The sequence below is a fragment of the Flavihumibacter sp. ZG627 genome (genome assembly GCF_000814325.1).
Taxonomy (GTDB): Bacteria; Bacteroidota; Bacteroidia; order Chitinophagales; family Chitinophagaceae; genus Flavihumibacter.
In genome coordinates, this window is sequence record NZ_JPHF01000004.1 from 57,672 (window position 1) to 115,342 (window position 57,671).

General features: G+C 42.0%; 39 protein-coding genes and 5 tRNA genes (2 of these 44 cut by a window edge). 20 read left to right on the forward strand and 24 right to left on the reverse strand.

From position 1 onward, the window contains the following. On the reverse strand, positions 1-908 hold the 5' portion of the coding sequence (locus HY58_RS09825) for a hypothetical protein (protein WP_039131973.1). 649 nt of this gene lie to the left of the window's left edge; 908 of the gene's 1,557 nt are visible here — the first part of the coding sequence; the start codon lies at positions 906-908; its stop codon lies off the left edge, out of view. 205 nt (positions 909-1,113) lie between these two features. Here HY58_RS09825 and HY58_RS09830 point away from each other — a divergent pair, with 205 nt between their 5' ends. The 12 genes from HY58_RS09830 to HY58_RS09885 all read left to right on the forward strand — a co-directional run bounded on the left by HY58_RS09830 (position 1,114) and on the right by HY58_RS09885 (position 20,112). Beyond that, entirely contained in the window at positions 1,114-2,274 is a 1,161-nt protein-coding gene (locus HY58_RS09830) for a 2-isopropylmalate synthase (protein ID WP_082022146.1), read from the forward strand. A 1-nt stretch (position 2,275) separates the two neighbouring features. After that, on the forward strand, positions 2,276-3,391 hold the full coding sequence (gene leuB / locus HY58_RS09835) for a 3-isopropylmalate dehydrogenase (RefSeq protein ID WP_039131301.1): 1,116 nt from the start codon (positions 2,276-2,278) through the stop codon (positions 3,389-3,391). Between the two features lie 254 nt (positions 3,392-3,645). Beyond that, positions 3,646-4,542, forward strand: a complete 897-nt coding sequence (locus tag HY58_RS09840) for a branched-chain amino acid transaminase (RefSeq protein WP_039131978.1) — start codon at positions 3,646-3,648, stop codon at positions 4,540-4,542. A gap of 26 nt (positions 4,543-4,568) precedes the next feature. Next, positions 4,569-6,248 (forward strand): dihydroxy-acid dehydratase, encoded by a 1,680-nt coding sequence (ilvD, locus tag HY58_RS09845; protein WP_039131304.1) that lies wholly within the window; start codon positions 4,569-4,571, stop codon positions 6,246-6,248. Then, positions 6,196-7,935, forward strand: coding sequence for a biosynthetic-type acetolactate synthase large subunit (ilvB, locus tag HY58_RS09850; protein WP_039131979.1), 1,740 nt, complete (start codon positions 6,196-6,198; stop codon positions 7,933-7,935). Before ilvD ends, ilvB begins: the two co-directional genes overlap by 53 nt. 42 nt (positions 7,936-7,977) lie before the next feature. Then, positions 7,978-8,568, forward strand: coding sequence for an acetolactate synthase small subunit (gene ilvN / locus HY58_RS09855; RefSeq protein ID WP_039131306.1), 591 nt, complete (start codon positions 7,978-7,980; stop codon positions 8,566-8,568). A 95-nt stretch (positions 8,569-8,663) separates the two neighbouring features. Continuing rightward, a complete protein-coding gene (ilvC, locus tag HY58_RS09860) occupies positions 8,664-9,755 on the forward strand; it encodes a ketol-acid reductoisomerase (protein ID WP_039131310.1) in 1,092 nt (363 codons plus the stop codon). Positions 9,756-9,848: 93 nt separating this feature from the next. Then, on the forward strand, positions 9,849-11,099 hold the full coding sequence (gene ilvA / locus HY58_RS09865; RefSeq protein WP_039131313.1) for a threonine ammonia-lyase: 1,251 nt from the start codon (positions 9,849-9,851) through the stop codon (positions 11,097-11,099). 106 nt (positions 11,100-11,205) lie between these two features. Beyond that, the gene (gltB, locus tag HY58_RS09870) at positions 11,206-15,723 is read left to right on the forward strand and encodes a glutamate synthase large subunit (protein ID WP_039131315.1); all 4,518 of its coding nucleotides are present in this window, start codon (positions 11,206-11,208) and stop codon (positions 15,721-15,723) included. 63 nt (positions 15,724-15,786) lie between these two features. Continuing rightward, on the forward strand, positions 15,787-17,289 hold the full coding sequence (locus HY58_RS09875) for a glutamate synthase subunit beta (RefSeq protein ID WP_039131318.1): 1,503 nt from the start codon (positions 15,787-15,789) through the stop codon (positions 17,287-17,289). A gap of 195 nt (positions 17,290-17,484) precedes the next feature. Next, entirely contained in the window at positions 17,485-18,876 is a 1,392-nt protein-coding gene (locus tag HY58_RS09880) for an ammonium transporter (RefSeq protein WP_039131320.1), read from the forward strand. 114 nt (positions 18,877-18,990) lie between these two features. After that, a complete protein-coding gene (locus HY58_RS09885) occupies positions 18,991-20,112 on the forward strand; it encodes an outer membrane beta-barrel protein (protein ID WP_039131322.1) in 1,122 nt (373 codons plus the stop codon). Between the two features lie 71 nt (positions 20,113-20,183). Here the strand turns inward: HY58_RS09885 and HY58_RS09890 are convergent, their stop codons facing one another. Then, positions 20,184-22,769: a phosphoenolpyruvate carboxylase gene (locus HY58_RS09890; protein WP_039131325.1), complete on the reverse strand. Its 2,586-nt coding sequence runs from the start codon at positions 22,767-22,769 to the stop codon at positions 20,184-20,186. Between the two features lie 306 nt (positions 22,770-23,075). Here HY58_RS09890 and thrA point away from each other — a divergent pair, with 306 nt between their 5' ends. Genes thrA through thrC form a run of 3 tightly spaced genes read left to right on the forward strand, consistent with a single transcriptional unit; the run spans position 23,076 to position 27,806 of the window. After that, positions 23,076-25,520: a bifunctional aspartate kinase/homoserine dehydrogenase I gene (gene thrA / locus HY58_RS09895; protein WP_039131327.1), complete on the forward strand. Its 2,445-nt coding sequence runs from the start codon at positions 23,076-23,078 to the stop codon at positions 25,518-25,520. Between the two features lie 6 nt (positions 25,521-25,526). Further along, positions 25,527-26,477: a homoserine kinase gene (locus tag HY58_RS09900; RefSeq protein WP_052324015.1), complete on the forward strand. Its 951-nt coding sequence runs from the start codon at positions 25,527-25,529 to the stop codon at positions 26,475-26,477. Positions 26,478-26,510: 33 nt separating this feature from the next. Further along, positions 26,511-27,806 (forward strand): threonine synthase, encoded by a 1,296-nt coding sequence (gene thrC / locus HY58_RS09905; protein WP_039131328.1) that lies wholly within the window; start codon positions 26,511-26,513, stop codon positions 27,804-27,806. Here thrC and HY58_RS09910 read toward each other — a convergent pair whose 3' ends face one another. From HY58_RS09910 to rpsU, 18 genes are all read right to left on the reverse strand, one after another. Next, positions 27,807-29,816, reverse strand: a complete 2,010-nt coding sequence (locus tag HY58_RS09910) for a S9 family peptidase (protein ID WP_039131331.1) — start codon at positions 29,814-29,816, stop codon at positions 27,807-27,809. A gap of 84 nt (positions 29,817-29,900) precedes the next feature. After that, the gene (locus HY58_RS09915; RefSeq protein WP_039131333.1) at positions 29,901-30,983 is read right to left on the reverse strand and encodes a calcium:proton antiporter; all 1,083 of its coding nucleotides are present in this window, start codon (positions 30,981-30,983) and stop codon (positions 29,901-29,903) included. A gap of 88 nt (positions 30,984-31,071) precedes the next feature. Then, entirely contained in the window at positions 31,072-34,875 is a 3,804-nt protein-coding gene (gene rpoB / locus HY58_RS09920) for a DNA-directed RNA polymerase subunit beta (protein ID WP_039131336.1), read from the reverse strand. Positions 34,876-35,164: 289 nt separating this feature from the next. Further along, positions 35,165-35,539, reverse strand: a complete 375-nt coding sequence (rplL, locus tag HY58_RS09925; RefSeq protein WP_039131338.1) for a 50S ribosomal protein L7/L12 — start codon at positions 35,537-35,539, stop codon at positions 35,165-35,167. Positions 35,540-35,642: 103 nt separating this feature from the next. Then, positions 35,643-36,269 (reverse strand): 50S ribosomal protein L10, encoded by a 627-nt coding sequence (rplJ, locus tag HY58_RS09930; RefSeq protein ID WP_052324017.1) that lies wholly within the window; start codon positions 36,267-36,269, stop codon positions 35,643-35,645. Between the two features lie 46 nt (positions 36,270-36,315). Beyond that, positions 36,316-37,008: a 50S ribosomal protein L1 gene (rplA, locus tag HY58_RS09935; RefSeq protein WP_039131341.1), complete on the reverse strand. Its 693-nt coding sequence runs from the start codon at positions 37,006-37,008 to the stop codon at positions 36,316-36,318. Between the two features lie 27 nt (positions 37,009-37,035). Continuing rightward, positions 37,036-37,479: a 50S ribosomal protein L11 gene (rplK, locus tag HY58_RS09940; protein ID WP_039131343.1), complete on the reverse strand. Its 444-nt coding sequence runs from the start codon at positions 37,477-37,479 to the stop codon at positions 37,036-37,038. A gap of 234 nt (positions 37,480-37,713) precedes the next feature. Continuing rightward, positions 37,714-38,280 (reverse strand): transcription termination/antitermination protein NusG, encoded by a 567-nt coding sequence (nusG, locus tag HY58_RS09945; RefSeq protein WP_039131345.1) that lies wholly within the window; start codon positions 38,278-38,280, stop codon positions 37,714-37,716. Continuing rightward, a complete protein-coding gene (gene secE / locus HY58_RS09950; protein WP_039131348.1) occupies positions 38,280-38,474 on the reverse strand; it encodes a preprotein translocase subunit SecE in 195 nt (64 codons plus the stop codon). Before secE ends, nusG begins: the two co-directional genes overlap by 1 nt. 100 nt (positions 38,475-38,574) lie before the next feature. Further along, positions 38,575-38,648 (reverse strand) — tRNA-Trp (locus tag HY58_RS09955). Positions 38,649-38,741: 93 nt separating this feature from the next. After that, a complete protein-coding gene (gene tuf, locus HY58_RS09960) occupies positions 38,742-39,929 on the reverse strand; it encodes an elongation factor Tu (protein WP_039131350.1) in 1,188 nt (395 codons plus the stop codon). A 183-nt stretch (positions 39,930-40,112) separates the two neighbouring features. After that, positions 40,113-40,184 (reverse strand) — tRNA-Thr (locus HY58_RS09965). A 48-nt stretch (positions 40,185-40,232) separates the two neighbouring features. Next, positions 40,233-40,308 (reverse strand) — tRNA-Gly (locus tag HY58_RS09970). Between the two features lie 87 nt (positions 40,309-40,395). After that, a tRNA-Tyr gene (locus tag HY58_RS09975) sits at positions 40,396-40,478 on the reverse strand. Positions 40,479-40,490: 12 nt separating this feature from the next. Then, positions 40,491-40,563 (reverse strand) — tRNA-Thr (locus HY58_RS09980). 173 nt (positions 40,564-40,736) lie between these two features. Then, a complete protein-coding gene (hpf, locus tag HY58_RS09985; RefSeq protein WP_039131351.1) occupies positions 40,737-41,036 on the reverse strand; it encodes a ribosome hibernation-promoting factor, HPF/YfiA family in 300 nt (99 codons plus the stop codon). 175 nt (positions 41,037-41,211) lie between these two features. After that, positions 41,212-42,120, reverse strand: a complete 909-nt coding sequence (locus HY58_RS09990) for a tyrosine-type recombinase/integrase (RefSeq protein WP_039131354.1) — start codon at positions 42,118-42,120, stop codon at positions 41,212-41,214. Positions 42,121-42,186: 66 nt separating this feature from the next. Beyond that, entirely contained in the window at positions 42,187-42,453 is a 267-nt protein-coding gene (gene rpsU / locus HY58_RS09995) for a 30S ribosomal protein S21 (protein WP_253271541.1), read from the reverse strand. Positions 42,454-42,535: 82 nt separating this feature from the next. Here rpsU and HY58_RS10000 point away from each other — a divergent pair, with 82 nt between their 5' ends. The 4 genes from HY58_RS10000 to HY58_RS10015 all read left to right on the forward strand — a co-directional run bounded on the left by HY58_RS10000 (position 42,536) and on the right by HY58_RS10015 (position 47,322). After that, positions 42,536-43,135: a riboflavin synthase gene (locus HY58_RS10000; RefSeq protein ID WP_039131358.1), complete on the forward strand. Its 600-nt coding sequence runs from the start codon at positions 42,536-42,538 to the stop codon at positions 43,133-43,135. Positions 43,136-43,148: 13 nt separating this feature from the next. Continuing rightward, positions 43,149-44,855 carry a hypothetical protein gene (locus HY58_RS10005; protein ID WP_039131361.1) on the forward strand — a complete coding sequence of 569 codons (1,707 nt, stop codon included), beginning with the start codon at positions 43,149-43,151 and terminating at the stop codon, positions 44,853-44,855. A 40-nt stretch (positions 44,856-44,895) separates the two neighbouring features. Then, a complete protein-coding gene (locus HY58_RS10010) occupies positions 44,896-45,633 on the forward strand; it encodes a bifunctional 2-polyprenyl-6-hydroxyphenol methylase/3-demethylubiquinol 3-O-methyltransferase UbiG (protein ID WP_039131363.1) in 738 nt (245 codons plus the stop codon). An 87-nt stretch (positions 45,634-45,720) separates the two neighbouring features. Next, on the forward strand, positions 45,721-47,322 hold the full coding sequence (locus tag HY58_RS10015) for a hypothetical protein (RefSeq protein WP_156123648.1): 1,602 nt from the start codon (positions 45,721-45,723) through the stop codon (positions 47,320-47,322). Here the strand turns inward: HY58_RS10015 and hscA are convergent, their stop codons facing one another. From hscA to HY58_RS10030, 3 genes are read right to left on the reverse strand one after another with little or no spacing between them, the layout of a single operon-like run. Continuing rightward, on the reverse strand, positions 47,323-49,191 hold the full coding sequence (hscA, locus tag HY58_RS10020; RefSeq protein ID WP_039131368.1) for a Fe-S protein assembly chaperone HscA: 1,869 nt from the start codon (positions 49,189-49,191) through the stop codon (positions 47,323-47,325). 34 nt (positions 49,192-49,225) lie between these two features. Beyond that, on the reverse strand, positions 49,226-54,358 hold the full coding sequence (locus tag HY58_RS10025) for a C25 family cysteine peptidase (protein ID WP_082022124.1): 5,133 nt from the start codon (positions 54,356-54,358) through the stop codon (positions 49,226-49,228). An 11-nt stretch (positions 54,359-54,369) separates the two neighbouring features. Continuing rightward, a complete protein-coding gene (locus HY58_RS10030; RefSeq protein WP_039131374.1) occupies positions 54,370-55,482 on the reverse strand; it encodes a PorV/PorQ family protein in 1,113 nt (370 codons plus the stop codon). Positions 55,483-55,604: 122 nt separating this feature from the next. Between HY58_RS10030 and tyrS the strand changes: the two genes are divergently transcribed. Further along, a complete protein-coding gene (gene tyrS, locus HY58_RS10035; protein WP_039131376.1) occupies positions 55,605-56,888 on the forward strand; it encodes a tyrosine--tRNA ligase in 1,284 nt (427 codons plus the stop codon). Between the two features lie 3 nt (positions 56,889-56,891). Here the strand turns inward: tyrS and HY58_RS10040 are convergent, their stop codons facing one another. Beyond that, positions 56,892-57,671 carry the 3' portion of an aminotransferase class V-fold PLP-dependent enzyme gene (locus HY58_RS10040; protein ID WP_039131989.1) on the reverse strand. It continues 522 nt past the right edge of the window, so only the last 780 of its 1,302 coding nucleotides appear in the window; its start codon lies off the right edge, out of view; the stop codon is at positions 56,892-56,894.

Below are 57,671 nucleotides of genomic sequence, written 5' to 3' on the forward strand. Positions count from 1 at the left end.
TTTTCAAGCGCTTCAAAAAGTTCCAGCGTTTTAGCAAATCCCGGTTCGTTTTTCAAGTCGAAGTGTGCATTCAGCAGATTATGCAGGCCCTTTATATACTGCAGTGTTTCTACTTTTACCATTTCCGGGAATTTTTGAAAAAGTTCCGTCCACTTGGATGTATAGCGGTAATACATCAGGAAATCCTGCCTTATAAAGGCGTACCAGCAATAGCTCTGCGCCATATAAAGCTGCTCATAGAATCCTCTGGATTGCGGGGCTCCTGCAGGCATATGACGCTCAAAGAAGGCATCGAGTTCAGATTCATCCTTTTTATTGCGGGCATGGCCATGCCTTATATACCAATCGTAAAGCAGAAGCGACAAATTGGAACTCGCGCTGATTCCCTCCAGCCTTTTGGTGACGGCTTCCGATTCGTGTACCAAAGTTGTGGCGCGGTGCTCGCTGCTCCTGGTGATATGAAGCGCCTCGATCTTTTTCTCAAAGAAAATTGCCTGCATCAGGAAAGTGGCCTGGTTATGCTGGCGGGCAAAATCCTTAAGTTTATCGAGCATTTTCAAACTCTGCAGGTAGAGTCCTTTATTATAGAGTATCCTGGCGTAGCCCATCTGTTCATGGAGAAGGATATCAATATTCCTGTCATCTCTTATCAGGAGTAGACTTTGCAGGATGAGGCGGGTAAGATGGGCCTTAAGGTTGGAAAGCTGTTGCTTTTTTATTCCCGGCGTTTTCTTAAGTAATACCGCATCATCATATTCTCCCATTTTATCCAGGGCATCAAACAGCTCGATAACCTTGAGGTTCTCGGCAGCGGAATTACGGGTGACATATAGCTTAAAATTCCGCTTTTCCGATTTCTCGAGCGATTTCACGAGTTGAAACAAAGCATCCACTGTTCGGTTGGGCATCGTAATTGTTCTTGATAAAAATCCTTGCCTGTAGGGCATTTGGGGGCATAACAAGCCCTTTACCGACTGTAATTTACGGGGGATTTTGATTTCTTTCCACCTCCAGTCATTACTACTTTCGGTATGCGGGTTCCTGTAATTGACCAACATAGCAAGCAAAACCATGATTACAGGACCCGCATTTCTTTACTTATACCTGATTAAAATGGACAACAAGATCTTCATTTTTGATACAACACTTCGTGATGGCGAGCAGGTTCCAGGCTGCAAGCTCAATAAGAAAGAAAAGATCGAACTGGCGCTTGAATTGGAATCACTGGGTGTAGATATACTGGAAGCAGGTTTCCCTATTTCGTCACCGGGTGATTTTGAAGCAGTTCATGAGATCGCAAAACTTTTAAAGGAAACAACCGTGTGCGGGTTAAGTCGCGCAGTGCAAAAAGATATTGAAGTGGCCGCCGAAGCTCTTCGTCCGGCTGAACGCAGACGCATCCATACGGGCATAGGCACTTCAGATTATCATATCCGGTCAAAGTTCAACTCTACCCGCGAGGATATCCTTCAACGCGCAGTACAGTGTGTAAAATGGGCGCGCAATTATACTGATGATGTTGAGTTTTATGCCGAAGATGCAGGGAGGACCGACAATGAGTACCTGGCCCGTGTTGTAGAATCGGTGATTGCAGCAGGTGCAACCACTGTAAACATTCCTGATACTACAGGTTACTGTCTCCCCCACCAATATGGAGAAAAGATTGCTTACCTTATAAATAATGTACCTAATATCCACAAAGCTGTTTTAAGCTGCCATTGTCACAATGACCTGGGATTGGCCACCGCTAATTCGATCGCGGGAATCATTGCCGGAGCCCGCCAGATAGAATGCACCATCAACGGATTGGGAGAACGTGCTGGCAATACATCGCTTGAAGAGGTGGTGATGATCATAAAGCAGCACGGCCATTTGGGATTCTATACTGAAATCAATGCGATGCAGCTTAATCCTATGAGCAGGAAAGTGAGTGAAACCATGCGTATGCCTGTTCAACCAAATAAGGCGATCGTTGGTGCCAATGCATTTTCTCATTCATCAGGCATACACCAGGATGGATTTCTTAAGGACACACAAACCTATGAAATAATAGCCCCTGAAGAGGTAGGTGCCGAGAGCAGCAAGATAGTATTAACGGCAAGGAGTGGACGAAGTGCCCTGGCCTACCGTTTCCAGAAGTTGGGACACCAGTTTAACAGGAATGATATTGATATCCTTTACCCGCTTTTTCTTGATGTGGCTGATACAAAAAAAGAAGTATATGATGAAGATCTCCAAATACTGGCTGAATCCCATAAAATGGTAAGTATCTGACATGCATAAAAAAATTGTTGTCATACCTGGAGATGGAATTGGTCCCGAAGTCACCCAGCAGTCTATCCGGGTGCTGGATGCCATTGCCCAGCAGTATGGACACAAATTCACTTATAGCTTTGGCCTTATGGGTGCAGATGCCATTGACAAAACTGGCAATGCTTTACCCGACGAAACAATTGAACTTTGCCTGAACAGTGATGCTATCTTATTTGGAGCTGTTGGCCATCCAAAATATGATGCTGATCCTGCTGCCACTGTTAGGCCTGAACAGGGATTACTCAAACTGCGTAAATCATTACAACTTTTTGCCAATATCCGTCCGGTTAAGCCATTTACCGCATTAAATCATTTAAGTCCCCTTAAAGCAAAAAATCTGGAAGGTGTAGATTTTCTCATCTACCGGGAATTAACAGGTGGAATATATTTTGGAAATAAATCCTTGTCAGAAGATGGCAATACAGCCTCTGACGATTGCATATATACCAGTTCGGAAATAGAAAGGATCGCGCACCTTGCCTTTCATGCGGCGCAACAAAGAAGGAAGAAACTCACATTGGTTGACAAGGCCAATGTTCTGGAAACATCAAGACTCTGGCGGAAGGTGGTGAAACTTCTAGAAGCCGGTTATCCTGATGTTGCGGTTGACTATCTTTTTGTTGACAATGCAGCCATGCAGCTCATTATGAACCCATCACAGTTTGATGTTATCCTCACAGAAAACATGTTTGGTGATATACTGAGTGATGAAGCGAGCGTCATTACCGGATCATTGGGGCTTCTGCCATCGGCCTCCATCGGTAATGGCGGTGCTTTATTTGAACCCATCCATGGCTCCTATCCCCAGGCTGCCGGAAAAGATATTGCCAACCCGCTTGGTTCAATACTTTCAACAGCCATGATGCTTGATCATTTTGGGATGAATGCGGAAGCTTTGCGTGTTAGGGCCGCCGTTGAATGGACACTTGAAAATGGTTTTGTAACCAAAGATATTGACCCGGTCAACTTTTATTTCACATCAACAATAGGCGAATTGATCAGTGATCTGGTTCAGGATAAGATACCATCCGGATTGAATCCGGAGAATATCCAATTGAGGAAATCAACGATTATTTAAAAAAATAATCGCTTAGTTCTTTTTAAATAAGAAGACAGGACTATATTTGTATATCATTAACAGCGTCATGCAGTCAAGAAATATACATATTATCATCAACCAGATCACAGTCATTATTGTGGTGGTGATTATTCCTGTCATATCAGGAGGTGGTAATTGTATGTAGCAATCTTAAACTTGAATATACAAACGGTCCGCCTCCAAAAGGCGGACCGTTTTTTTTAACCGGAACCGCAACAATTAAAACAAAAGATATGGCAACATATTACGACAACAACACAGTTATTTACCTCAATGGGAGCTATGTAAAAACAGCAGATGCCAAAATTGATCTCTACAGTCAGACATTACATTACGGCTATGGAGTTTTTGAAGGGATACGCTCCTATCGCACAGCCAGTGGGGATACCCGGATATTCAAGCCCAAAGAACATTTCCTCCGGTTAGAAAAATCAGCTGCTGCATATAACCTGCCTTATAACTGGACGGTGGAAGAGTTGACGATTGCCACCTATAAAGTGCTGGAGGAAAATAATCTTCAGGACGCATATATCAGGCCCTTAGTGTATGCGCCTGCCAATATGAGTTTCAACCTGAATACAGAATCGTTCATAACCATCCAGGCATGGGAGATGCAGCCATTTTTAGGAGATAAATTATTGCGGGTAATGAGTTCTTCCTTCCAGCGACCTAATCCCCGTGGATTCAAAATTGAAGCGAAAGCATGTGGTCATTATGTGAACTCCATTATGGCGAGCCAGGAGGCGAAGGCAATGGGTTATGATGAGGCACTTCTTACAGACATGAATGGCTATATAGCAGAAGGTCCGGGAGCCAATATTTTCTTCGAAAAAGATGGAAAACTTTATACACCCCCTTCAGGTAACATATTGCCTGGAATCACAAGGGCCACTGTTAAGGAAATTGCTGCTGAGCTTGATATAGAAGTAATTGAAAAACTATTCACCGCAGATGAATTAAAGGCTGCAGATTCAGCATTTTTCTGTGGTACAGCAGCTGAAGTAATTGGATGGGAAAGCCTTGATGGCAGCAGGTTTTCGGGCGATTGGAACGGTTCATTATCAAGGAAGATCCAGCAGGCATATAAAGAACGTGTTACAGAAAAAATAGCAGCAGAAGCAAGTATCTAAAGAATAAACAAAAATCAACAGAAGATATGTCACTGAACAAGTATTCCAAAACCATTACACTAGACCCTACGCAACCAGCAGCACAGGCTATGTTTTATGGTATTGGCCTTACCGATGAAGACCTGCAGAAAGCACAGGTTGGTGTGGTAAGTATGGGGTATGATGGAAATACCTGTAACATGCATCTTAATGATCTGGCAAAAATCATCAAGAAGAGCGTGTGGGAAAATGATCTTGTAGGCCTGATCTTCAATACAATTGGTGTTAGTGATGGCATGAGCAATGGAACGGATGGAATGCGTTATTCATTGGTTAGCCGTGATATTATTGCAGATTCCATTGAAGCAGTTTGTGGAGCACAGTATTATGATTCGGTAATAGCTGTACCCGGATGTGATAAAAATATGCCTGGTTCCATTATTGCCATGGGAAGACTGGATCGCCCATCCATCATGGTGTATGGAGGTACTATTGCACCGGGCCATTATAAGGGTCAGGACCTCAATATTGTTTCTGCATTTGAAGCATTGGGACAAAAGATCGCAGGGCAACTGAATGAGGCCGATTTCAAAGGCATCGTTATGCATTCCTGTCCCGGTGCAGGAGCTTGTGGTGGAATGTATACCGCAAACACAATGGCTTCAGCTATTGAAGCACTGGGAATGAGCTTGCCCTATTCATCTTCAAACCCCGCACTGAGCGAAGAGAAAAAGAAAGAATGTGAGGAAGCAGGTAAGGCAATAAGGTTACTGATGGAAAAAGATATCAAGCCATCTGATATAATGACCCGGGAGGCATTTGAAAATGCCATCACAGTTATTATGGTTCTTGGCGGATCAACAAATGCGGTACTACATTTAATTGCAATGGCAAAAAGTGTTGGACTACAATTAACGCAGGATGATGTTCAGGCCATCAGTGACAAGGTTCCGGTACTTGCAGATTTTAAACCAAGTGGTAAATACCTGATGCAGGATCTGCATGAACATGGTGGTGTGCCTGCAGTAATGAAATACTTGTTAAGCAAAGGAATGCTTCATGGCGATTGCTTAACTGTGACGGGTAAAACCATTGCAGAAAACATGGAATCCATCCCTGACCTGGATTTTGAATCACAGAAAATCATTTACCCGATAGAAAGCCCACTCAAAGCAACCGGTCATCTCCAAATACTTTATGGCAACCTGGCAGAAGGCGGAAGTGTAGCCAAGATAAGTGGTAAAGAAGGTGAAAAATTTGTTGGCCCTGCCAGAGTGTTCAACGGTGAGCATGAATTAATTGCAGGCATATCCGGTGGTAGAGTTAAACCGGGCGATGTTGTGGTCATCAGATATGTTGGTCCAAAGGGAGGACCGGGGATGCCGGAAATGCTTAAACCAACATCTGCGATCATTGGGGCGGGACTTGGCAAATCGGTGGCATTGATTACAGACGGAAGATTTAGTGGTGGAACACATGGTTTTGTGGTTGGCCACATCACACCGGAAGCATATGAAGGGGGATTGATTTCCCTTGTTGAGGATGATGACATCATTGAATTGGATGCAACAAATAATACCATTAACCTGAAGGTATCTGAGGATATAATAAGTAGCCGTAAGCAGCAATGGAAGAAACCGGCATTAAATGTTAACAAAGGAATTCTATACAAATATGCAAAGCACGTTAAGTCAGCCGCAGACGGCTGCGTTACCGACGAAGACTGAGAATATCAGTGGATCACAGGCTGTACTGGAGGCCCTGATAGCAGAAGGAATTAAAACAATATTCGGGTATCCCGGAGGAGCTATCATGCCTATTTATGATGCTTTGTATGATTACCGCGATAAGTTGGATCACATTCTTGTTCGGCATGAACAAGGGGGCATTCATGCTGCTCAGGGATATGCAAGAACATCGGGGGATGTGGGTGTTGTTTTCGCCACAAGCGGGCCTGGTGCCACCAACCTGGTGACCGGACTTGCTGATGCAATGATTGACTCCACACCAATAGTTGCCATCACGGGACAGGTATTTGCTCATCTTCTGGGAACAGATGCCTTTCAGGAAACTGATGTCATCAATATTACCACCCCTGTTACCAAATGGAACTACCAGGTAACGGATGCAACAGAGATTCCATCTGTGCTGGCCAAGGCATTTTATATTGCAAGAAGCGGCAGGCCCGGACCTGTTTTGATCGATATCACCAAGAATGCACAAATTCAGAAGTTCGATTATGAAGGTTATTTGCCCTGCACACATATCAGAAGTTATCGTCCAAAGCCCTTAGTAAGAAAAGAATATGTAGAGCAGGCAGCTAAACTTATCAATGAAGCGAAAAAACCTTTTGTGATATTTGGCCAGGGTGTTATTCTGGGAAAAGCTGAAAAGGAATTTTTGAAATTTATTGAGAAGGCTGGTATTCCAACCGCCTGGACCATCCTGGGAATGAGTGCCATCCCTACCAATCATCCGCTTGCAGTAGGGATGTTAGGAATGCATGGCAATTACGGGCCCAATGTATTAACGAATGAGTGCGATGTTCTTATTGCAATTGGAATGCGATTTGATGATCGTGTAACCGGCCGCCTTGATAAATATGCAAAACAGGCAAAGGTCATTCACTTTGATATTGATCCATCCGAAATAGACAAGAATGTAAAGACTACAGTTCCTGTATGGGGTGATTGTAAAGAAACACTTCCGCTTCTTACATCACTTATTGAGCAAAAGGTGTATCCGCAGTGGTTACAACGTTTCAGGGAATTTGAAGCTGAGGAAAAAGAAACCTGTATCCATCCTGAAATGAATCCGGAAACGGCTATACTTTCTATGGGAGAAGTGATCAAAGTATTAAATACCCTCACAAATGGCGATGCTATTATAGTTACAGATGTAGGTCAACACCAGATGGTGGCCTGCCGTTACGCTCAGTACAATCAATCAAAAAGCAATGTAACATCGGGAGGCCTCGGTACAATGGGATTTGCATTACCTGCTGCTATTGGTGCAAAATATGGAGATCCGGGAAGGACGGTTGTAGCCGTGATTGGTGATGGTGGATTCCAGATGACATTACAGGAACTTGGAACGATAATGCAGTGCGGTGTTGATATTAAAATCCTGATACTCAACAATGAGTTCCTTGGAATGGTGAGGCAATGGCAGCAACTTTTTAATGACAGAAGGTATTCATTTGTTGATATACAAAGTCCGGATTTTGTAATGGTTGCAAAAGGTTATGGCATTGCCGGACAAAAAGTGAGTGAGAGAGAAAACCTCGAGCAGGCACTTCAGACAATGTTGGATCATAATGGCACTTATCTTCTTGAAGTAATGGTTGGAAAAGAAAACAATGTATTCCCCATGGTTCCGCAAGGATGCAGTGTATCAGAAATAAGACTGAAATAAAAATTACCTGGAAAAGAACAGCCATCAATTAATAACTACACAATGAGCAAACAGGAATTTACCATAACAGTTTATACGGAAAACCAGATCGGATTGCTTAACCGCATTGCCATCATGTTTTCCCGTAGAAAAATAAATGTGGAGAGTTTGAATACTTCTCCCAGTGAGGTAGAAGGAATACATCGCTTCACCATCGTTATTCATGAAATTGAAGAGGTGGTAAAAAAGCTGGTCCGACAGATCGAAAAGCAGGTAGAGGTTTTAAAAGCCTATTACAACAACAATGAGGAACTGATCTGGCAGGAAATGGCGCTTTACAAAGTGCCTACAGATGAAATTGCAGAAAAAGTTAAGGTAGAAAGGTTATTACGTGAATTCGGTGCAAGGGCGGTGGTGATCAGGAAGGATTATACTGTTTTTGAAACAACCGGGCATCGTGAAGAAACTGATAAGCTGATAAAGGTTCTTGAACCATATGGCCTGATAGAGTTTGTAAGAAGTGCAAGAGTTGCCATCATCAAAGCAAGCAGTGGATTTCATGAGAAGCTTCGGGAATTTGAACAGCATGAACCAAGCGAACAGGTGATTGAAAATGAATTTCTGGATAAGCAGGAGGAAGTATTTACCATGTAATCATTTGCAAAAAAAAATACCCAAGCAATCAACATAAACAAAACAAAAAATGACCGGGTTTAACATCCGCTTTAATTAAATACAAAACAACAATCATGGCAAAACTAAATTTCGGCGGTACAGAAGAAAATGTAGTAACTCGTGAAGAGTTCCCGCTCGCAAAAGCACAGGAAGTGCTTAAAAATGAAACTGTAGCTGTAATAGGATATGGTGTACAAGGCCCCGGGCAGGCATTGAATCAGCGTGATAATGGCATCAACGTAATAGTTGGGCAGAGAAAAAATTCTAAGACATGGGATAAGGCCATTGCTGATGGATTTGTTCCGGGCGAAACATTATTTGAAATAGAAGAAGCCCTTGAGCGTGGCACTATCATTTGTTATCTTCTCAGCGATGCAGCACAGATAGCACTTTGGCCAACAGTTAAGCAACATCTTACACCAGGAAAGGCATTATATTTCTCGCATGGTTTCGGCATTACATTCAATGAGCAAACCGGCATCATACCACCTGCTGATGTGGATGTATTTTTAGTAGCACCAAAAGGAAGCGGCACTTCACTTCGCCGTATGTTCCTCCAGGGTCGCGGGCTAAACAGTTCCTATGCAATCTTCCAGGATGCAACAGGCCGTGCCAAAGAAAGGGTGATTGCCCTGGGCATTGCAGTTGGCAGCGGTTATCTTTTTGAAACAGACTTTCGTAAAGAGGTGTATTCCGATCTCACGGGTGAGAGAGGAACATTGATGGGTGCAATCCAGGGAATTTTTGCAGCACAGTACCAGGTGCTTCGTGATAAGGGTCACAGTCCCTCCGAAGCATTCAATGAAACGGTGGAAGAGCTTACCCAGAGCCTGATGCCACTCGTTGCTGAAAACGGAATGGACTGGATGTATGCCAACTGTTCAACTACAGCACAGAGAGGTGCGCTTGACTGGTGGAAAAAATTCAGGGACGCTACCGCACCTGTATTTAAGGAACTGTATGAAAGTGTTGCAAGTGGTAAAGAAAGTCAGCGATCTATTGACTCAAATAGCCAGCCTGATTATCGCGAAAAGTTAGAAGAAGAATTGAAGGAACTCCGTGAAAGTGAAATGTGGCAGGCAGGTAAAACTGTTCGTAGCCTGCGACCAGAAAATCAGCCAGCGGCAACTGAAGTTAAGACACAAAAAACAGCGGTACCCGCCTGATAAAATTAGCAATAGGGAATATTGAGCCAGGCAGATCTGAATCTTTATTCCCTATTGCCAATTTTCTATAGAATAGAGGTAAACAGACTTTATATGTCCACCCTACAAGCACCTACTCTCGATTTTTTCAAGGCAGCCCAGCGTCTTCGGAAGGTGGTGACCCGAACTCCGTTAATGTTCAGCCCGAATCTAAGCCGCAAGTTCGGTTGCAATCTATTTTTAAAAAGAGAAGACCTTCAATTAGTACGGAGCTACAAGTTGCGGGGTGCTTATAATATGATGAGCAGCCTTCCCGAAAATCTCCTTGAAAATGGTGTGGTTTGTGCAAGTGCAGGAAATCATGCGCAGGGATTTGCTTTCAGCTGTAAGAAGCTTCAGGTTAAAGGTGTAATTTTTATGCCCATCATTACCCCCAAACAAAAGGTTTCACAAACAAAAATGTTTGGGGAAGAATGGGTTGATATAAAACTGGCAGGAGATACTTTTGACGATTGTGCAATTGCAGCAAAAGCGTTTACTGTTGCTAACCACATGACATTTATCCCTCCTTTTGATGATGATAAAATTATTGAAGGACAGGGTACTGTAGGAATTGAAATTCTTGAAGACCAACCCGAAATCGATTATGTTTTTATTCCTGTAGGTGGTGGTGGACTGGCTGCGGGTGTTGGAAGATACCTGAAAACATATAGTCCGGAAACCCAGGTGATTGGTGTTGAACCTGAAGGAGCACCTTCCATGACAGCAGCACTTCGAAATGGAAGTCCGGTTACACTGGATGAAATCGAAAGATTTATAGATGGCGCAGCCGTCAAGCGAGTGGGCGACAAGTCATTCCGGATCTGTAAAGATGTACTTAATGATATGGTACTGGTTCCTGAAGGAAAAGTGTGTTCAGTGATTCTTCAGCTCTACAATGAAGATGCTATTGTAGTGGAACCTGCTGGCGCATTATCTATCGCTGCATTAGAGCAATATTCAGATAGGATAAAGGGTAAAAATGTGGTATGTATAGTTAGCGGAAGCAACAATGATATTGACCGGATGCAGGAGATCAAAGAAAGATCTTTACAGTATGAGGGGCTAAAACATTATTTCCTGGTACGTTTTGCGCAGCGGCCGGGAACTTTAAAGGAATTTGTGAATCATGTATTGGGTCCGGATGATGATATCACCCGATTTGAGTACATGCAAAAACACAACAAAGAATCAGGTCCTGCCCTTGTAGGGGTAGAACTTAAAAATTCACAGGATTACAATGTCCTTTTGGAAAATATGCGGCAGTACAATATCAATTACACCGAACTAAATAAAGACGATAATCTTTTTGGATATTTAGTCTGATTTATACCGGATTGTTGTATATTCAGGGTCTGCTTGCTGCATATATTAAATTCCATATAGGAAACGGCATATTTTTTTGAATAATTTCTAAACTGCATTTTCAACGATGGCAAGCAACCAGGGTTTATACCATCCCTCTTTTGAGCATGATGCCTGTGGCATTGGATTCGTGGCAAATATCAAGAGCAATAAAAGTCACCAGATAATTTCTGACGCACTTACTGTTCTTGAAAATATGGAACATCGCGGCGCATGTGGCTGTGAAGTGAATACGGGTGATGGTGCCGGTATTCTTATCCAGACGCCCCACGAATTTTATTTTGATGAGTGTGTCAAGTTAGGCATACACCTCCCCTCTTATGGTAAATACGGAGTGGGGGTAATTTTCTTTCCGAGGGAAATCCGTCTCCGCGAAGAATGCAGGGATATATTCAATCGCGCTGCAGAAAAACTTGGCCTCGAGATTCTTGGCTATAGAAAAGTTCCGGTGAACACCGATGGGATTGGTCCAACTGCATTAAGTGTTGAACCTGAAATGGAGCATGTTTTCATTGCCAGTCCGGATCACCTGACCAACCCCGATGATTTTGAGAGAAAATTATTTATTCTCCGAAATTATTCCAGCCATACCATCAATAATACAGTAAGGAAAGATGCTATCGGTTTTTATATTGCATCATTATCATACAAAACTGTCGTTTACAAAGGTCAGCTTACTAGTCACCAGGTTCGCGGCTATTTTCCTGACCTGAGCGATAAGAGAATGGTGAGTGCATTCGGCCTGGTTCATTCAAGGTTTGCAACAAATACATTTCCATCATGGAAGCTTGCCCAGCCTTTCCGTTATATCGCACATAATGGCGAGATCAATACTTTACAGGGGAATCTCAACTGGCTACGAACAAGTGAAAAAGGCTTCACCTCTCCATATTTTTCAAAGGAGGAAATGGATATGTTACTTCCTATTGTAACAGAGGGACAATCAGATTCAGCCTGTCTTGATAATATGATCGAGCTGTTGACGATGACAGGCCGATCACTTCCACATGTAATGATGATGCTTATTCCGGAAGCATGGGACGGTAACGATCAGATGGATCCTGTCAAAAAAGCATTCTATGAATTTCATGCGGCTTTTATGGAACCATGGGATGGTCCGGCTTCTATATCTTTTACTGATGGAAAAATAATTGGCGCAACACTTGACCGAAACGGACTTCGCCCTTCCCGCTACTGCGTAACCAATGATGACAGGGTAATAATGGCATCAGAAACAGGTGCATTACCGGTTGACCCTTCAATAGTTATTGAGAAGGGGCGACTTCAGCCGGGAAAAATGTTTGTGGTTGACCTTGAACAGGGCCGAATTATCAGCGACGACGAACTTAAGTCGCAGATTTGCTCACAGAAGCCATATTCAGAATGGCTGAATAAATATAAGATCCGTCTTGAAGAACTTCCGGAGCCAAGAGTTCTGTTCACACATCTTGAACATGAGCAGGTTTTCAAGTACCAAAAAGCATTTGGGTATTCAACGGAGGATCTTGATACTATTATCGCACCCATGGCAACAGATGGCAAAGAGCCAATCGGATCCATGGGTACCGATACACCGCTTGCTGTACTGAGTGACCAACCGCAGCATTTAAGTAATTATTTCAAACAATTATTTGCCCAGGTTACAAACCCACCCATTGATCCCATCCGGGAAAGACTGGTAATGTCGCTAGCTACTTTTGCAGGGAATAATGGCAACCTTCTCATTGAAGATCCATTGGCAGCGCATTGTGTGGCGCTTAAACATCCCGTGCTCAATAACCATGAACTGGAGAAGATCCGCAGCATCGATACAGGAATTTTCCAGGCAAAGACATTACAATGTTATTTCCGATCAGATGGTAAGCCAGGATCATTACAAAAAGCGCTTGACAGAATATGCCGGTATGCAGTTGATTCTGTGCAGGATGGATTTGAGGTTCTCATACTTTCTGATCGGGCCATTGACTCAGATCACGCGCCCATTCCTTCACTTTTAGCTACAGCTGCAGTTCACCATCATCTGATACGAAAAGGATTTCGTGGACAGGTAGGTCTTGTAGTTGAAGCGGGAGATGTTTGGGAGGTTCATCATTTCGCATGCCTGCTCGGATTTGGAGCAACTGCCATCAATCCATACTTGGCTTTGAGTACTATCCGTGATATGAAACTCAGTGGCAAAATGGAAACTGATCTCGATCCGGATTATCTCAAGAAAAATTATATCAAAGCGGTGAATGATGGTTTGTTGAAGGTATTTTCCAAAATGGGAATTTCCACGCTACAATCATACCAGGGAGCCCAGATATTTGAGATCATTGGTATCAACAAGGCTGTTGTAGATAAATATTTTACTGGTGCCACTTCAAGGATTGAAGGAATGGGACTTGATGAAATAGCGAAAGAATCTTTGGCAAAGCATTTCCTTGCATTCAGCAAAAAAGATATTCCTGTTGACAGGCTACCTGTGGGTGGCGTTTACCAGTGGAAACGTAAAGGAGAGTTCCACTTGTTTAATCCACAGACCATTCATTTGTTGCAGTATTCAACGCGGATGAATGATTATGCAACGTTCAAAAAATATACAAAGCTGGTAAATGACCAGTCTGTGAAAGCTTCAACTCTGAGAAGCCAGTTGCAGTTTAAGAATAACCGACCCTCTATACCAATTGAAGAAGTAGAGTCTGCTGAAACTATCATGCACCGTTTTGCGACGGGTGCTATGAGTTTCGGATCCATATCCCACGAAGCACATTCCACATTGGCCATTGCCATGAACCGTATAGGTGCAAAAAGCAATACGGGAGAGGGAGGCGAAGATTCGATGCGATATGAGAAATTACCCAATGGTGATTCTATGCGAAGCGCCATTAAACAGGTTGCTTCAGGAAGGTTTGGCGTAACAAGCTATTACCTTACTATGGCTGATGAATTACAAATAAAAATGGCCCAGGGTGCAAAACCCGGTGAAGGCGGTCAATTGCCGGGGCATAAAGTTGATGAATGGATAGGAAAGGTACGACACTCAACACCTGGGGTTGGATTGATTTCACCCCCACCCCATCATGATATTTATTCAATAGAAGATCTCGCTCAGTTGATATATGATCTTAAGAATTCAAATCGGGCTGCACGAATCAGTGTCAAGCTTGTAAGTAAGGCGGGGGTTGGCACTATTGCAGCGGGAGTTGCCAAAGCAAAATCGGATGTGATCCTTATTGCAGGATTTGATGGCGGTACCGGTGCATCACCAATAAGTTCAATAAAACATGCGGGTCTACCCTGGGAACTTGGCCTGGCTGAATCACACCAGACTCTCCTTAAAAACAAACTACGTAGCCGTGTTGTATTACAGGCCGATGGCCAGATGCGTACAGGACGCGATATCGCCATCGCTACTTTACTCGGGGCTGAAGAATGGGGTATTGCAACCGCTGCTCTTGTTGTTGAGGGCTGTATAATGATGCGTAAATGTCATTTGAATACTTGTCCGGTTGGTGTGGCAACGCAGGATCCTGAATTGCGCAAAAGATTTACGGGAGATGCTGACCATGTAGTAAATTTCTTCCGCTTCATTACAGAAGATTTTCGGGAGATAATGGCTGAGTTAGGTTTTCGAACAGTAAATGAAATGGTTGGAAAGGTAGATTTTCTGGAGCCAAGAACTGACATTACACATTGGAAATACAAAAATCTTGATCTATCACCGGTATTGTACAAAGAACCTGCTTCCATGTATACGGGACTTTACAATATGGAACAACAGGATCATGGATTAGAGGATGTTTTAGACTGGAAATTACTGGAGGTAGCAAAGCCTGCAATCGAAAACCAGCAAAAAGTTTTTGCTTCCTTCAATGTTAAGAATACAAACAGAACCATAGGCACTATCCTTTCAAATGAAATCTCCAAGAAATATGGAGAAAAGGGTCTGCCGGAAGACACGATACATTTTAAACTTACAGGTACTGCAGGACAAAGTTTTGGCGCTTTCAATACATCAGGTGTTACGATGGAACTGGAAGGTGATGCTAATGATTATTTCGGTAAAGGATTGAGTGGCGCAAAGTTGGTTGTGTATCCCTCACTTCAGGCAGCTTTTGTTCCCGAAGATAATATTATCATCGGCAATGTTGCATTTTATGGAGCAACGTCAGGCCTTTCATTTATCCGTGGTAAGGCTGGCGAACGTTTTGCGGTACGTAACTCAGGAGCAACAGCTGTTGTTGAAGGTGTAGGTGATCATGGCTGTGAATACATGACAGGTGGTAAAGTTGTTATTCTTGGAGATACCGGTAGAAATTTTGCGGCTGGTATGAGTGGAGGCATCGCATACATATATGATGTTAATGGAACATTCAATATAAACTGCAATACTGAAATGGTGGATCTTGATCCACTTGGAGAAGAGGATAGTGCAGAGTTGAAGGAACTGATTAACCAGCACTATACATATACCGGAAGCACTGTTGCCCAGTTCATTCTCAAAGATTTTGATAACCAGCTACGCAATTTTGTAAAAGTGTTCCCACGCGATTACAAGAAAGTATTGCTTGAAAGGAAATCAAAGGAACAGGTAAAACATTGAGGATTGGTAGGTAAGCAACTAGCAGTTATTAAAACTTTCAACAAAACAAATCACGATTAAATCATGGGAAAGCCAACCGGATTTTTGGAATATAACAGGGAGCTGCCAGGCAAGCGGCCGGCGGAGGAAAGGGTTAAAGATTATGAAGAATTTATTCAGCGATATTCTGATGAACAACTGAATAAACAATCAGCGAGATGCATGAATTGTGGCATTCCATTTTGCCATAATGGTTGTCCTTTAGGCAATGTGATCCCCGAGTTTAATGATGCGGTGTACCGCAGAAATTGGGAAGAAGCATATAGCATTCTGAGTTCTACAAACAATTTTCCGGAATTTACCGGCCGGATTTGTCCGGCTCCGTGTGAAACTGCCTGTGTTTTAGGAATCAATCAGCCCGCCGTTACTATTGAAGAAATTGAAAAACATATTATTGAGATCGCTTTTGAGAAGGGACTGGTTAAACCCCGAAAGGCAAATGTTCGAACTGGTAAAAAGGTTGCAGTAATAGGATCGGGTCCAGCGGGACTTGCGGCAGCCGCCCAGCTGAACTATGCGGGTCATCAGGTGACGGTATTTGAGCGCGATGAAAAACCCGGTGGACTTTTACGGTACGGCATTCCGGATTTTAAATTGGAGAAATGGGTGGTGGAAAGAAGGATTTCCCTCCTGGAAGAAGAAGGCGTTGTTTTCAGGTGTCATGCTAATGTGGGGGTAAATATCAGAGTAAATGATCTTCTAAGGGAATACCAGGCAATAGTTCTGGCGGGGGGGTCAACTGTACCACGCGATCTTAGTATACCCGGAAGAGAATTAAATGGAGTCTATTTTGCAATGGATTTCCTGAAGCAACAAAACAAACGAAACTACAAATCAGATCCACTGGCTTTTAGAGATATAGAAAGTAATATCAATATTGAGGAACTGTTTGCAACCGGGAAAAATGTAGTAGTAATTGGCGGGGGTGACACTGGTAGTGACTGTGTAGGAACCTCAAATCGTCAGGGGGCCATAACAGTAACACAATTTGAATTGTTACCTAAGCCACCAGAGAAAAGGACCCCTTTCATGCCTTGGCCCAGCTATCCTATGGTGCTGAAAACCTCCACTTCACATGAAGAAGGATGTGAGCGTCAATGGGCTGTAGCTACAAAGTCATTCCTTGGTGATGAGAATGGGAAACTGAAAGGATTGCGAATAGTAAATCTCGAATGGGTAAGTGCAGCAGATGGAAGGCCTGCACAGTTCAAGGAAGTTGAGGGCTCCGAGAGGGAGATCCCTTGTGAACTAGCTTTACTGGCTATGGGTTTCGTTCACCCCCAACAGCAGGGTATGTTAAATGAACTTGGAGTTGAATTTGATGAGAGAGGAAATGTAAGGGCGAGTGAAAAGGGGTACCAAACCAATATTGCTAAAGTTTTCGCAGCCGGGGATATTCGCCGGGGACAAAGTCTGGTAGTCTGGGCCATCAGTGAAGGCCGGGAATGCGCCAGGAAGGTAGATGAGTATCTAATGGGAAGTTCGGTTCTCGAAACTAAAGATGCCATGCTATCTGTAGCCAGTTAATACATAATTTTTATTAGCATATGTGAATAAGGCGGCCATTTGGCCGCCTTATTCATTTTACAATACCTGAAGTATAATATTATATATATTTACATGTGTATATTTACGAATAGGATTTAATAATTTTCTGATTAATTTAGTAAAACAATTTAAAGTATTATTTTATTTAATACAATAACCAAAACCAACTGAATTATGCGGAAATTAACCACAAAACAGATTGCCCCTTTTGTGATCCTTGCGGTGGTAGCCATTGCCACCCTTTTCATTCCAGCTCTGCCAAATTTTGACGATGGCGGTAAATTATACAGTGCTGCTGATACTGGTTGGATCATTGTAGCTACTGCATTGGTGTTCCTTATGACACCGGGCTTAGCTTTCTTTTATGGGGGCATGGTACATCGCAAGAATGTGATCTCTACCATGATTAAGAGTGTTGTTGCCTCAGGAGTAGTTAGCATACTCTGGGTAACAGTAGGTTTCAGTCTTTGCTTTGGAGAGTCTATTGGAGGCTTCATTGGCAATCCGGGCACTTTCGCCTTTTTCCAGGGGGTAGGATCAGGAGCTCCATGGAGCCTGGCCCCTACTATCCCATTAACTTTATTTGCCCTTTTCCAGCTGATGTTTGCGATCATAACGCCAGGACTGGTAGTTGGTGCCGTAGCGGAGAGGATCCGATTTACATCTTATATCCTGTTCATCGCCTTGTTCAGCCTTCTGGTATATGCGCCAATTGCGCATTGGACATGGCATCCGGAGGGTTTCCTGTTTCAGATGGGAGTACTGGATTTTGCAGGTGGTACAGTTGTACATATTTCTGCGGGATGTGCAGCCCTTGCAGGAGCTCTGGTATTGAAGCGCAGACAGTCACACCTGGAGCAGAAAGAAATCCCACCCGCAAATATTCCTTATGTATTGATCGGCACGGGCCTTCTGTGGTTCGGTTGGTTCGGATTTAATGCAGGTTCTGCCCTTGGTGCAAATTCTCTTGCGGTATCTGCTTTCGCAACAACCAATACAGCTGCAGCTGGAGCAGGTTTAAGCTGGATGTTTTTTGATGTACTCCGTGGTAAAAAACCTTCCGTACTTGGTTTTTGTATCGGTGCAGTTGTGGGACTAGTTGCCATTACACCTGCTGCCGGTTTCGTAACCATCCCTCAAAGTATTTTTGTGGGTGTGCTGGCTGCAATTATTTCAAATCTTGCTATTTACTATAAGCAAAAATCAACACTTGATGATACCCTTGATGTTTTCCCCTGCCACGGTATCGGAGGTATGGTAGGTATGCTCATGACCGGAATATTTGCCACAAAAGCGGTTAATGCTGCCGGCAATGATGGACTATTCTATGGTAATCCGGAGTTCTTTTTTACTCAATTAAAAGCACTTGGAATTGTAGTTGCCTACAGTTTCGCAGTTTCATATGGCATTTTCAAATTCATCAATTTCATTCTCCCACTTCGTGTTACTTCTGAAGAAGAGGAATTGGGCCTTGATGAATCTCAGCACAATGAAAAATATATGCAGGGAACTCTTCTGGTTCGCAATAATGGAATCATAGAAGAGGAGCAGCTTTCTGAAATCTAATAGTCAGGGTTAACTACCAGGCTTCAAAAACCAGAAAAAGGTACAGCGTAATGATAAACTTCTGACACAAGTTCATCGCCGTACCCTTTCCCTTAACACTTAAAATGTTACACAATGTTACAAAAAATATTTGCAACAGGCTTCGTTATGGCCTGTACGTTACCGGCCTTTGCGCAAACCACTGAAACCACTGCCACTATTGCATCCACCACCTCAACAGAATCTGTGGCTGCCCCCCCGGAGGAGAAAAAACCCCTCATAACTCTTTCCGGATCAGCTGATGTTTATTACAGATATGATTTTAACAAACAATCAGGAAATAACAGAACCAGTTTTACCAATACACATAACAGCTTTGCCCTGGGAATGGCAAGCATTAAGGCAGAACATAAAGGCGATAAAGTTGGTGTTGTAATTGACCTGGGGTTTGGTCCGAGGGCTAAAGAATTCTCCTATGCCGATGAAGGTATAATGCAATCAGTTAAGCAGCTTTATGTAAGCTATGCACCCGCCGACTGGATCAAATTTACCGCAGGAACCTGGGCTACACATGTTGGTTATGAGCTGGTAGATCCACAACTTAATCGTAACTATAGCATGTCTTATATGTTCACAAACGGACCATTCCATCATACAGGATTGAAAGCCGAATTATCAAGGGGAAAAAGTGGATTTATGATTGGAATAGCGAATGCTACCGACTACCGGGTTCCACCATCTGATATGATCAATCGTAAATTTTTGCTGGCACAATACAGCCTTGCTGCAAGCGACAATGTAAAATTCTACCTTAACTATGCAGGCGGAAAAAATCCCGATACTTCAAAAACCAGCCAGTTTGACCTTGTAGCCACGGCAAAGATCAATGATGTTTTCAGTCTGGGCTATAATGGAACGGTTAATACAACACAGGTTTGGGATGGCAGCAAAAATGCCGATGGCAAATCGTGGTGGGGATCTGCCCTTTACATCAATGTTGACCCTAAAGCATGGTTCGGACTTACATTACGTACAGAATATTTCAGTGATAAAAATCAATTCAAAATACCAACAGGTATTGATGAGGGTGCCTCAGTTTTCGCGACTACACTTTCTGCGAATTTCAAAGCGGGGGGACTAACCATCATACCTGAATTCAGGCTTGACAATGCGAGTGAAGAAGTGTTTATTGACGCTAATTTCAACCCTAAAAAATCAACGGGAAGCTTTCTGCTCGCAGCAGTTTACAGCTTCTGACCTTCGTTTCACATATGGCAAGCAATCGTTGAAAGCCCCCTGTGTCTACAGGGGGCTTTATTATGTTTACATTAAGCCGAATTTCTGCCAGCATTAATGATACCAAAGGAACACCGCATTACAAGCTTTTCATATGCAGTTTTCATGCTCTCTGCTGCAGCAGGCATAACAGCACCATCCATTTCCCTCACCTTAGTGATTGCAAATTGCTGAATGGTGGTGAGCGGTAAAACGATCCTTTCCCGCATCTGAACACTCAATTGTTCAACAGGGTAATCGGCCATCAGTTCATTCTTCCCCGATAAATGAAAAACATATTTCCGTGTAAGTTCATATTCTGCATATATCATATGCCATATCTCACCATAGGAAGGATGATCTGCAAGATGGCTTGTAAGTGGAAAATAGCATTTCAACATGGCCATCTCACAGTTATCAATAAGTGTTTTGAAAAAAAGCGAATGCTGGTACATTTCTTTGACCTGTTTCCATTCTCCTCTTTGCTCAGCTTTTTGAAGCGCGGTACCTACACCATAATAACCAGTCACATTCTGCTTTAGCTGGCTCCATGCTCCAACAAAAGGAATTGCGCGAAGATCTTTTAAATTCAATCTGCTTGCTGTTCCTCTTTTCGCCGGCCTTGAGCCAATATTGGTTTCCGCATAAAATCTAAGGGCACTGGCATGTGAAAGATATTCTACAAAGGATGGATGTTCTTTGAGTTGGATGTATGCCTCAAATCCATCTTTAGCGAGTTGCTGAAACTGATGTTGTTGTTGCGGTTCTAAGGTTGGGCGCTTCTGCGAACGAAGAAAACTGCTGAGGCCTGCATTCAGCATCTGTTCCATGTTATACTGCGCCGCTTCAATTGTACCAAAGTTTGAACTAATGGTTTGCCCCTGCACAGTAAGTTGTATCTCTTTTACTGAAACATCATTTCCCATCGATGCATAAAACTTATGTGTTTTGCCACCTCCCCGGGCAGGAGGCCCACCCCTTCCATCAAAAAACAAAACGTCAATATTATATTTTGCAGAGATACTGGTAAGTGATTGTTTTGCATGCAGGATACTGTAATTGGCCATCAGGTATCCCCCATCCTTGGTTCCATCAGAAAAACCAAGCATAATTGTCTGGCGGTTACCTCTTGCAGAAAGATGATTCCGGTATATGGAGTTTTGGTAAAGTGTCTCCATTATTTTTCCGGCCCTGTTAAGGTCATCAATTGTTTCAAAAAGCGGTACTATATCAATCGTAAGATTATTTTCATTCCAGCCGGCAAGAAGAAACAAACCATACACCTCCATTATACTTTGAGCACTGTTGCATTGGCTGATTATATAACGATAAGCACCTGATTCTCCATTCTGTTCCTGAATTTTAGAGATGGCGCGAATAGAATCAATGGTATCCTGATGAATTTTATCTTCGAAAATATATTCGGGTGATAAGGGCTTCATGCCTGCGAGAACATTGAGTTTCTGATCCATTGGCATTTCCTCATAACCTTCCGGGAGATGTTCGGATTGTTGTTGAAGATACTTGTAAACAGCAGTGTGCACGGAACTATCCTGCCGCACATCAAGTGATGCGTAATAAAGTCCGAATGCATTTACTTTCTGGATCAGGTTATCAACAAGACCCGCAAACAATCCATTGTGCTGGTATACCAGGGTATCCCTTATCTGCTTCAACTGCCGTATCATATCTTCTGCATCCAGTATTTCCTTTGGCCCTTCACTAAACACTTCATTGTACAGTTGTTTTTCCAGATTTATCAACAACTGATCCGTTTCTTTAAATGTGAGTCTGCGTTTTAGTCTCCTTACATCGAGGTAATAACATTTTACAATACTGCTTCTCAGGGTAGCAGCTACCTGCAAGGTAGTTTCTGCTGTCACGAAAGGATTTCCATCCCTGTCACCACCCGGCCAAAATCCCATTTGCAACAAGGGCTTACCCGATTTAAGCCAGGGAGAGAGTTCATTGGAAGTATAGGTTAATATTCTTCCTACTGCGGCATAAAATACATTATCAAGGTACCATATCAAACTCATCGCCTCATCAAAGGGAGTGGGTTTCTGCTTTTTAAAGAAAGGAGTTTTACCAAGCTGTTGCAGATAAGTATTTACCTGAGTGGTGTTGTTTTGTTGTAATGCTTTAGAGAGATCATTTATGATTCCCAGAACAGATCCTGGATAAAACTGGGTAGGATGGGCAGTCAAAACCATTCTTACACAGAAATCATCTTCCGTGTTATCTACTGCATCAGGGCCTGCCTGTTCGAGAAATCCTTTTAGCTGTTTAAGGGAACCCTGCCCGCCTACATCATTGACCTTGCTGAATGCAGCATCTTCAAGAGCATCAAAAAGCACTACTTGTCTTTCAACATATTGAACAAAACGAAATAATAGATCGGTTCTCTCCTGATCGTTCCGATATGTGGTATGCATTGAAAAAAACTCATCCATGATCTGGACAGGATTCTTCTTCATTTTGTATCCTTCCTCACAAACATGCAATAGCATGGATAATAAAATTCCGGTTTTTTCGATCCGATGAAATGGAAGAGATGTGAACAGGCTATTATATAACTGAAATTTAAGCGCCACCTCGCTTTTGAATTGTTGCAGGGCTGCCGGGTCCGTAGTTGGCATGTTTTCGTTGATTTGGTTGATACAATTGGGGCAGCAATCGGGGAATGAATATAAGAAATTAAAAAACTAACGCTTGTTATATATAGTGCTGTTTGTATTTTCGACAGAGAAAAAAACAGTGGTATTTTCAAATACATATATAACTACCTCGTTACTGGTTACCCCGTCAACCAGCACCACTACTATTACAACTATCACAACCCGTTAAGGGTTGTATTTTCCATATCACGTTTGGGCCATTGGCTGTGTCTCGGGAAGAATTCATTCCCATTAATTTTTCAAGAACTATTATCCCACAATTAGTATATGCAGGTTTTAAAATTTGGCGGCACCTCGGTAGGAAGTCCGGAAGCTATTCAAAAAGTAATTGAAATCGTAAAAGAAAAGATTAGCAAAGAACCGGTAATAGTGGTTGTTTCCGCATTCGGAGGCATAACTGATGCGCTTCTTGACTGTGGTTTACAGGCCGCACGTGGTCAAGAGCAATACAAGGAGCAGGTAAATCTTATTACAACACGTCACCTTAATGCGGTTAAGGAACTGATCCCCATTCAACAACAAAGCAGCATGCTCAGTGCCGTAAAAAAGTTATGTAATGAAGTGGAGGATCTCTGCAATGGCATTTTTTTACTGGGTGAGATGACTGCACGTACAAGGGATAAGCTTGTTAGTTATGGTGAACTGATCTCATCTCAGGTTATAAATAACGCATTTCTGGCAAAAGGCATATTAACAACATGGTGGGATAGCCGTAAACTTATAAGGACCAATTCTGATTTTGGAAAAGCAACACTGGATACTGAAACAACGGTAGAAAATTTTTCAGAGATAATGAAGGAGTTGGCCACTGACCTGGTCATAATGCCTGGTTTTATTGCTTCCGATCCTAATGGTATTACTACAACCCTCGGACGCGGTGGATCCGATTATACTGCAGCAATTGCTGCAGCAGCTATCGGAGCAACATCCCTGGAGATCTGGACGGATGTTAGCGGCATGATGACAGCTGATCCCAGATGGGTTCCCAATGCCAAGGTTATTCCAACAATTTCTTACCAGGAAGCGATGGAACTCTCCCATTTTGGGGCAAAGGTTATATATCCACCAACCATACAACCTGTCATGAATAAAAGTATACCGGTCTGGATCAAGAATACTTTTGCACCATCAGATGCAGGAACCCTTATTCAACAGGATAGCTATCGCAACGGTACACCAGTAAGAGGAATCTCAAGTATAAGTAATCTGGCGCTTCTCAGCCTGGAAGGCAGTGGAATGGTGGGGGTACCGGGCTTTTCACGCAGGTTATTTGAAGCACTCTCTTCGCAGCAAATCAATGTTATATTAATTACACAGGGCTCCTCGGAGCATTCTATATGCGTGGGTGTTGACACATCAACAGCTGATAAAGCAAAACTGGCTGTTGACGAGGCTTTCGCGCCAGAAATCAACCTGCAGCAGGTGGATCCTCTTGTTGTTGAAAAAGAATTATCTATTGTAGCCTTAGTGGGCGAGCAAATGAAAAGCCATCCAGGTATCAGTGGAAAAATGTTTGGTGCCCTGGGCAGGAACGGGGTTAATGTAAGAGCCATAGCACAAGGTTCTTCCGAACGTAATATCTCTGCAGTGATAGCAACCCTTGATGTACGAAAAGCAATCAATCTTCTTCATGAAGAATTTTTTGAAACCGTCAATAAGCAGGTTAATTTATTTATTAGTGGTGTGGGAAATGTGGGCAGTAAATTGCTGGCCCAACTTGCCCAGCAGCAGCAATATCTTTTACATCACATGCGATTACAGCTCAGGGTAGTTGGATTGGCAAACTCAAAACGCACCTTGATTAATGAAGAAGGTATCGATCTGAATAAATGGAAAGAACTTTTGGCTGCGGCTCCAGAATCTACAATTGAAACATTTACTGATGGAATCATTCAACGTAATCTGAGAAATTCTGTTTTCGTTGATATCACTGCAAGCGAGGTTGTTGCGTCGGTATATGGGAAGCTGCTAGATAAAAGCATTGCAGTGGTTGCCTGTAATAAGATAGCCTGTTCTTCTCCCTTTAAATATTACCGGGAATTAAAGGATAAGGCGCACGACTTCAACACCCAGTTTCTTTTCGAAACCAATGTGGGTGCCGGCCTCCCTATTATTGGCACGCTGAATGACCTTCTCAGGAGTGGCGATAGAATAAACAGGATGGAAGCGGTTCTCAGTGGAACACTAAATTTTGTATTCAATCATTACGATGGTAGCAGGCCTTTTGCGGATGTTGTCAGGCAGGCCCAGGATGAAGGTTATACTGAGCCAGATCCAAGACTTGACCTAAGTGGAACAGATGTTATGCGAAAAATTATGATACTTGCCCGCGAAGCCGGCGAAACGCTGGAAATGGATTCGATCCACAACAACAGCTTTCTTCCTGCTTCGTGTATGGAAGGAACCGTTGAAGATTTTTATAAAGAAATGCTTCGACTTGAAGATCATTTCAGATCAATATATGATGCCGCTGCAGCAAAAGGGTGCAAACTGAAATTTGTGGCAAGCTTTAAAGAAGGAAAAGCCGCTGTTGGCCTTCAGGAGATTCCCACCGGACATGATCTTTCGAATCTTTTTGGCAAGGATAATATCGTATTGTTTTATACAGATCGTTATCCCCAGCAACCTCTTGTTATTAAGGGCGCCGGAGCAGGTGCAGATGTAACTGCCTCTGGTGTTTTTGCAGATATTCTGAGGGCTACACTCAACTGAGCACTTATGATTAACATAGAATTTGATAAAATAGATTTTGACAGCAGGCTGAAAGTAGAATGCCCGGCAACAGTAGCAAATATGGTCTGCGGTTTCGACATATTGGGTATGGCGCTTAATGATCCCTGTGATATAGTGGAAATGAACCTTTCTAAAGAACCAGGAATACGAATATTACATGCAGATGAGTTTGATCTGCCTACAGATCCGGTAAAAAATGTTGCTGGTGCTGCACTACTTGATCTTTTGCATGCATGCGATAAACAGGTTGGTATTGATATTACCATTACCAAACAGATTAAACCAGGAAGCGGATTGGGTTCAAGTGCGGCAAGTTCAGCAGGTGCAGTTGTTGCAGCCAATATTTTATTGGGGAAGCCTTTTTCCAATCTCGATCTCGTTCGTTTTGCGATGGCTGGTGAGAAGGTGGCAAGTGGCGTTAAGCATGCAGACAATATCGCTCCCTGCATAATGGGAGGCGTTACATTGATACGCTCAATATTTCCACTTGATATTATTCAACTTTCAGCACCAATGCTGTATGTGGCTGTTGTACACCCACAGATAGAAGTAAGGACTTCAGACGCCAGGCAGATTTTGAGAAAAGAGGTCTTACTGAAAGATGCGATCCGTCAGTGGGGAAATATTGCTGGCCTGGTTACAGGGCTGCTTCAGGGCGATTTTGATCTTATTGGCAGGTCACTTGAAGATGTTATCATAGAACCCGTTCGTAGCATACTCATACCGGGCTTTGATGAAGTTAAAAGGCTGAGTAACGAAGCCGGAGCATTGGGTGGGGGGATCAGTGGATCAGGCCCATCCATCTTTATGTTATGCCGTAACCATGCAAATGCAGAAAGCATTGCATTGATCATGCGGGAAATTTATGACAAGCTGGGAATTGATTGCAAAACCTATGTCACCACGCTGAATGAGCGTGGAGTAAGGGTTGCTTAAATTTTAAATTTTATCGTGGCAATTAAAATAAACATGAACTATTATAGTCTTAATAAACAGTCGCCCATTGCAGATTTCAGGCAGGCTACTATAGATGGACAGGCACCAGATGGGGGCCTCTATTTTCCGGAAAAGATACCACAACATTCCGCTCAATGGATAAAGGATCTTAATAAATATTCCCGGGCAGAAATTGCTTTTAAGGTAATATCATCTTTTACCGGAAATACAATACCTGAAGATATTCTCTGGTCAATCGTTAACGAGACTATTGACTTCCCCATCCCACTTATTAAAGTGGATAAAGGAATTTATATATTGGAATTATTTCATGGTCCTACGCTGGCTTTTAAAGACGTGGGTGCGCGATTCATGAGCAGATGTCTAGGTTATTTTGCGAAAGAAAAAAGCGAAAAAATCACAGTATTGGTCGCTACTTCTGGTGATACGGGTGGGGCGGTTGCCAGCGGTTTTCATAATGTGGATGGGGTGAATGTTGTAATCCTCTACCCTTCCGGAAAAGTTAGTACTGTTCAGGAAAAGCAGTTAACAACCTTCGGAGGAAATATACAAGCTCTGGAAGTAAAAGGAAATTTCGATGATTGCCAGAAAATGGTAAAAGAAGCATTTCGCGATAAGGAATTAAAAGAAAAGATTTTTCTTACTTCCGCAAATTCCATCAATGTTGCAAGGTGGTTGCCACAACAATTTTATTACTTCTTTGCACTCCAGCAATGGAAGCAAAAGGAAGCACCTGTATTCAGTGTACCCAGTGGCAATTTCGGCAATATTTGTGCAGGTATAATGGCATGGAAAACAGGACTGCCGGTTAAACATTTTATTGCAGCCTGTAATCGCAATGATGTAGTCAGCGATTATCTTCATACCGGTATCTATCAACCGAAAACTGCCGTTCCTACAATTTCAAATGCGATGGACGTAGGAAACCCAAGTAACTTCTCGCGAATCCTTGAACTTTTTCATAATAATACAGACCAGCTCAAGGATATATTCTCTTCCTATACTACAAGTGATGACCGAACCCGTGAAGTAATTCTGGATGTTTACCAAAACGATGATTATTTGCTTGACCCGCATGGTGCTGTTGGATATGACGCTCTCCTGAACTGGCTTTCAATGAATCCCAACGATAGTGGAATTGTATTGGAAACAGCACACCCGATCAAATTTCTTGATACAGTAGAGCCTCTGATACAGGAACAAATAGAGATTCCCGAAAACATCAGGAATACTATGAGTAAACAAAAAGAATCTATCCTTATTGGCAATAATTATGAAGCATTAAGATCCTTCCTTTTAGGAAACTAATCAAAATGGTTTCTGCGGCGTTTTGCTATCGGTTTTAAGATATTGATTGAACCAGTTTATATGCCTTTCATGTCTGTCCTTCAGATAACTGGGAACAGAAATCCCATGAAATTGTTTAGGATAAATGATCAGGCCGGTTGGAACACCAAGCGATTTAAGAGCCTGGTACATTTGTTCTGCACCCGCAACAGGAACATTAAAATCACTTTCACTTGCCATGAATAATGTGGGTGTTTTTATCTTATCGGCTTTAAGGAAAGGATAAGACAGGGCGAGCCATTTTTCAATATTTTTCCAGGGCGCGCCTAACTCCTTTTCGTATTGAGTAATGTATTGGTCGCTTCCGTACAGGCTAAGTTGCAACGCACTACCTGCACCACTAACCGCGGCTTTGAACCTTGTATCTGTTGCTATAGTGTAATTGGTTGTGATACCCCCATAACTCCAGCCTGCAAGCCCCATACGGTTTTCATCAACAATGCCCTGACCAACCAGGTGATCAGCCACACCAATCACATCCAATACTTCTTTATTTCCCCAATCACCATAAATAGACCTGGTATAATCCAGTCCCCTTCCACTACTTCCCCGATAATTAACTGCAGCAACTGCATATCCGGCAGAAGCATACATCATCCTTGTCATATCAAAATCGAAATCATCTTGTGATACCGGCCCACCATGAATGTATATTATAAGGGGTAATTTTTGCGAAGCCTGGTGTTGGGGAGGCGTATACAGAATTCCTGAAACAATTGTTCCATCTTTGCTCTTTGAACGGAACCCCTCTGCTTTAGGGAGAAGAATAGGTGCCAGGAAAGAATCCTGCAGATGGGTTAACCGCCTTGTTTTACCCGCTTCGATTGCATAGAGTTCAGGTGGCATCTGCGATGAACTCATAATTGTAACAATACTATTGTCAACTGGATTAGTTTCCATTTCATAATAGCTCTTCTCGCCCGTCAGCATTCTGTTTACTTTGCCAGATGCAACATCAAAATTCACTACCTGTACTTCCCTGTCTTCTTCCATCAGACCAAAGATTTGCTTACCATCCCTGCTCCAGCGTAGATTACGTACGGGACGATCGAGGCTGCCTGATAATATTTTTTTCTGTCCACCTGTTGCAGAAACTATAGCAACCAATGGTTGTCCGTACATAGTAAAAGTTTCTTCACTACTACTTTGTTGATATGCGATCCATTTGCCATCGGGGCTCCATACCGGGCGGTTATCCTCGCCTTCCCAATTTGTAATTTTCTGAGGGGTTGAATTGAGTGTGGCATCCATAATGAAGATGTCACTATTCTCGTTTTTATCTGGCGTTTCTGACCTGTTACTTGTGAATGCAATCCTTTTACCATCTGGCGAAAAAACGGGCTGTGTTTCGCTATAAATGCCTTTAGTAAGGGTATCCAGTTTTTTGGAACTGAGGTCAAACAGGTAAAGGTGGGTGGAGGTACTATCAAGATATCCGGATCTATCTTGCTTGAAATGATAACGATCTATAACATATGGCTTCCTGATTTTGGTACTGGATGTATCTGCATTACTGAGATCTTTAATGGCAAAAACCAGCTTTTTCCCATCGGGTGCCCAGCTATATTCATCGATATCCCCTTTAATAGTTGTAAGTTTTTTTGCTTCACCTCCTCGCCTGTCCAAAAGATAAAGCTGGCTATTCTTGTCTTCCCCACGTGTTGCAAGAAAAGATATATACCTGCTGTCGGGGCTCCATTTGGCTGCAGATTCTCCCCCTGGGTCAAAGGTTAGTTGAATATGATCTTTACCATTCCAACCGGTCATCCATAAATCGGAGTTGAATTTATCCTTTACACTATCAGCCTTACTTACACGATAAAGAACCCATTTGCCATCTGGTGAAACCTGTAGTGAGGAAGGTGTTTGTAATCGGTAGATGTCAGAAGGCTGTAGCGTGCGCTTGCTTTGAGCATACAGAGGAGATGTAAAAACAGCCGCCAGTAGAACAGAAAAAAGGATGCTTTTCATTGTGAGATGAAATTGATGATGTACAATTTAAAGATAAATCTGACCCTTTGATGGTGAATAAAAAGACAGATATTAATATTCGGTTTAAGGTATAATGGTTGTAAATAGGTATACAAAGAAAAGGACTAATAATACGATGCCTTGCAATACAGTGGTTCTTCCTGTACTAAGTGAAAGTATGATTACCATAAGAGATAAAATAAATAATACAGTTGATTTTATATCTATGCCTAATGTGAGGTCAAATCCATAGTAAAGTGAAACTATTGCCACCGCAGGAATCGTGAGTCCAATACTGGCAAGTGCTGATCCGAGAGAAAGGTTAAGACTTGTTTGTAACCTGTTATTGCGGGCGGCGCGAAGAGCTGCCAGACCTTCCGGCATAAGCACAACCATTGCTATTATAATACCCACGAGTGATTGAGGTGCCCCCATGGCGAAAACAGCCTGCTCAATGGCAGGAGCAAGCGCCTTACCCAGTAATACTACAGCTCCCAGACAGATCAGAAGTAATCCTGCAGACAAAAGTGTTACTTTAACCGATGGAGGATCAGCATGCAGGTCTTCATCACTATCTGCATCAGTTGGTAGGAAATAATCACGATGTCGGATGGTCTGCACCATAACAAAGCTGAGGTATAATATCAGGGTTATAATCCCGACAAAAATCAATTGTGAATCTGTGTAAACGGGGCCTGGTGAACTGACTGTATAGTTTGGCAATACAAGGGTTAGGATTGCAATAGCTGTTAGGGTGGTTAATGAAGCGCTTACTCCCTGCAAACCGAATGTTTGTTCGCCAAATTTTGCACCACCTACCAAAAGGCAAAGTCCAACCATAGCATTCAGAATGATCATAACTGCTGCAAAAACAGTATCACGTGCGAGAATGGCAGCATCGGGTCCTCCGGCAATCATTAATGAAACTATTAGAGCCACTTCTATTATTGTGATGGCCACAGCCAGTACTAGTGTTCCAAAGGGCTCTCCTACACGATGGGCCACAACTTCTGCATGATGTACAGCGGCCAAAACACTACCAATGAGGACTGCGGCCAGAAATAACTGGAACCATACTTCCTGGGAAGAATCTTTTAAAGCATATAATACCCACGCGACAATAGGGAATATTATGGTCCAGAGCGGAAGTGGTATTTTAAATTTCATCGTCGCATATAGTTATGAGTTGTAAATATAAAAAAAGCCACCGGTTAAGGTGGCTTTGGATATATATGCATTGCATAGTTAAAAACTATCAATCAAATTTCAGGTCAAGACCCAGACCTCTCAGTTCATGGATCAAAACATTGAATGATTCAGGAACGCCTGGTCTTGGAATATTATCCCCTTTCACGATTGCTTCATAGGTCTTGGCGCGACCAATGATATCATCAGATTTAAGGGTAAGCAATTCCTGCAGGATGTTGGATGCGCCGTATGCTTCAAGTGCCCAAACTTCCATTTCACCAAAACGCTGACCTCCAAACTGCGCCTTACCACCAAGCGGTTGCTGGGTAATGAGACTATATGGACCGATAGAACGCGCATGCATTTTATCGTCAACCATGTGGTGCAGCTTGATCATATAGATGATACCAACTGTAGCTTTCTGGTGGAAGCGATCTCCTGTTTCACCATCATACAGGTGGGTGTGACCCATCATCGGAATTCCAGCTTGCGTACAGTATTGTTCAACCTCGTCTGTAGTGGCACCATCGAAAATTGGTGTTGCAAATTTCACTCCCAGTTGTTCACCACACCATCCTAATACAGTTTCATAGATCTGACCGAGGTTCATACGACTTGGTACACCAAGTGGGTTAAGAACAATATCTACAGGCTCACCGTTCTCAAGGAATGGCATATCCTCTGCGCGTACAATCTTTGCAACGATTCCTTTGTTACCATGGCGACCTGCCATCTTATCACCAACCTTTAACTTACGTTTTACAGCAAGGTAAACCTTGGCTAGTTTCAGCACACCCGCAGGTAATTCATCTCCTATTGAAATATTGAATTTCTCCCGTTTGTAACGTCCAAGCTCTTCGTTGTATTTAATACTGAAGTTGTGAAGCAGTATATTGATCTGGCTATCAATTTTTTCATCTCCAGTCCAACCAAGGGGATTAATGTTAAGGAAATCAAGTCCCGCCAGGTTCTTAGCTGTAAACTTAGCACCCTTACCTATCTGCATTTCACCGAAGTTGTTGCTTACACCTGCGGATGGTTTTTCTTTAAGCAATGTTTGGAGTTTGCTCAATAAAACTTCCTGGAGGTCGGCTTCATTCTTCTCGTGAACTTTTTCAACTTTCTCAAGAGCTGCCTTCTCACGAACTTTTGTGTTCTTATCTTTCTTAGCACGCTGGAAAAGTTTCTTATCGATAACCACACCTTCAACACCGTTCGGAGCTTTCAGTGAAGCATCTTTTGCATCTCCAGCTTTGTCGCCGAAGATTGCACGTAGTAACTTCTCTTCAGGTGTAGGATCACTTTCTCCTTTTGGAGTGATCTTACCAATAAGAATATCACCTTCTTTTACATGGGCTCCGATGCGAATGATACCATTCTCATCCAGATCCTTGGTTGCTTCTTCAGAAACGTTTGGAATATCAGGAGTCAGTTCTTCTTCACCCAATTTGGTATCACGAACCTCAAGTTCATATTCAGATATATGAATAGATGTGAACAGGTCTTCACGAACAACTTTCTCGTTAATTACTATGGCATCTTCGAAGTTGTAACCTTTCCATGGCATAAATGCCACTTTGAGGTTTCTTCCCAAGGCTATTTCACCACCCTGAACCGCATAGCCTTCAGTAAGGAAATCTCCTTCTTTCACATGCTGGCCTTTTTTAACCGCTGGCTTGAGTGTAATAGATGTTTCCTGGTTTGTTTTCTGGTATTTAGTGAGCTTATAAATTATCAGATCTTCTTCAAAGCTAACCAGACGCTGTTCTTCATTACGATCGTAACGAATATGGATCTCATTACCATCAACAAACTCAACCACACCATTGCCTTCCGAGATGATCTGAACCCTTGAGTCGCGGGCAGCTTTCGCTTCCAGACCTGTTCCAACAAAAGGAACCTGGGGTTTGATCAATGGAACGGCCTGGCGTTGCATGTTAGATCCCATCAGGGCACGGTTCGCATCATCATGTTCCAGGAAAGGAATAAGTGATGCGGATAGTCCCACAATCTGATTTGGAGCAACGTCCATATATTCTACATCAGTGCGATCCAGAATCGGGAAGTCACCGGTTTCGCGACTCACTACCTTTTCTTCAGCGAATTCTCCCTTTTCAGAAAGAGGAGTGTTAGCCTGGGCGATCTTTGCGGTATCTTCTTCTTCCGCACTCAGGAAAGTCAGCTCTTTCATGTTCACCTTGCCATTCTCCACTTTACGATAAGGTGTTTCGATAAAGCCCATCTCATTGATCTTTGCATGGACGCAAAGCGTAGAGATCAGTCCAATGTTTGGACCTTCCGGTGTTTCAATTGTACACAAACGTCCATAATGCGAATAGTGAACGTCTCGAACTTCGAAACCGGCACGCTCCCGGCTAAGACCACCTGGTCCGAGCGCTGAAATACGTCGCTTATGCGTTATCTCCGAAAGAGGATTGGTCTGGTCGAGGAACTGTGATAATTGTGATGTTCCGAAGAATGAATTAATAACAGATGAAAGCGTTCTGGCATTAATGAGGTCTACAGGTGTAAATACTTCATTATCCCGAACATTCATACGCTCGCGGATGGTACGTGCCATACGGGCAAGTCCCACACCGAATTGTGCGTACAACTGCTCTCCAACTGTACGTACGCGACGGTTGCTCAGGTGATCGATATCATCGATTTCTGCTTTGGCGTTAGTAAGACGTACCAGGTATTTAATGATCTCAATGATATCCTCTTTGGTCAGAACTTTATGATCAAGTGGATAATTTAGATTGAGTTTACGGTTGATCTTATAACGTCCAACTTCTCCCAGATCATAACGTTTGTCAGAGAAGAACAACTTATCAATGATACCGCGGGCCGTTTCATCATCAGGGGCATCAGCACCACGTAACTGACGATATATATGCTGAACCGCTTCCAGCTCGCTATTGGAAGTATCTTTATTTAAAGTATTGTAGATAATCGCATAATCACCCCCTACATCTTCACGCTGGAGGAATACGCTCTTAACATCCATATCCACAATCATTTCGATTGCTTCATCATCAAGAATAGTATCACGCTCCAACACTACCTCATTACGCTCAATAGATACTACTTCACCAGTATCCTCATCAACAAAATCCTCTACCCAGGTCCTGAGAACGCGGGCAGCAAGTTTCTTGCCCAGATATTTATCAAGCGCTTTTTTCTCACCTTTAACTTCATCCGCCATTCCGAATAGTTCCAGAATGTCCTTATCAGTTTCGAATCCTATTGAACGGAGTAAAGTTGTTACGGGGAACTTCTTCTTCCGATCAATATAGGCATACATCACATTGTTGATGTCGGTAGCAAATTCCATCCAGGCACCTTTGAAAGGGATAACCCTGGCAGAATAAATTTTAGTACCGTTGGGGTGTATCGACTGACCGAAGAATACACCAGGTGAGCGATGCAACTGAGAAACCACTACACGCTCAGCGCCGTTGATAACAAAGGTACCACGCGGAGTCATGTATGGGATGTTTCCAAGGAATACATCCTGTACGATGGTTTGAAAGTCAACATGCTCTTCGTCATTACAACTCAGGCGAAGTTTTGCCTTGAGTGGCACGGCGTATGTAAGTCCACGCTCCATACATTCTTCAATGGTATAGCGTGGCGGATCAATAAAATAATCGAGAAACTCCAGCACGAAAATGTTCCTGGTGTCAGTGATAGGGAAATTTTCCTTAAACACCTTGAACAGGCCTTCATTGTTACGTTTGTCAGGAGTGGTCTCTAATTGGAAGAAGTCTTTAAACGATTGAATCTGCACTTCCAGCAGGTCAGGAGCTTCAGCGAGGTGTTTGATCTTACCGAAGTTGATCCTGGTGTTCAGTTTAGTAGAAGACATATGTATTTTAAACCGGTTTTAAAGCTTTTAAAAATCGTCGACAGAATACTCTCGATTGAGCAAATTTAATACTCAGTGCACTGATATATAGGAAGTTACAATAAAATGGCCATTTTGCAGCCTTCCATAATATATAGCTATTCAATTTAAAACGGAGGGCAAAGCTACGGATTTTAGGGGAATGAACAAATTTTTGGGTGAGGAAAGGGTAAAATGCCGATGCCACCCCAATTCCCTTAAATAAAAAAGCCGGGAAAAGATCCCGGCCTTTCTTTTATGTGAATACTGATTAGTTGATCTCAACATCAGCACCAGCTTCTTTAAGCTTGTTGGCAATTTCTTCAGCTTCAGCTTTAGAAACACCTTCTTTAACTGCTTTAGGAGCACCGTCAACTAGTTCCTTAGCTTCTTTCAGTCCGAGACCAGTAAGATCTTTAACGATCTTAACAACGTTTAGTTTAGAAGCACCACCGCTTTTCAGAATAACATTGAAAGCAGTTTTCTCTTCTACAGCGGCTGCACCACCACCACCATCGGCAGCTACTACAACTGCAGCAGCAGCGGGTTCGATACCATACTCGGATTTCAGAAAATCAGCCAGTTCCTGTACTTCTTTTACAGTGAGGCTTACCAGTTGTTCAGCTAATACTTTTACGTCTGCCATTGTTTAAAATTTTTACCGTCTTCACAGCCTGTATGCTCCGACGGCAGTTTTTAAAAAAATTCTAATGATATCCCCTCAGGCAGGGGAATTATTTAAATAAAAATTATTCAGCGGGTGTTGTTGGTGCCTCATGAGCAGTATCAGCACTTGCTTCCGGTGCCGCGTCAGCCTTTGCTTCTGGTGCAGCGTCAGCACTTGCCTCTGGTGCAACATCACCAGACGGTTCTGCCACAATTTCAGCCTTTTTACCTTTTTCAAGCAATGCAGCGATAACGCGCTGAGCAGGTGCTTGTAAGAGTCCGATAACTTCACCAATAAGTTCATTCTTGGTCTTAATACGGGTTAGAGCTTTCAACTGCTCATCACCAACATAGATATCACCATTTATGAATGCTGCCTTCAACACCGGGCGATCACTCTTGCTTTCAGTACGGAAAGAAGATATTATCAGAGCCGGTTCTTTCGGATTTTCAGAAAATAGTAATGCTGTAACATTATTGAGTGCTTCATATACTCCTGCATATTTTTCACTATCAATAGATTCCAGCGCTTTCTTAATGAGGGTGTTCTTAGCAACCTTCATTTCAACCTGCTTGTCGTAACATACACGGCGAAGTTTTGTCACCTGTGCAACTGTCAGACTTTCGGTGTCGGTGATATAGAAGTTATTGTATTGAGAGAACTTACCTTTCAGCAGTTCAATCACTTCTGTTTTTTGTTCTTTAGTCATACCGCAAAAATTTATTTCTGCCCCTTAAAGGGAGAAAGTTCTTGAATTAGTGAATGAATGTTTTGGTGTCGATAGTGATACCAGGACTCATGGTGCTTGCCATGCTTACACCCCTCAGGTAGGTACCTTTAGCAGTTGCAGGCTTCAGTTTCAGGATAGCATTGATAAGCTCCTGGCTGTTCTCTGCAATCTTATCAGGACCAAAACTAACCCGGCCAATCGAAGCATGAACGATACCGGCTTTATCAACCTTAAAGGCGATCTTACCACCTTTAACTTCGTTCACTGCAGATGCCACATCATTAGTAACAGTACCAGTTTTGGGGTTTGGCATCAGGTTACGTGGACCGAGGATCTTACCAAGCTTACCGATCTTTGGCATCACTGAAGGAGTAGCGATGATAACATCGATATCCGTCCATCCACCTTCAATCTTCTGGATAAATTCATCTAGTCCTACATGATCCGCACCAGCAGCTTTCGCATCATTCTCTTTATCTGGGGTACAAAGAACCAATACACGCTTTGTTCTACCTGTTCCGTGTGGGAGGGTAACTGTACCACGAACAGCCTGATCGGCTTTCTTAGGATCAACACCCAAACGGATATGCAGGTCTACGGAAGCATCGAATTTTGCGATATTCACTTCCTTCACGAGTGAAGAAGCTTCTTTAAGTGAATAAATCTTATTTGAATCAACCTTAGGGTTAACTTCTTTTCTTTTTTTTGTGATAGCCATTGCTCAAAAGTTTTTGTTAGTCAACGATTAATTTTCCCATGGAGCAACACCATCAACAGTGATACCCATGCTACGTGCTGTACCGGCTACCATTTTCATGGCACTTTCCACAGTAAAGCAATTAAGATCAGGCATTTTATCCTTTGCGATTGCTTCAACCTGGGCCCAGGTTACTTTACCAACTTTTGAACGGTTTGGCTCTTTTGAACCACTCTGCAACTTTGCAGCTTCCAACAACTGGACTGATGCAGGGGGAGTTTTGATAACAAAGTCGAATGACTTGTCAGAGTACACCGTGATCAACACAGGAAGTACTTTCCCCATTTTATCCTGAGTCCTGGCGTTAAATTGCTTACAGAACTCCATGATGTTCAGACCTTTAGAACCAAGGGCTGGACCAATGGGGGGTGCAGGGTTGGCTTGACCGCCTTTACACTGCAGCTTTACGAAACCAGTGATTTCTTTTGCCATTTTTTAAATGTTTTTTTGGTGATAGCGTCTGCTTTCGCATTTGCTGAGGCAGACTCCCAAATCCAATTCGAAATAAGAACTAATGATTGGGGGTGCAAAACTAAGACATTAATTTAATTTATCAAAGAAATTCCCTCCTTCCAATAGCTGCAGAACTTAGATAATCCGGGAAATTAAAAAAACCACTCCTTTGGGAATGGCTTAGTTAATGATATTAAATACGGCTTTAAAAAATCAGGAGAGCTTTTCTACCTGCATGTAATTAAGTTCAACAGGAGTTGATCGTCCAAAAATCTTAACGGTTACTTTTAATTTCTTCTTCTCATCGTTCACCTCTTCGATGATACCGTTGAAATCATTAAATGGACCTTCAATGATCTTTATCGTCTCTCCTACTATGAATGGTTCGCTCATGCTCATTCCACCAGCTTCGCTCATTTCATCCATTTTACCGAGCATTTTATTCACCTCCGCTTTTCTAAGAGCAATCGGATGTTCCTTACCGAGGAAATGAATGACATTACTGGTATTCTTGATGGTTTCCCGAAGATCATCTCCTAGCTTGCCTTCAACCACTTCAATCATAACGTACCCTGGGTAATAGTTGCGTTCGCGCATTACTTTTTTACCGTTTTGTACCTTATAAACTTTTTCTACCGGAAGGAAAACCTGTTTCACCACTTCGCTCCAACCGCCACGGCTGATCTCCTTATCAAGGTATTCCTTAACTTTTCGTTCTTTACCGCTCACCACGCGCAGCACGTACCATTTGGTTTCTTGTTGATTAACGATTTCTTCCATTATGCAAAGAATGAATAGATGAATTTCAGTAATGAATTTGAAGCAAAGTCCATGAGCCAGATTACCAGCGTGATAATGATGGTAGCAACCAGCACGATCATTGTGGATTGTTGGAGCTGTGCCCAGGTTGGCCAGGTTACTTTTTCAACCAGCTCTTTATAAGACTCGCTGAAGTATGTTGTTACTTTATTCATGATACAAGATTACTTGTTATTAGTTTCGATGACAGAAACAAAAGAACTCAACGGGCAGTTGACCCATTGAGCTTTTGCAAAATAATGAATTACTGTCAACTGGCACGGGCAACAGGATTCGAACCCGTATCAAAGGTTTTGGAGACCTCTATTCTACCATTGAACTATGCCCGTAAAAAAGCCACTGGAATTTGCTGTAGCCGTTAGCAAATTTACAACTAAAGGCTGGTCGCTAACACCAGTGGCTGCTATTGAGAAATTTATCGATTACTTCAGGATCTCAGTTACCTGTCCGGCTCCTACTGTACGGCCACCTTCGCGGATAGCGAATTTCAGACCTTTTTCCATAGCGATGGGCTGGATAAGGGTAACCCTTAAGTTGGTGTTATCACCAGGCATTACCATTTCAGTTCCCTCAGCAAGTGTACATTCTCCGGTTACATCCGTTGTACGGAAGTAGAACTGGGGACGATACTTATTGAAGAAAGGAGTGTGACGGCCACCTTCTTCCTTGCTCAGTACGTATACTTCACCACGGAATTCTGTATGCGGAGTGATGGAACCTGGCTTACAGATTACCATACCGCGACGGATATCTTTCTTTTCAATACCACGGAGAAGAAGACCAGCATTATCACCAGCTTCACCCTCATCGAGGAGTTTTTTGAACATTTCAACACCTGTAACAGTGGAAGTCATAGCCGTTGGCATAAGACCTACGATCTCAACACCTTCACCAACTTTAATACGACCACGCTCGATACGACCTGTTGCAACAGTACCACGACCAGTAATTGAGAATACATCTTCCACAGACATCAGGAATGGCATATCAACCGGGCGCGGAGGCAGTGGAATGTAGCTATCAACCGCTTCCATCAACTCTTCGATCTTTTTAACCCACTTCTCTTCACCAGCGAGGGCTCCGGTTGCAGAACCCTGAATGATTGGAGTGTTGTCACCGTCAAAGCCATAAGAGCTAAGGAGGTCACGAATTTCCATTTCAACCAGTTCTAACAATTCAGCATCGTCAACCAGATCAACTTTATTCATAAAAACAACGATCTGAGGTACACCAACCTGGCGAGCCAGTAGGATGTGCTCTTTCGTTTGGGGCATAGGACCATCTGTAGCAGCCACAACCAAAATAGCACCGTCCATCTGAGCAGCACCTGTAATCATGTTTTTCACATAGTCAGCGTGACCGGGACAGTCAACGTGAGCGTAGTGACGGTTTGCTGTCTGATATTCAACGTGTGCAGTATTGATGGTAATACCACGCTCTTTTTCTTCAGGAGCTCCATCAATTTCATCATACTTCTTTGCTGTCGCTAATCCTTTACTTGCCAGAATGGAAGTAATTGCGGCAGTCAAAGTGGTTTTACCGTGGTCAACGTGGCCAATAGTACCTACGTTAACGTGGGGCTTTTCCCTCTTAAAGGTCTCTTTTGCCATTTTATTTGTTTTTAAGTTGTGGTTTAAAATTGTAAGTCCAAATGACTTATTATAATTTATGTGTCTGCAAAGATACCGATATCCTTATCCATGCCTGACACAATTCAACACATTTTTACCATTATATCTTGTGATTAACAATACTCCCTGGGAGCGGTCAATCAGCCGATTTTCGATCCAAAGAGCCGTTAGTGAGAATCGAACTCACGACCTCTTCCCTACCAAGGAAGTGCTCTACCACTGAGCTACAACGGCACAAACCTGTTTGTAGTTAGTGGTTCGTGGTTTAACTACAAACCAATCTGGAGCGGAAGACGAGTCTCGAACTCGCAACCTATAGCTTGGAAGGCTATCGCTCTACCAATTGAGCTACTTCCGCTTATTACCAACAGTGAGAAAAGAACCATTTCCCAGTATGTTGTTAAGAACTTAACCCGCATTTGTTTTACCAATTGCGGGTGTTAAGTGGGCAGGAGAGGATTCGAACCTCTGAAGTCGAAAGACAGCGGATTTACAGTCCGCCCCATTTGGCCGCTCTGGAACCTGCCCGATTATTACAAGAGCCACTTGTCGGAATCGAACCAACGACCTACTGATTACAAATCAGTTGCTCTACCAGCTGAGCTAAAGTGGCGATTGATCCCCTTAAAGAACTACCCGTTTTTGTTTCGGGATGGCAAAGGTAACAGAATTATAGAAATACAAAAATTTTGAAATCATTTTTTTTAAAAAAACCACACACCGTAGGATTGACGAGAATTTGGGACAAAAAAAAAGACCTCCTGAGAGGTCTTTTTCGAGTTTTTATTAAGCGATCAGCTTGTCTTTTTTTCTTTTTATTTGATTAACAATTGAATCCAGTGCGCTGTCAAATGATTCCTCAAATGATTTAGAACTGGCCTTTACAAAGAAATCATGGCGGGGTACGTGTACTCTGATCTCCGCTACCTTGTCTTTAATCTGGTGCACTACATTGTCTAATTTCAAAAAAACATCCACTTTGATGATCCGGTCATGAAATGTACTGAGTTTCGCCAGTCGGTTAGTTACATAATCAACAAGCTTTGAATCTGCATCAAAGTGAACAGTCTGAATGTTAACGTTCATAGCAATCACGTTTTATCTGTGAACAATAAATAAAGAGCTTATTTGTAAGACCATCCTTTTCAGGCCGAAAAATGTCTTGCTATGAAGTTAATATAAGAAGGGTCATTTTCCAAGAAAGGCAGTCATTATATTTTGACTTTCACAACACCTTAATAGAGTTTAAAATTTTAGCATATCAACCCTTTGGATGAGCCTTTTTATGTATTTCCCGGAGCTTTCCGATAGTGGTGTGTGTATATACCTGGGTGGCGGCCAGGCTCGAATGCCCAAGCAGTTCCTTGACAGCATTCAGATCAGCACCATTATTCAATAGATGAGTTGCAAAACTATGCCTCAGTATGTGTGGACTCCTTTTACTAAGTGTTGTAAAATCTTTGAGGTATTCACGAACGATCTTATAAACATACTGGGCGTAAAGGGGATTCCCCTTCTCTGTAAGAAGCAAGTGCTGTTGGTCAAACTGTTCCCATCGCCCGGCTTTTCCGGCTTCATAAGCTGATATTGATTCCAGCAGATCTTTATTCACAGGAATAATGCGCTCCTTATTGCCCTTGCCCACCACACGCAAATTGTGGCTATAATGATCAATCTGGCTGCTTTTCAGATTCACCAGCTCACTCCTCCGCATACCCGTTTGGTAAAGAAGTTTCAATATTAACTCAGTTGTGAGCGCCCGCCAACCATCACCAAAAGAATTGCGGGCAAATAATTGCTCTGCTTTATCAGTTTCTACATACACAGGAAGCTTTTTCCCAACCTTAGGGGCCGATAAATTAGCTACCGGAGAAATGCGTATAAATCCTTTCTTAAGCAGGTACTTATAAAATGAGCGCAGGGAAGAAAGTTTACGACCTATGGACCGTGCACCAAGCGAGTTCTTTCCTTCTTTCATCGTGGAAAGCCAGGTGCGAACAAAAGAAACACTGGCATCCTTTAAATTATCAGTTTCAAATTCAAATCTGATAAAATCCTTGAACGAACTTATATCATCCTGGTAGGCCCTGATGGTATGCTCTGAATAACGCTTTTCAAAGCGCAGATACTGTATAAAATCTAATAAAAGGACATCTTCAGGTATATGCATACAAAAGCGATAGCAGCAAAGCTAATACTTTGCTGCTATCGCATCACACTATAAAGATGTAGATAATCAGATTTCGATCTTACCGCTGGAGATCTGCTGCTTGTAAACAGCCTTCAACACCTGGGCACGACGCTTAATAGACGGCTTTGTGAATGACTGACGTTCTCTTAGTTGCAACAGCACTTTAGCCTTTTCAAACTTTTTCTTGTACTTCTTGAGCGCCTTGTCAATGTTTTCGCAATCTTTTGAATCGATGATCAGCATGGTAATATACCTCCTTTGGTAATTTTTTGGAGGGCAAAGATAGGAAACAATATAAAAATACCAAATCATTTGTAACTAAATTTCCCTTCTTTTTAGACCCTTTTGATTATCCAGAGCGTCCTTTTAATCAATTAACTCCTAATTTGCGACTATGTTTACCGGAATTATTGAAACCATCGGAATAGTGGAAAGCATTGAAAAAGAGGGCAGTAATTCTATATTCTGGCTGAATTCGACCCTTTCCAACACCTTCAAAATTGATCAGAGTGTAGCACACAATGGTGTTTGTCTTACTATTGACCAACTTTCAGAAGATAAGCATCGGGTAACTGCGATTTCAGAAACACTGGAGAAAACTGAACTGGGTTCGTGGAAAGTGGGAGCATTGGTTAATCTCGAGCGTTGCATGGTGATGAATGGCCGGATTGATGGCCATATTGTTCAGGGCCATGTTGACTGCACCGCAACCTGTTTAGAAAAGGTTGATATGGATGGAAGCTGGGAGTTCCGGTTTCGCATCCCTCCACAATTTTCCACATTAATCATTGAAAAAGGATCGATTTGCCTGAATGGGATCAGTCTTACCATCTTCAATGTCAGTATAGATGAGTTTTCGGTGGCAATTATACCGTATACATTTACCCACACCAATATTGGAACTATCGAAGTGGGGATGAGGGTGAATATAGAATTTGATATCATAGGAAAATATGCCAATCGGATTGCAGAGTTAAAAACCACCATTAAATAATATAATACGGCACATGCTTCTTGTTCTTCTGGCCCAGCTTATTATTTCGCTTTACAGCGTTTTAACAGGTTTTATTTTCTACCGGCTGGCATTAACAAATGATTCAAAAGAACATCCATCCATAAGCAGGCCATTGATAAATCATTTCATTACCGGACTTGCAATCATTACCTGTTTCGCCCAGTTAGCAAATTTTGGTTTCCCTCTAAATGGTAAAATTTTCATTGCCTATTCATTCTTATTAATTGCAGGGGTGTTTATTTTCAGAAGAGACCTGCTTCTTTTTTTCTCCCGGCTCCAAAAACCCAGGTTGAATGTAATTAATACCCTATCCTTCCTGGCATTCGGAACCATGGTAATAGTTATTGCAAGTGGCCCAACCATTATGGATGATACCGAATCTTATCACATGCAGTTGATCCGTTGGAGTAAAACATATAATACAGTTCCCGGAATCGCGAACCTGCATGAACGGTATGGGTTTCAATCCTCCTGGTTTGCTCTATCTGCGTTTTTTTTCCAGGCTCCCATGAGTTATAATTTTTTTGCGGCATTAAATGGTACAGTATGCATATGGTTAAGCTATTACCTGATTTCAAATATTTCATATTCCTCGGCAAATAATAAGGAAACTATACTGGCATGGGCAAGTTTTCTAATGCTTCTGGCACTAACATTATCCTGGCCTCTACTGAGAGGATCGTCCACAAATTCAAATTATGATTTCATTGCAACAACAGTAATAATTATACTTGTTGCTCAGGAGTTTGAAGCTCGCACAATAAACTCGCGATCCGGAAATGAATTGGAATGGATCCTTTGGCCTGCTTATCTTTTTTCTGTTCGCATAATAAATTACCCGATGCTAATGCTGTTGTTGGTGAGCGTATTCTATATGCTTCGACGCAGACAATACAGTCAAATGCTCCGGATAATCATTCCCTCCCTGCTATTAGCGGGAGCAATGATTGGCAGAACCTATATAAGCTCCGGCTACCCCTTTTTCCCATCAATGGAGTTTGATTTTTTTGAACCCGACTGGAAAGTGCCGCAGGAACTTGTGCAGGAATTACTGAGATTCATCAAATATTATAACAGGGCTTCAACAGAATATCAAGACCTTGCCACTACGAAGTCTATGGGTATGTGGGGTTGGATACCCGCATGGTTTTCATACCTCCCGGGTTTTGATAAAGTGCTGATACTAATAATACCCATTGGATTATTAACAACCACATACCTGGTATTCGTAAAATATAAGGGTATTAGGGTATTGAACTTTAAAATATTATTCCTGGTTATTCTGTTTCAAATTATCTCATGGTTTCTGGTGGCACCCGATCCCCGGTTCAGTTATGGGGCATTACTACTCATTGCCATTTGTCCGGCTTATTTCCTTAAAAATTCCAGGTTCTTACAGAAAGGAAAAATTCTATCTGCCAGCATACTTCTTTTATCCGCAGCTGTATTCGCATATACAGGCAAAAAAATAGTGACTGATAATAATTATAAGCATTTCCTTTCCCCTATTAAGAACCCGGTTCCTGAATTCAATACAGTTAATGTAGATGGCATTCAAGTAGTGATCCCGAAGAAACTTGGAAATAAATGGAATCCCCGGTGTTATTGCCTTCCATTGCCCTGTACATATACCCTGCAGCATAAACTTACACATCGAGGTAGCACTATTGCAGATGGGTTTAAGATCAAAAAGAATTAATTTCCCAATTATGAAACAATCTTTGATACATCTTTAAGTGATGCCTGAAAAAATCATATCCGATAAAGACGAGATAGGCTCTTCAACTCTGCAGGCTATAAGCAATGCAAATAAATTCAACCGATGGATGTATGAGAATATCAGGCCTTACATCAATGGGAATGTACTTGAAATCGGAAGCGGAATCGGTAATATATCGGAGTTTCTGCTTAAAGATCACAAAGTGACCCTCTCGGATATAAATCCTGATTATTGTCACTACCTTAAAAACCGCTTCAAGGGAAATGCTTGTCTGGAAGGAATAATGGGGATAGATCTGGTGGATCCTGAATTCGATATAAAATACTCAGGTATTACCAAAAAGTATGGAACGGTCGTTCTTTTAAATGTGATTGAACATATCAAAGAACAAGATGAGGCCTTAATAAATATCCAAAAAATATTATCACCGGGTGGAAGACTAATTATGCTTGCACCATCTTATGAATCACTCTACTGCAAAATAGATAAGGGCCTGGGGCATTATAGGCGCTACACCAAAGATACAATGCAACAATTGCTTGAAAACAATGGATTCAATGTTGTTCACAGTCAGTATTTTAATTTCACGGGGATATTAGGATGGTATGTGTTTGGGAAATTGTTAGGGAAAGAAAAGATCGGTAACGGGGAAATGAAGATATATGAAACTCTGGTCCCCCTTATTAAAATAGTTGACCGATTTACCAATAGAGTTGCAGGACTTTCTATTATTCAGGTTGGAATAAAGCAAGCATAGATGTTACAGGTAATAGCAGCAATAATTTACATTTCAGTCATCTGCTGGTTATGGGGACAAATGCTGCTGAACGCGATTAACCTTTACATGAACCATCAAAATTCAACACCAGTTATTGATGTTGAATTTTCCTGCCTCACAGGACTTTCTTTTATAGGCATCGTGCTTCAGGTTCTTTGTTTGTTTATGCCCTTAGGCGGATGGGGAATTCATTTGTTATTTGCCTTGCCGCCACTGTTATTCTATTTCAGCAACAGACGCTTACCCTATGTATTTATCAATGCTCTTCGTCATAGATTTTCAGGATTAAATATTGCAGGCTGGGGATTTTTCATAACAGGGAGTTTATTTGTTCTGGCCATACATCCGTGGCATGTTATTAATCCGGATACTACAGGCTATCATGCCCCTATCATAGAGTGGACGCTACAATATGGAACAGTGCCTGGCATTGCTAATCTTAATGGAAGACTTGGACTTAGCAGTAGCTGGTTCATATTGTCGGCATTTTTCAAATTTGATTTTACAGGAACAGGCGCACTTACTTTCATAAATGCTGTTGTTCTGATATGGTGCATATCTTATACTGCCGGTGTCCTAAATAAACAACTCCGGAAGCAATCTGGATTCATCGTAGTCAGTATAATATGGATTGCATTCATTTTTGGAATATACACGATGATTTACCAGGCAGCTAGTTCAGCTAGCCCGGATTTTATAATCTGTATTTTCTTATGGTCAGCTTTTCTCCTTCTGCTTGACACTGATACAAAAAGTGAATATGCCATGGAAAGTGAAATGGCTTTAATAATCCTGGCTTTCGCTGTTACTTTAAAAATATCTGCCGCCGCGGCAATACTCCTGATTCCATTAATCTACAAAAACATACCATCGTCTTCATCAATTAAGAAGATCCTGTTTATATCCATTCCCCTAATACTTTCACTTGGGGCCTTCCTGGCACGTAATGTTATCCTTTCGGGGTACCCGCTTTTTCCTTCAACCATGTTTAACTTTTTCGATGTGGACTGGAAATTTTCTCCTCAGCTGGCAGAAGAAATTGAAATCTATATAACTGCATTTGCCAGGGCAGGAAGTGTTGAGTGGGAGGACTATAAAGATATATCGAACCTGAAATTTTCAGAATGGAGCCAATTATGGTGGAACGCATTAACCTTTATGGAAAAAATTTTCTTTTTTTCTGTTTTAGTTTCCATTTCCTATCTGCTTTTGAATATAAAAAAAATATTTGCAACGAAAACTCTGGGGTGGATAACAATAGTTTGCCTGATCAGCAGTATCCTATGGATGACAAAAGTTCCTGCATTGAGATTTTCGCAGGCCTATCTTTTACCGTTAATCCTGATTTCAGTATGGTTGATGATCGATAGAGTTAAATCGATCATTCCTAAAAAACACCCCAACATTGCAGTAATAATACTAATTCTCTTTATTGGAGGATACAGTATATATCGTTTTTATACATTTTTCGATGCAGTAAACATTTTTCGGCCATATGGCACTATTAACTCACCTGGCACTTTCAGGAACTGTAATGGGATTTATATTTTCATCCCACAGAACCCAAATGGTTGTGGCACCAATCCCTTACCATGTGCTTACAATAGCTGTGAAACATTCGAACCACGGGGATCAAGTATTAGAGATGGGTTCCGCTCAAAAAAATAATTAATAATTATCAGAAATGTTTTTACCTCCTATGGCTTTCCGGATGGCTATGTCCATCAATCTTTCGGCATAGGGGCGTGATATTTCGTTCAGTTTTTCAATTTGAAATTGCAGTTCATCTTTTGTTCCCTGAGATATCAGGTTGCGGAGTGCGTTAATAGCCTCATTTGTCTGATCAACTTCTGAGGGGGTCAGGTATTCCTTATTCTTCTCAATGAAATTTAGTGTTGTGTCTATCAGTTGAGCAGCCTCGGTTTTCGCCTCTGTTAATGCCCGGGTCTTAATATCATCTTTAGCATTAATAATAGAATCCATCAACATCTTCTCTACTTCTGAGTCGGTAAGTCCGTATTGTGGTTTAACTTCAATGCTTTGCTCCGTACCGCTTCTTATCTCCTTTGCATTTACGAGTAAAATGCCATCTGCATTTATCAGGAAACTGATCTCCACTTTAGGTAAACCCGCAGGCATTGCGGGTATACCTTCCAAAATAAACGATGCTAATTTGCGGTTATCTTTTACAAGATCACGTTCACCCTGAAAAACAGAAATGACAATGCCTGATTGTCCATCTTTTTGTGAAGTGTAATTACGTGACACACGTGTTGGAATCTTGGTGTTCCGGGGAATCAACACATCCATCAACCCACCCATAGTTTCCACACCCAGAGATAGAGGTGTAATGTCAAGCAACAACATTTCCTTATTGTTTCCAGCAAGGATATTGGCTTGCACAGCAGCACCAAGAGCTACTACTTCATCGGGGTTTAGCGTATCGTGCAATGAGAGGCCAAAAAAATCGCTCACCAAACTCTTAATGAGAGGCGTGCGTGTAGAACCTCCAACCATAACAACCTCGTTAATATCCTGCTTTTTCAGACCCGCATCTTTCAATGCAATCTCGCAGGCACCAAGCGTTTTTGTTATGTAGGGTTGAATAAGTTTATTAAACTCAGAAACGGTAACCTGTAACTGGATATCACCAATATGGTCAATAAAAACATCCTTTGAAGATAAATGGACCTTTGCCGTCTCTGCTTTTAGACGAAGGGTTTGCATTAGTTCTTTGTCATTCTGCAGGCGCTCTTCACCGATCTTATGTTCTTTCACCCATTTTTTAACAATAAGCTGGTCGAAATCATCGCCTCCAAGATAAGTATCGCCATGAGTGGAAAGAACCTCAAAAATCCCATTATGGATCTTAAGAATACTAATATCGAATGTACCGCCACCCAGGTCATAAACTGCGATGGCCTTTTCTTCTTCTTTATTCAATCCTATGCCATATGCAAGACTAGCTGCAGTAGGTTCATTTATTATACGGAGAACATCGAGGCCAGCGAGTCTACCCGCATCCCTTGTAGCCTGGCGCTGAGAATCATTAAAATATGCAGGCACTGTAATCACAGCTTTAGTAACTGGTGTTTTCAATATATGTTCAGCCCTTGACCTAAGCTCTTTAAGAATAAATGATGAAAGCTCCACAGGGGTATAAAATTGAGGGCCCACCTGTACTTTTACAAGGCTTTCAGTGTTATCATCATGAACCTTGAATGCATAAAATGATGCATTATCACGTATATCATTATATGATTTCCCCATTAGCCTTTTGGTGGAATAGATGGTATTTGCTGGATCCCTGATCAGGAGTTTCCTTGCATCCTCCCCCACCGTTATGGAATTATTTTCACCGAAGTGTACGATAGAGGGCACTAATGAAGTACCATTATGCTCTCTTAATGCCACAGGTTGATTACTATCCGGATGAATAATTGCAACCAGGCTATTTGTAGTACCCAGGTCAATGCCCACAATCATCTCTTCCTTCTGCAAACTCCCGGTCGCTATATTAATTCCAATCTTCGCCATAGAAACAAGATTTGTGTCTTCGCAAAGATAGCGATTAGCGCATCAGGTACATTTTTCCATAACCACGATTGAAGAATTGGTCGGTCCGGTCACCTTCAGCCTTGTATTTGTCCATTTTTTTACCATTAAGGCTGGTTATGACCCTATATAGATAAACGCCATTAGCGAGACGTTGTCCAAATTGGTCAGTACCATCCCATTTATACTCAGAAATATTCCTGCCTATCCTGATGGGACCCAGTTCTGCACCTGTAATTTCTTTAACGATCTTACCAGTAACCGTGAGAATCTGGATCTTGAAATTTGTAGGCACCTCACTACCGGTAAGGGTAAATACAAATGCAGTAGAAGTTGTAAATGGATTTGGATAATTCAACAGATTGGAGATCATTGGTTTGCTGATCACAAGGAATTCTACCGAGTAATCAATTTTACCGGCTGGATTGTCACTTGCATCTTTACCGGAAACAATCAATTCATAAAAATCACCCTCCTCATTGAATACTTCTGTAAAGGATGGCCTGAAATCAATAGTAGCAGTATTATCTTCTGTATTCACAGCTGGTGTAAACCTTATAGTATCATTATCGAATCTGAATTGTTTAACAACGCCATTCGGATACTTCACTTTCACAGTCATCAGCGATGTATCATTTAGAAGTCTGAATTTTGACTCGTCCTTCAATTTGATCTGGATATGCGGTCTTGCAGATACTATATCCCCACTAAGAATATGCGTTCCATCAAAAGTTACATCCATCAATGGATTGATCTCATCCCCTTTTACAAATAGATTTCGGAAAATAAAATTATTAAAATGGTATTGCTCCGGTTGGTGACCATCCGGATTGAAGTCAATGTATATAGTATTGGCACCAGGGAAATTCTTTGTATCAATACTGTACTGGAACCGAATAGTATCACCACTTATTAATGGTCTCATCAATGCCAGAGGCAATTCATGGGGAACATTATCCTTATCCGTAATAATTACTTTGACCTTCAGACTGTCAAAAAAAACCTTACTGACATTCTTAAAAGCAATACCTAAACTCACCTGCTCCCCTAATTCAACAGTATCCTTAGTGTTGAAAAACAAATTAGGGGCAACAGCTCCTTCAGGAATAGGATCATAGATCAATCTCCAATATTGAAGCTGGTATGGTGTGTTATTGGCAGTATCAGTATTTACCATGCGAAGCTTCAGGAAAGGATATAAGCGGGCATCAATTTCGGATATATCAACATTTTTTTCATTAATCCCTATCTCCTTTAATATCGTCTCGCTATTATCGGGTTTCAGTCCTATAATCGAAATCTTCACCTCATCCTTACCTGGTTCTTCCACCTGGCTGCCATTCCAACGAAGTGATTTCCATTGTTTTGCCGGACCAAAAGCCGGGGAGGTTATAATACCGGATGTTTGTGGTGTAGGTGCAACTATACCAAAAGCCAGTTTGTCATAAATACCAGTGGAAAATTTCATCACCGGAGTAAAACCGTTCCTGTCATTCTTTCGGAAGAAAAACACCCAGGCACGTGAACGATTGAAGCTATCAATTTGTGTGAAGCCCTGATCTAGGAGTTTATGATATAATGAATTCCCTGATCCAAATGCGGCGGTATCCGCCCTCCAGACATCGGGATAGGTGTTGCCTGTAAACTCAGGGTTATTATTGTTCCGCACGAGTACATAGGATCCTTCTGGTATAAGGTCAATGAAATCCATTGCCCTTTTTCTCCAGTCGCGGGTGTTAACCCTATATTCAAAATTATGTGCCCTTCCCACACCACAATTAGAGTTATAACTATTGTAAAGACCAACACCACCTGTTATCTTATTGTCCCACAACTTGAAAGTATTCCGGTCGAAAACATGAAAGATGAGTTCGTCATAAATACATCCTGCCCCGGTAGGTTCTTCATTGTTTACAATGATGGCAAAATCAGCCTGTTCAGCTGATGCTGTGGGGTAGGTTGCCTGCCTTATAAAAAGATCATTATCCCTGTTACCAAATTTCCAGTGACGGGTAACGGTATCAATAAATATCTGCTCGACGTCAGAATTAAGATGCTGAAAGTAATGCGATTGGGAAAACCCCTCCTGCTCAGTATTTCTGAAAAAGAAGGAGCTTGTATTCCAAAAATATTCCTGTCCGCTTGCAGGTATAAGTGCAGTTCGCCAGTAATAAACAGTGCTGTCTGAATATGTAAGTTGTGGGTCAAATTCAAGCAAACCTCCCACAGATGAAAGGGTGATTGTTTTCTTTAGAGGGGAACTAAATAATTCCGTTGTATCAATCTCCATCACATATTGTTTCATACCACTAAAAGGATCTGCAGTAGATGCGAATAACTTTTGCGATGGATTTGAAACGATCGCATATTGGTAAGGGAATACTGGTGTCAGTTCATCTTCAAATATGAAGAAATTCTTAGAAATTGCATTATTCCCTTCATCCATCTCCGGTATCTGGGCTATACCATCTAAAACAACACTGATACTATTCTGCCCTTTATCAGTAAGTGCATTCACCGGGAGAGTAAATTCCAATGAATCAGCATATAGAACAGCTGGTCTTTTTTGATCATACAAAGTAGTACTGGTTCCATCAGCATTCGATCTTTTAATCAGCACATGCAGGGAGTCTCCAACTGCCTTACCCAGGTTAAAAAACTTAACCTTCAGCTTAAAGTTTTGATCTGAGATTGATATGAAATTTGACTCAAGCTGTATGAGTGATTCTTCAATCATATAATCAGGCTTTTCCTGGAAATTCATGACCAGGGCCGGATCACCATGAAGAGAAATCTGTTCAGTATGTGTACGGGCAAAATAGTTATCTCCATAATAATCGCTCATATCATCAAGCGCATCAACCATCAACTGTCCCAATGTAGCTCCATAATCAGTTACACCCATACGCTTGTAAAATGCCTCAAGATAAGTGTCAAGAAAGTTCATCAGCCCGAAATGGGTACTGGCAATAAAGGCAATGCCGCCTTTCTGCCTGGCAAGTGTAAATTTCTCTGTCAGGGTTTGGGTTTCAAGTAATCTTTGCGGACTGTAGCGGAAAAAATCGCCGGCATCACAACCATTAACGGAAAAAACCGGGTATTTGCCGGTATTGTTATAGGCATCGGGATTTTCAATACTGAACTCAAGTGTTGTTGAAGAAGAATGACCGAAATAGGTCACCATGCTAAGTCCCTCTTCAAAAAGCTCACGAACACGTTGTGAACCCGATTGATCAACTTCACCTGAAACATCCTTACATAGGACTTCCACCCGTGCTCCTGCCAGGGTATCTTCAATAATGTTCTTGTACTTGTTTACAAAGTTACAGAGTGGACCAGCAAGCAGTGAACTACTGGCACCCGTAATATGAAGCATGTTCTTCATCCAAAGCCTTCCATCAACGGTATTGGGTGCAGAACGTTGGAGCTGTTCATACTCTTTTACCTTTTCGAAATAATCAGCCAGTTCGGTTGCACTGATAACCGAAATTCTTCCAATCTCCAATTCCGGTTTTGAACTGGTGATATTACTGGTCGTAAGCATATTATCTGAACCAGGAAAACCAAAAGTTGGTACCAGGTTCAGATTCTCCAATTCCGGTTGATCGGAATATACCCCGGTGTTCCAGTCTATATTCCGGTATGCCGTATAGTTGACTCCCTTCCCCAAAAGCAGAACTTTTGAAATACCCTGGCCGAAATTCGCCTTTGCATATCGGAGAAAATTCCGAATAGAGGACGGGTGGCCTTTAGTCCCGAATGCAAACTGATCTGTTAATTCGTGGATGTCATAAATTCTGCCATTATAAGATCCTCCCACAGCACTGCTTCTGTATGCCCGGTATTCATCCACCGGATTTCTGCCAGATGCTCCGTTGGACAATTTAGGATGGCTGATAAAAATATAATTCCCCTGCACGCTGGCATTGGAGTAGTTGACAAATTTTCGTTCTGTCAATGTATTTATTGGTGAAGCATAAGCAGGCGACTGGTTTACGACAACCATTTTACGGGCACGTGAACTTCCATTCAATCGAAATCGGACGAGACCCGTCTGCTCAATATTTCCGGTATATCGTTCCTGTGTTTCCAGGTCATAAAGAACCGGGGCAATGCCATTACCGTTAAAGTTTCTAATTTCAAAATAATAACCATCAGTACGAGGTTCCATTTCAAAATAGAACTGCCCTTTGCCATCAAAATCAAACTCACGGGCATACGTCAATTCGATGAAGGATAGAACCATCCTGTCGAGGTAGGGATCAGCACCAGCCGGTTTAGGGGGCTGTACATCAGTAACAGCCACGGAAGCTGACGCAGCCGACAGAAGTGAAGACTGGAAACTCACTGAACGGATCATGTCGGTATAGAAATCCATCTGCCTCTCTTCCAGTTGAGTATTGTTCAAGGCTACGCGAACTCTTCTGGTTTTACCTGTATTACCAAATGCACCATATCTTAAAGTGGCATCAGGACCATTTGGAATTGCCCGAAGATTTGGGAAAACAACTGTGCGGGTTTCTCTTTCCCGGATCTCCCAACTGCTCCAGAATTCACCTCTGTCATATGCAGAAGAGTACACATTCTCGCCTGCATTAGCAGACAATCCCGGATTGATCTGTTCTTTGAAATATAAAGCAGCCTTATGATAAAAATAAGCTTCAGGAGGTATTGAATTTCCACTTAAATCATTGGCTACATCTATAAACCTTTTATTAATTGAAGAAGTTTCAACTGTAAGGAAATAGGCGGCACTATCAGAATGCAAATTATATTTAGCAGTATGCTGGTAAGCAGGATTTCTGTAGAGTTCCCGATCCGATTCGCCATCATTCGCTAATCCCCAGAATTCAATATATCCATTATCGGGCAATTGACCCATTGGAACGGAAGTATAAATAGGAACTTCTTTCCCATTTCTATATAACCGAAAATGTTCAGCAGAAACAGCGCCTAATCCATATGCAGTGAGTGTAGATTTACTGATACGATAAAGACTGTCTTTTCCAACGGAAAATTTATAATACGTGTTATTGTAATTGATCCATTCGTTATTGAAGGTTTGCGCGAATATTACGCCGTCAAATGAAAAGACAAGCAACAGCAGGACGCATATTCTCCGGAAACTAATGCTACATTTTTTTTGCATATGCTAATCGCTTACTTTTTTTTATTCTTTTTAACCATGTCAAGCTTTAAAGAGAAGACATGTGTATATAATGGGTTTGACTGATTTGCAAGATTGGTGAATGCATAATCGATCATCACATTCTGTAACCTGAAACCTGCCCCCATTGCTGGTTGGTAGATCCAAACTTTTTTTGTGTAAGTACTATCTTCATCTTCAAGAGCCTTTTGGAAATTACTTATGCCTGCACGTACGAAAAAGACATTCTTTATGGATGCTTCCAAACCAAGTTTTGGATCTACACTTATTGCGCTCGAACTGATTACTGTATTTCTCCTCCCATCAAATGTGAAATCAAGATTCGCCTCAGCCAGTAAATTCACCGACTTGTTGATCCTGAAATTATAAGAAGCCCCTCCTATTAACTTAGGAGCGGTTAATTCTGTGGATTTAACGGGAATTTCATTCTGGGTAACATAGAAAACCTCCCGCATTTTATCATTGATACTATAAGACCAGGCATTGAATGTGGTTGTAACATCACGTGCAACCAATCCCACCTGTATTCTCTTATTGATATATTGTAAACCTGCATCAAAACCAAACCCCCATGAAGTTGCAAAATCACCTGCTTTACGATGGATTACTTTGGCATTAAATCCCATATTAAGCTTCTTATCCGGGCCAAGGTCCTTTAACTGCTGTGCGTAAGAAAACAGAAAAGCATAATCCGCAGAAGAAAATGTAGTGATATTATCAAAATTGATACGGCCATCGGGATCCACAAGGAATACAGTATTGGGGATATCGTCAACTGCAAAACGGAGCACTGAAATGCCGATAGTTCTTTTTCCATCTTTCAAGGGAATGGCAACATTAGCAAAATCATATTTTCCGATACCGGCAAAATATTCAGCATGCATGATATTCACCTGGGGTTGTACTTTCACATGAACCAGGGCGGCGGGATTCCAGTATCCGGAAGTTCCATCTGATACTGAGGCAACCTGGGCAGATCCCATGGCAAGTGCCCTTGCACCAGCGCCGATATTGAGGAATTCATTGGAATATTTCCGGAATTGTGCCAGCAGAACTGAGGGCAGAATTATAAACAGCAGGATCAGGCTTTTGATCTTCAATATCATGACTCAACTTTCTGGATAAGCAATAATAACGCTAATGAACAGTAACGACCGGAGGGGAGGAATATTGCCTCTGGCGGGGTTGCTATTATTGCGTTAGTTTTGCTGCAAATTGCAGCGTTTTTATGAAATTAATAGAAGAATTACGGTGGAGGGGCATGTTGCAGGATATTATGCCCGGAACAGAAGAACAGCTAAACAAAGAGATGACCTCAGCTTATATTGGCTTTGACCCCACCGCGGATAGTTTGCATATCGGCAGCCTTGTGCCGATTTTGTTGCTTCGTCACCTGCAACTGGCTGGCCATAAACCCTACGCCCTTGTGGGCGGTGCCACCGGAATGGTGGGCGATCCTTCTTTTAAGGCGGAAGAGAGAAAGATGTTGGATGAAGCCACCCTGCAAAAAAACCAGGCTGGTATTCAGCGCCAACTCGAAAAATATCTTGACTTTGACACCAGCCTCCCCAATAATGCAGAAATAGTGAACAATTATGATTGGTTCAGGAACATAAGTTTCCTTGACTTTATTCGGGACGTCGGCAAACATATTACGGTTAATTATATGATGTCAAAGGACAGTGTACGTAAACGAATTGAAGGGAATAGTGGCATCAGTTTTACAGAATTCACTTATCAACTTATTCAGGGATACGATTTCTATTGGCTGTACCAGCACAAAAACTGCAAACTTCAGATGGGTGGCAGTGACCAGTGGGGTAATATTACCACCGGGACTGAATTGATCAGAAGAATGTGTAGTGGTGAGGCATTCGCATTCACCTGCCCGTTGCTCACTAAAGCCGACGGCGGAAAGTTCGGCAAAACTGAAAAGGGTAATGTGTGGTTGGATCCTTCAAAAACATCCCCCTATCAGTTCTACCAGTTCTGGCTGAATGCATCCGATGAAGATGCCATTAAATGGATACGCATATTTACTTTTCTTACAAAGAATGAAATTGAGCAAATAATTTCTTCACACCAGGAAGCGCCACACCATAGAATACTACAGAAAAAGCTATCTGAAGAGATCACCAGATTTGTTCATGGTAATGAAGAATATGAATTTGCTGTGAATGCTTCAGAAATACTCTTTGGCAATGCAACTAGGGATGTGCTTGCAAGGCTTAATGAAGAGCAACTTCTCCAGGTATTGGAAGGTGTTCCTACCCATGATTATGCGAAATCAACTTTTGATCAGGGTATTGATATTGTGAGTTTCCTTGCTGAAACTGGTATATTTCCAAGTAAAGGCGAAGCCAGGAAGGTGGTTCAAAGCGGTGGCATAAGTATCAATAAAATAAAAGTCGAAACAGTGGAGACAAAACTGACCCCAACAAATTTTCTTACAGGTAAATATTTATTAGTACAGAAAGGAAAGAAAAATTATTATCTGGTCAGGGCTGTATAAGCACTAATTTTTTTTCTTTGTAAATTTTTCGATGGCAGCCACAAGTATGTCAAGCTGTTTGGTGGTCGTATAAACATTAGGTGTAATCCGCACGCCTTTAATATTTTCCCACTCAATTCCAACAGTGTGGATCTTATATTCATTGAATAAAAACTGATCTAATTCAGCAGGCTTACGATCTTTAACACCAACCAACCCTATCGCACAACCGAAACCCTCCCGGAGTGAAGTACCCAGTTGTATGCCTGGTAAATCCTTCACTTTATTCATCCAGTAATTTTTCAGGTAATGCAGTCGTTTCTCTTTTCGATCTGCACCAATCATCTGGTGAAATTCAATTGCCTTACCGATTGCCTGTTCTATGAAAAATGGCCTTGTTCCCAAATTTTCAAATTTTCGGATATCACCACTAACTGCATCCGGTGAACCAAATAGGGGATATAATTTAGCGATCTTATCCTTCTTAACATAAAGAAGTCCACTCCCTATGCAAGCACCCAACCATTTGTGAAGGCTGGTTCCAAAATAATCTGCTCCCAGATCTGGAATAGAAAATTGAAAATGGGCAAAACTGTGAGCCCCATCAACTACAACCTCGATTCCTTTTTGTTTAGCCGCATCCGAGATTTTTCTTACCGGTAATATCTGTCCATTCCAGTTGATTATATGCGTTACATGCACCACCCTGGTACGAGCAGTAAATGCTTTCGTGTACTGTTCAGTAAGATACTCATTATCCTCGCTGGGCAATTCAAGATTAACCCATACCAACCTTATACCATC

Coding starts and splice junctions, on each gene's coding strand:
- thrA (WP_039131327.1), top strand. CDS start 23,076: ATGCAGGTTTTAAAATTTGGCGGCACCTCGGTAGGAAGTCCGGAAGCT.
- ilvN (WP_039131306.1), top strand. CDS start 7,978: ATGAGCAAACAGGAATTTACCATAACAGTTTATACGGAAAACCAGATC.
- nusG (WP_039131345.1), bottom strand. CDS start 38,280: ATGGAAGAAATCGTTAATCAACAAGAAACCAAATGGTACGTGCTGCGC.
- rplA (WP_039131341.1), bottom strand. CDS start 37,008: ATGGCTATCACAAAAAAAAGAAAAGAAGTTAACCCTAAGGTTGATTCA.
- HY58_RS09840 (WP_039131978.1), top strand. CDS start 3,646: ATGGCAACATATTACGACAACAACACAGTTATTTACCTCAATGGGAGC.
- thrC (WP_039131328.1), top strand. CDS start 26,511: ATGAACTATTATAGTCTTAATAAACAGTCGCCCATTGCAGATTTCAGG.
- rplL (WP_039131338.1), bottom strand. CDS start 35,539: ATGGCAGACGTAAAAGTATTAGCTGAACAACTGGTAAGCCTCACTGTA.
- secE (WP_039131348.1), bottom strand. CDS start 38,474: ATGAATAAAGTAACAACATACTTCAGCGAGTCTTATAAAGAGCTGGTT.
- HY58_RS10015 (WP_156123648.1), top strand. CDS start 45,721: ATGAACCATCAAAATTCAACACCAGTTATTGATGTTGAATTTTCCTGC.
- HY58_RS10030 (WP_039131374.1), bottom strand. CDS start 55,482: ATGATATTGAAGATCAAAAGCCTGATCCTGCTGTTTATAATTCTGCCC.
- HY58_RS09910 (WP_039131331.1), bottom strand. CDS start 29,816: ATGAAAAGCATCCTTTTTTCTGTTCTACTGGCGGCTGTTTTTACATCT.
- HY58_RS09900 (WP_052324015.1), top strand. CDS start 25,527: ATGATTAACATAGAATTTGATAAAATAGATTTTGACAGCAGGCTGAAA.
- tuf (WP_039131350.1), bottom strand. CDS start 39,929: ATGGCAAAAGAGACCTTTAAGAGGGAAAAGCCCCACGTTAACGTAGGT.
- HY58_RS10010 (WP_039131363.1), top strand. CDS start 44,896: ATGCCTGAAAAAATCATATCCGATAAAGACGAGATAGGCTCTTCAACT.
- tyrS (WP_039131376.1), top strand. CDS start 55,605: ATGAAATTAATAGAAGAATTACGGTGGAGGGGCATGTTGCAGGATATT.
- ilvC (WP_039131310.1), top strand. CDS start 8,664: ATGGCAAAACTAAATTTCGGCGGTACAGAAGAAAATGTAGTAACTCGT.
- rpsU (WP_253271541.1), bottom strand. CDS start 42,453: ATGATTTGGTATTTTTATATTGTTTCCTATCTTTGCCCTCCAAAAAAT.
- HY58_RS10005 (WP_039131361.1), top strand. CDS start 43,149: ATGCTTCTTGTTCTTCTGGCCCAGCTTATTATTTCGCTTTACAGCGTT.
- rplJ (WP_052324017.1), bottom strand. CDS start 36,269: ATGACTAAAGAACAAAAAACAGAAGTGATTGAACTGCTGAAAGGTAAG.
- HY58_RS10025 (WP_082022124.1), bottom strand. CDS start 54,358: ATGCAAAAAAAATGTAGCATTAGTTTCCGGAGAATATGCGTCCTGCTG.
- rpoB (WP_039131336.1), bottom strand. CDS start 34,875: ATGTCTTCTACTAAACTGAACACCAGGATCAACTTCGGTAAGATCAAA.
- HY58_RS09830 (WP_082022146.1), top strand. CDS start 1,114: ATGGACAACAAGATCTTCATTTTTGATACAACACTTCGTGATGGCGAG.
- HY58_RS09990 (WP_039131354.1), bottom strand. CDS start 42,120: ATGCATATACCTGAAGATGTCCTTTTATTAGATTTTATACAGTATCTG.
- HY58_RS09890 (WP_039131325.1), bottom strand. CDS start 22,769: ATGCCAACTACGGACCCGGCAGCCCTGCAACAATTCAAAAGCGAGGTG.
- HY58_RS09880 (WP_039131320.1), top strand. CDS start 17,485: ATGCGGAAATTAACCACAAAACAGATTGCCCCTTTTGTGATCCTTGCG.
- ilvA (WP_039131313.1), top strand. CDS start 9,849: ATGTCCACCCTACAAGCACCTACTCTCGATTTTTTCAAGGCAGCCCAG.
- HY58_RS09885 (WP_039131322.1), top strand. CDS start 18,991: ATGTTACAAAAAATATTTGCAACAGGCTTCGTTATGGCCTGTACGTTA.
- HY58_RS09915 (WP_039131333.1), bottom strand. CDS start 30,983: ATGAAATTTAAAATACCACTTCCGCTCTGGACCATAATATTCCCTATT.
- ilvB (WP_039131979.1), top strand. CDS start 6,196: ATGCAAAGCACGTTAAGTCAGCCGCAGACGGCTGCGTTACCGACGAAG.
- hpf (WP_039131351.1), bottom strand. CDS start 41,036: ATGAACGTTAACATTCAGACTGTTCACTTTGATGCAGATTCAAAGCTT.
- HY58_RS10000 (WP_039131358.1), top strand. CDS start 42,536: ATGTTTACCGGAATTATTGAAACCATCGGAATAGTGGAAAGCATTGAA.
- gltB (WP_039131315.1), top strand. CDS start 11,206: ATGGCAAGCAACCAGGGTTTATACCATCCCTCTTTTGAGCATGATGCC.
- rplK (WP_039131343.1), bottom strand. CDS start 37,479: ATGGCAAAAGAAATCACTGGTTTCGTAAAGCTGCAGTGTAAAGGCGGT.
- HY58_RS09875 (WP_039131318.1), top strand. CDS start 15,787: ATGGGAAAGCCAACCGGATTTTTGGAATATAACAGGGAGCTGCCAGGC.
- leuB (WP_039131301.1), top strand. CDS start 2,276: ATGCATAAAAAAATTGTTGTCATACCTGGAGATGGAATTGGTCCCGAA.
- hscA (WP_039131368.1), bottom strand. CDS start 49,191: ATGGCGAAGATTGGAATTAATATAGCGACCGGGAGTTTGCAGAAGGAA.
- ilvD (WP_039131304.1), top strand. CDS start 4,569: ATGTCACTGAACAAGTATTCCAAAACCATTACACTAGACCCTACGCAA.